Source organism: Phytoactinopolyspora alkaliphila (assembly GCF_010550695.1).
GTDB classification, from domain to species: domain Bacteria; phylum Actinomycetota; class Actinomycetes; order Jiangellales; family Jiangellaceae; genus Phytoactinopolyspora; species Phytoactinopolyspora alkaliphila.
Window position 1 is genome coordinate 1 of the sequence record NZ_JAAGOB010000005.1, and the last position, 57,671, is coordinate 57,671.

Below are 57,671 nucleotides of genomic sequence, written 5' to 3' on the forward strand. Positions count from 1 at the left end.
GTCGCCACCGAACTGAACAACCGACCCCGCAAAACCCTGAGCTGGAAAACCCCAGCCGAAGCACTCAACAAGCTACTCTCAGAACCATTCAATCCACCCGGTGTTGCACTCACCACTTGAATCCGCCCATGGTGGAGCACGAGAAAACATGGTTTACATGATCATTTGGGGAAGGGGCAGGAGACGTGGGTGAGGACGTAGCTGAGGGGTCGCTGGTGTGGCACGTCCCGGACTGTTTCCTGCCCAGCCGGTCGAGCGGCTCGGCGAAGAGCCACGAAGCCTTCTGCGTGCTCAATGTGTCGCCCACCGACACTGCTGAGTTGAGCTTCACCTTCTACTTCGCCGACCGGGCTGCGTTGTCGTCGCGGGCAGAGCTTCCTCCGTCACGCAACGTTCACTTCCGCACCGACCAGCCGGAGATGATCGGCGTCCAGCTACCCACAGATGTCCCGTACGCCTGCCGGATCGCCAGCAACGTGCCGGTGACCGTCCAGTACTCCCGGCTCGACGCGCAGGAGGGCTACGCGTTGATGACCACGAACGCCATACCGGTCGGCTGACGCCCGGGGCGTCAAGCTGCCCAGGGCGCCAGCGTCGAGTGGGTCACGGGCGGGTGAGTTCGTCGCCGATGCCGTTGGACCGGATAGCGGCCGCGATGTCGTCCAAGTCGTCCTCGTCCAGCGCCACGTCAGCCGCGGGCACCCAGCCGTCGATCTGGTCCGGGCGGCGAGCGCCGACTATGGCGCCGGTGACGCCGCGGAAGGCGAGCGTCCAGGCGACGGAGAGCGCGGCGACGGACACGCCCTTGCGGGCGGCGATGGGCCGGAGGTCGTCCACCAAGGCGAGATTGCGCTGGAGCCCCTCGCCGGTGAAATCGGAGCTGCGGCTGCGCCAGTCGGTCGGACCGAGCGACGCGGCGCGCTCGGTGGTAAAGGTGCCCGTGAGCAGGCCGGAGGCCATGGGGCTGTAGACGATGACGCCGGTGTCGTGCTGTTCACACCATGGAATGACGTCTGCGGCGGCGTCGCGGCGGATCATGCTGAACGGTGGTTGAAGAGAGTCGACGTGGCCGATGGCCTCGGCGCGGTCGAGTTGCTTGGTGTCGTGGTTGGACAGCCCGATAGCGCGGACCTTGCCCTCGTCTTTGAGCTCGACGAACGTCTGCCAGTACTCTTCGACCGGCGTCCCGTCCTGGGTCGGCCAATGCATCTGGTAGAGGTCGATACGGTCCACGTCCAGCCGACGTAGGGACGCCTCGACCTCGCGACGGAGGCTCGCGGGCTCGCCGACGCGTCGTGCGCCGGCAGAACGGTCGGCGGGATCCCAGACCAGCCCGCCCTTGGTGAAAACGTACGGCCGGTCGTTTTCAGGGATGCCCTTCAAGGCGCGGGCCACGACCTCTTCGGAATGTCCCAGCCCGTAGACGGCGGCGGTGTCGATCCAGTTCACGCCGGCTTCGACGGCGTAGCGAATGGCGGCGACCGAGTCGTCGTCGGCCTGCGCTCCCCAGCCGTGGGTCCAGTCGTCCCCTCCGATAGCCCACGCGCCGAACCCGACGCGGGTGATCTCCATGCCTGTGCTGCCGAGCGATGCGGTCTTCAGTGTCACGTGTGGTCTTCCTCGATCTGTGGTGGACATGGTGGGATGGCGGCCGAGCTGCCACCCCACCACAGCATTCAGCTGACCGAGCGCGTTGTCCAATAGCACGCAACAATCGCACTCAGAGGCGACCTGCCTGGCGTCGACGTAGCCCGCGTCGGTGGGCCTCGACCATCAACGCGGGCCGGCACTTCTTGGGCGTCTCACCATAGTCATTCTTGCTGGCGTGAAACGCGCGTGGTGACCCCGGACATGTGAAAGCGTCAGCGTCAACGGAAAGGAAGAAGAGCGTGTCGATCCTGACGGAAGCACGCATTGGGGGAGATGATCATCTGGTCACCCGCAAGGCGCGGTTCGAAGATCTGTTCACCACCGAGTCCCGAGCCGTGCTCGGATACGCGCTCCGCCGCGTCGACGGCCCTGAGGATGCGGCCGACATCGTTGCCGAGACGTTCCTGGTGGCATGGCGACGCATCGACGATGTTCCGCCGGGCCGGGAGGGCCGGCTCTGGCTCTACGGTGTGGCACGCCGGGTATGCGCCAACCATGCTCGCGGTGGTCGGCGTCGGAACCGGCTGGCCGAGCGGCTCCGGGCTGACCTGCTCACGTATACCGGTGCCGGCAGCCGTGTGGGTGATCGCGCGCGCGACGAGGCTATCGACGTGGTCCGCTCGGCCCTGGACGAGCTCGACGAACACGACCGTGAGCTGTTGCAGCTCACCAGCTGGGAAGGGTTGACCGCAACCGAGATCGCCGAAGTCTTATCGCTGCCACCTGCGACGGTGCGTACTCGGCTGCACCGTGCCCGCAAGCGTTTGAAGGCAAGGCTCGAAGTACAGGGATGGCGAGCTGCGCGGCGGGGCGTTAAATGCACCGAGCGCAGCACTGAGTCCGCATGTGTGGAAGGTGATGGGCAGATGCCCGTCCGGCAGAAGGAGGAGTTGTGAGAGACGAGATGGACGCGATGGTCGGTGCAGCAGCATGGGTGTCGGATGCGGACGTCGAGGCGCTTCCCCTCCGGCTCGCCGAAGCTGACTTACTGGAGGAGATCATGTCCACACCGAGACCCGACACGATTCCCGTGGCAGGGACGGTTCTGGCCGACGGGCCGCCCGGCGGTCAGCCGAGGCGATGGTTCACTGGGCGACGCCTTGCGGCGGTGGCCGGCATCGCCGCCGTGACGACTGCGACCGCGTTCACACTGCACAGCGGGGGCGACAGCGGCTCCGTCTGGGCCGGCGAGGCGATAAAGGTGGCGGAATCGGCGCCGCGTTTCGTCGTCGACGCCCCCGGCTGGCAGATCGAGCACGCCGACGAAATCACCGCAGACAGGGGCAGCATGTCTCTGTCCGACGGGAAGGGCATCCTGTTCGTGAAGTGGTCGGCTGGATGGGATTTCGCAGACATCGTCGAGCACCGTCGTCCAGCGTACGAGGTTGAGGGGTCCCTGACAGTCGCCGCCCACCACGCCGTGGTTCTGTTCTCACCGGAGACGGGTGACGGCGCGGCGTTGTGGCAGCACGGAGACTACGTGGTGGAGGCCGTCACATACGGCAGCCTGAACGATGAGCGGATCGACCGGGGCACATTTGAAGATGTGGTCGGTTCCTTCACCGGAGTCGACGTCGAGACGTGGCTGGCATTGATGCCCGACGACGTCGTCCAGCCCGAGGAGCTGGAGTCCGCCGTCGACGAGATGCTGGCGGACATCCCGACGCCGGACGGCTTCGACCCCGTCGACCTCGCGGAGTCCGCAGGTGTACGTGACCGGTATCACCTCGGCGCCGAGGTGGCCGGCGCAGTGGCCTGCCGGTGGATCAGTCAATGGATCGAGGCCACCGAGGCGGGAGACTATGCCGCAGTTGACGAAGCCCAGGCGGCGCTCGCGACGGCGCACGATTGGTCGATCCTGAAGACAATGATGCCCGAAGGTGGTTACCCGCTAACGCTGTGGGGTTACGCCGACGGTGTGGTCAACGGTGGCGTGTTATCAGACGGAACCAGAGTCGACCGCGTCACGCCTGCAGGCGAGCTTTTCGTCGACACCATCCTGGAGGAACCGGTCTATGACTACGAGGTCGTCCTGTGCAATGACTGACCCGTAGCCGACTTCGTCAGTTGCCCTGCGCTTCTGGTGGCGCAGGGCAACTCGCCGCCTCGTTTACCGGGGAGCGTCCGGGGGATCGTGACCTCACGTGGCATGGGACGTGGTCAGGACGGCGGGTGGCGGAGCAGCTTCAAGAGGCGTTCCGCCTCGACGACGAGCGCGTCGCGTCCCCGAGCGATGTACTTCCGTGGATCGCTCGCCGCATCCTCGGCGAGTCGTTCCCGCACGGCAGCGGTGAACACGGAGTTGAGGTGAGTGGAAATATTGATCTTCGTCATTCCAGCCCGGACGGCGTTCACCAGGCCGGCGTCCGGCACGCCACTGGAGCCGTGCAGCACCAGCGGCACGGGCACGGCGTCGCGCAACGCGCTGATCAGATGCTCGTCGAGAACCGCGGAACGACGGGTCATGGCGTGGGACGTGCCGACAGCGACGGCAAGGGCGTCCACACCGGTGGCGGCGACGAAGTCGCGGGCCTCGACGGGGTCAGTACGGACACCGGGTGCGTGCACGCCGTCCTTGCCGCCGACTTCACCGAGCTCGGCTTCGACGGCGACATTCCGGCCGTGACAGAACTCCACCACCTCCGCCGTCTGAGTCACATTCTGGTCGAAGGCCAGCGTGGATCCGTCGTACATCACGCTCGTGAATCCCAGTTCGACCGCTTCATGCACCAGGGCAACGCTTTCGGCATGGTCGAGGTGCACCACCACGGGCACGTCCGCGCGGCGGGCCAGCTCCAAGGCGCCGAGACCGAGCGGTGCGAGAGCCCCGTGATATCGCACGCAGTTCTCGCTGATCTGGAGGATCACCGGGAGCCCGGTGTTCTCGGCTGCCGTGACGAACGCCTCGGCATGCTCGAGGAGGATCACGTTGAAGGCGCCTATCCCGGCGCCGGGCGCGGGAAAGACGTCGGTGGTGGGGACCAAGCTCATAAGGTGACCTCGTGGATCTCGACGGCTGGTTTCAACCGCGCGTAGGCGTCGGCGTCGTACTCGCCGGCCACGGGCGCGCGGACGGTGGCGGCCGAAAGGGCGCACGCGTCGCGGAGCATATCCGGCCATGATCGGCCCGCGAGGATTCCAGCACTCAGGGCGGCGACCACGGAATCTCCGGCACCGGTGGGATTGCCGGTGAGCGGTTTGGCGAGCCGTGCCGTCCAGCTGGCATCTCCGGTGACCGCCAGGAGCCCGTCCGGCCCCAAGGACGCCACCACGACGCACCCGCCCGCTTCGGTCAATGCCCGGGCCGCACTGCGCGGGTCGCCGATGCCGGTGGCGGCCCGCAGCTCTTCGGCGTTCGGTTTGACCACGTACGGCGCCGCGCTCACCACGGCCGGGAGCACATCGCCCGAGACGTCCACCACGGCCGGTGCGCCCGCGGCCGAGATGGCGCGGACGAGGTCGCCCAGCATGTCCGGGTCGACACCCGGTGGCAGGCTTCCGGAAACGACGACGACCTCCCCGGCCGTCGCCAGCGCGGAGACCCGGTCGGCGAGAACCGCCCATTGATCAGCGCTCACCCGCGGTCCAGGCTCGTTGAAGAGCGTGGCGTCCCCGCTCGACTGATCGACGATGTTGACGGTGCGGCGGGTCTGGATGTCAGCGGCGACGAAGGCGTCGGCGATACCCAGCTCGCCGACTCCCGCTCGAAGCGCGGTGCCCTCGGCGCCGCCGACCAGCCCGGTCACGGTGACGGGAACGTCCAGGGCATGCAGCACCCGCGCGACGTTGAGGCCCTTTCCACCGGGCCGGCTGTGCACCGTCCCTATTCGATGGACGGTTCCCGGCTCTAGCCGCTCCACCGTGTAGGTGAGGTCGAGCGCGGGATTGGGCGTGACGGTGACGACGCTCATCGCCGCGCTCCGCCGTCATCGAGTAAGAGCTCACGCGCCAGCAGACTGGCCCCCAGGCATCCGGCTCGATCCCCGAGGACCGCGGTGACGACCCGTGGACGGCGGTGGAAGGTGAGCCGCGCACGCAGACGTTCTTCCAGTGGTACGACGAGCTGGTCGCCCGCCTGGGACAGGCCGCCCCCGAGCACGATCACCTGGGGCGCCAAGAGCGCGCACGCCGTGGTCAAAGCGGCGGCGAGGGCGTCGACCGCCTCGTCCCAGACCTCGATGGCCACCGCGTCACCGGATCGGGCACGGCGCGCCACCTCGGCTGCACCGTCGACGGCTGAGCCGGACCTGAGGGCGTACCGGCGCGCGATCCCGGAAGCGGAAGCGATCGCCTCCAGGCAGCCACGGCTCCCGCACGCGCACCGTTCGTCGTGTCCGACGTCGACGTGCCCGAGCTCTCCGGCCATCCCGCCGCCGTCGACGACGTGACCATCGGCGATGATCGCGGCGCCGATCCCGGTGCCGATGGGAACGAACAGGGCGTTGTCTACACCTCTGGCAGCGCCCAACCGGGCCTCGGCGAGTCCGCCGGCGCGCACATCGTGACCGAGTGCCACAGGCAAGCCGGTGCGCTCTTCGGCCAGCCGCCGGAGTGGGACGTCTCGCCACCCGAGGTTCTCTGACCAGAGGGCATAGCCGCGAACCTTGTCGACGATGCCCGGGGCAGCCAGGCCGCACGACTCAGCGGCACGGGCAGCGGGATGCTGCCGCAATTCGTCAAGCACGTCCAGCACCGCGACGACGACCGCCTCGGGGCCGCCCCGGCGGTGCGTGATCCACGCGTGCGTGTACAGCTCGTCACCGCCGGTCCCGTACACCCCGCCTTTGAGCCGGGTGCCGCCGACGTCGAGGGCGATAACGGAGCCGGTTGCTGCGTTCAACGCACGCCGGGTTCGAGCACGACGGAGCGATCCAGGTTTCTCGGCCGGTCCGGGTCCAGTCCCTTGCTGACGCCTAACGCGACCGCCAGCCGCTGCGCTCGGATCAGGTCCACCATGGGATCGAGCGTATCGGCGACCACCTGTGCACCGATGGCCTCTACCTCGGCCGCCAGGCCGGCGGGCGACTCGCCGCCGAGGAACCAGACGGCACACTCGTGGTCGGCAAGGCTGATGGGGCCGTGCCGGTAGTCCATGGCCGGGTACGACTCCGCCCAGGAGAGCGAGGCCTCGCGCATCTTCAAGGCGGCCTCATTGGCGAGACCGACGGTCCATCCCTGCCCGAGATACACGAACTGCCGGCACGCGGCCAGCGAGGCTTTCACCGGTGCCTCGATGGCGTGTCGCGCCGGCTGGGTCAGTGCGGATATGTCATCACCGATGTGAGCCCGCAGCAGTGCGAGGGTGGTGGTGGCGAACCGGGTCTGCACCACGGACTTCTCGTCGGCGAAGTCCAGGACGACGATGTCGCCGGCGACATCGGAGATAGGCGTGGCCGGATCCGCGGTGATGGCGACCGTCGGGGTATGGCTCCGGACCGTCTGGAGGAGGTCGAGGACCTCACTGGTGGTACCGGACCGGGTGATGGCCACCAGCCGGTCGTAGCGCCGGCCGAGCGGGAACTCCGAGGCCACAAAGGCGTCTGTCTCGCCCAGACCCCGCTGTTCGCGACGGGCTGCGTACGCCTGCGCCATGAACCATGAGGTGCCGCAGCCGACCACGGCGACCTTCTCGTTCGTGCGGGGCAGCAGACCGGCTACCGAAGGCGTCAACTCGGCCGCGCGCGCCCAGCAGTCCGGCTGGCTGGCGATCTCGGCCTGGACATGTGTCTGACTCGACAAGGAAACCTCCGGGACGTTCGGTGTTTGGCCGGCCGCCGCTCAGTTGTGGATGGAATGGCTGTGCTGTGTCGTGAGCTGAAAGGTGCCTGCTTTACCGCGCGACTCTGACGCCATCTTGAATGGCAGGATTGTCCAATGTCAAGCGCTTCGAGCGCCTAGCAAGCAAGAACAATCACAGAACACTCATGGAATGAGCAGATGAGCAGTCACGGCTCGTCGGCGGAAAGAAGGCCGGCCTGATCTTGGGTGATGGAACAGCAATGAGTCACGTCGGCGGTGACCAGATGGGCTCAGGCGGCCGAGATGTCCGGCCGGCGATGCCGGAGCTTTATGCCCGGATGACGTCGATCCCCGCGTCCTGGAAGCGCTGCACGGTCTCGGCGTCGGCCGCGGCGTCGGTCACCAGCACGTCGATCGCCTGTGCGGGCAGGATGTGAGCGAACGCGCGCTGATTGAGCTTGCTGCTGTCCGCGGCGACCATGACCTGCTCGGCGTGCCTGGCCAGGAGCGCATTGGTGGCCGCCTCGCCCTCGTCAAAAGCCATCGCCCCGCGATCCGGGCTGACGGCGTCGACGCCCAAGACGACGAGATCCACCGAGATTGCTTCGAGTAGCCGTTCGGCCAAGGGCCCGATGATCTCGTAGGAGTGCGTGCGCACCACGCCCCCGACCACGACCACCTTGATGTGCGGCCGCACGGCGAGTTCACTGGCGATGTTCAGCGCGTTGGTGACCACGGTGAGGCCGGTGCCACTCCGGTGATCCTGGAAGTCGTCGTGCATGGCGATCGCACGCGCGACATTGGTGGTGGTAGTGCCGCCGTTGAGTCCCACGATGGAGCCAGGACGGATGAATGTGGCTACGGCCTGCGCGATGCGCTCCTTCTCGGGCGCTTGCCGGCCGACCTTGTAACGCAACGGCAGATCGTAGGAGACGGTGGCGGCGACGGCTCCGCCCCTGGTCCGCGTGAGCAGCTGCTGCTGCGCCAGGTGTTCGAGGTCGCGGCGGATGGTCGCCGAGGAGGCGCCCAGTTTCTCCACCGCTTCCTCGACGCTGAGGGAACCGGATTCGGAGAGCAGGTCGAGGATGGAGGTGAGCCGTTGGTGCCGGTCCATGCGTGATCTCCGAACGGGGCAGGTGCGTGATTGCTCACAGCGATTATCACTCGGATTCAATCATCAATGTGCGAACTCGTGGGGTTCGGCAGGTCGCTGGGCCTGCGGCTTCACGACCGGCCGGCGACGAGCACCGTGACGCCGGAGTCGCCGGCGCTGCGTTCGAGCTCCGCAGGCGCGTCCGAGTCGGTCACGAGTGTCCACGCGGGCGGCAGCGTGGTCCAGGCCGGCGCGTCCGACACGGCCAGTTTGCTGGAGTCCGCGAGAACGGCCACGCGCTGGGAATGCGCCGCTATCCGCTCCTTCACCGCGGTCTCCTCCAAGGTCGGCTCACCGATGCCGCGGGCCGGGTCGACAGCGTCCGCGCCGAGGAAGGCGACCGAGAAGGACAGCCGGTCCAGGGCCAGGTCCGTCAGCGGACCGACGACGCCGTGGCTCAGCCGGCGGATCCGCCCACCGAGAATCACCACATCCACCTGGTCGGACGACGCCAGGATGGTGGCGGTCTCGAGGCCCCGGGTGACCACCACGGGAGGATCGCCGGCCCAGTCGTGTTCCGCGATCAGCCTGGCCAGCGCGGCGCAGGTGGTCCCGGCGTCGATGAAAACCGTTGCTCCGGGCGAGACCAGCGGTCGCGCGGCGACGGCGATCGCACCCTTGGCCTGCAGCCGGGTTCGCGCGCTCTCTTCGATGGGCCGCTCGTGGAACGCCTCCGGAATCACCGCGCCACCATAGGTACGGGCCACGATTCGGTCCGCGTTGAGGCGGCCGAGATCGCGGCGGACCGTGGAGGCGGACACGCCCAGCGCGGAGGCGAGTTCGTCGACGTGAGTGGTGCCTTGCCGGAGCAGGTCCAGCAACGCCTTGTGGCGCTCGCGGGTGCCCCGCCGTGTCCCCCGTTGCTGCACGTGTTCTCCCTGCCGTCGTTCTGCGTCAGCCCCCGTAGGCCTGGCGGATCCCGGGCACGTAAGGGCTGTAGTCCACGGCCGCCAGGTACGCCGACAGCATCGTGGCATGGTCTGCCTGGCCGGTTCCGGCGATGTCGAATGCGGTTCCGTGGTCCACCGACGTGCGCAGGATCGGCAGGCCGACGGTGACCGAGATCGTGCCGTTGAAATCGTAGGTCTTGGCGGCGATGTGGCCCTGGTCGTGGAAGTGTGACAGTACGGCGTCGAATCGGCCCGTCAGTCCCTGGTGAAATACCGAGTCGGCCGGTATCGGGCCGTGCACTGTGAGCCCGTCGGCCCTGGCGGCTTCACAGGCCGGAGCCACATGCTCGATCTCCTCGTCGCCGAAAGCGCCGTTCTCCCCGCCGTGTGGGTTGACCGCCGCGACCGCCAGGCGGGGCTCGTCGACCCCGAAGACGCGCAACGCCGTGGTCGCCTCCTCGATCGCCTTGCGCACCGTGCTCTGCGTGATCTGGTCGAGTGCCCGCCGCAGGGAGACGTGCCTGGTGGTGAAGAAGATCCGCAGGTGGTGGCCCTCCACCGCGGTGTTGCGGACCACGAACATGGTGTTCTGCCGGGTCACTCCGGTGAGTTCGCCCAGCATCTCGGTGTGTCCGAGGTGTTTCGATCCGGCCGACCAGATCGCTTCCTTGTGGACCGGCCCGGTGACGATCCCGTCGACCTTGCCGTCCATCGCGGCGCGCGTGGCGACCTCGATGGCCTCCACGGCGGCGCGCCCGGCGCGTCCGTCCACCACGCCCCAGTCCGGCACGTCAGCGCCGAGTACGCCGATGTCGTAGACGTCGATGGTGCCGGGGCCCGCGGGCTCGGTGCCGAAGTCGGTCACCACCCGGACATCGACGTCCAGTCCGGCGGCGAGCACACCGCGCCGGAGCGCCTCGGCATCGCCCACCGCGATGCCGTGATGGTGGTCTTGGCCCGCCACCTCGGTCAAGGTCCGGGCGGTGATCTCCGGGCCGATACCGACGGGGTCGCCCAGTGTGACAGCGAGAACGGATCGGGTCATGTGTCCCTCCATGGATCGGACGTGGGCAGGGTCCTCGACTGGGCTGCCCGGACGTGCCTGCGAGCAGCCTCGGCGGCACGCTGCAGATGTTCCACGCAGGCCACCGTGGTGCCGGCGTCGCCGACCAGCCCTCCCTTGGTGACCACCGGCAGGCCGGCCCACGGCCCACCGACAAACGTACCCGCGACGGCGAGCGGCACGAGCTCCCGCTCGACATCCAGGCCCGACGCCGCGAGCTCGGCGAACAGTGCAGCTGAGACGTCACCGCCGGTGGCGAAGAGGCCGTCCACGGTGTGCTGTTCCAGCGCCCGGCGCACGGCGCGGGCGAGCGAACGCGGCAGGAGCTCCGCTTCGTCCGGTGTGATCCCGGTAACGTCCGTGTCCTCCAACACGGTGGCGAGCAGGACGACCTCACCGGCGCTCGCGGAAGCCAGGGCCTCCAACAGCGCGGCGGACGTCTGGTCCACATCGGGCACCGGTCCTGCCGGGCCGGGGCGGGCGTGCACAGTGATGACCGGCAGTTCCGCACGGAGCCGGGCCAACTGGGTTCGGGTAAGCCGGGTGGCGGAGCCGGATACCGCGAGGATGGGTGCTCCGTCGGCGCGTTCAGTGATCTGCATGGCCCGCGCTAACGCCACCGACATCGGCCCCGGATCCACCGCGACCCACACGATGCTCTCGTCGGCCGCGGTGACGGCGGCGTTCGCGGCGACGGCGGCCTGTGCGATCCGGTCGAGGTGTTCGGTGGTGAGGGCGTCCGTGATGATCACGTCGGCCCCGGCGGCCACCCGCTCCCGGAGCGCCGCGCCGAGTTCGGCGACGTCGCCGGTGACCGAGGACAGGCCGACGTGTTCGATAGCCAGGTCGGCCTGGTCCAGCAGCCTGGTGGCGACTCGGGAATCGGTGATCGGCGCACGCGGGTCTTGAGCCAGCTCGGTGTCCTCGAGCCGGGCGCCGTCCAGGAGTTGCGTGCCGTCCACGGTGTGCCGGCCGGCGTTGGGATGGGCCGGGGTGCACAGGGCGACGGCGCGTCGCCCAGCTTCTGCCGTCACAGCGCGGAGTATCGCCGACGTTGTCACCCCGACGTTTCCACGTAGCGTCGAGTCGATGCGGTTGCAGACCAGCGTCGCCGGCCAGCCGGCCCGGACCGCCGTCGTCACCCTGGCGGCGGCCTCGGCGGGAGGACTGTGCCGGGTGTCTGTGCTCACGACGACGACGTCGAACCGAGCGCCGAATTCGGCGAGGACCTCGGGGCCCTGGCCGGAGCCGATGGTCACCGCACGCAATCCCGCCTCGGCGAAGCCAGCCGCGGTCGCGTTGGCACCTGTCAGGTCGTCGGCGACGACCAGGATAGGTCCGGGAGCGGGGACATCATTCACAGAATCGCACTCGCGATCAGCAGCAGCGGCAGCGAGCCCAGCCACACAGCCGTGGTGATCCCTGACCAGCCGCGCAGGGCGGCCACGCCCTCCAGGCCGGTGAACCGGGTGACCACCCAGAAGTACGAGTCGTTGAAGTAGCTGAAGACCATCGATCCCGCGCAGCAGGCAAGCACCGCCACCAGAGGGGAGATACCGAGGCCGGACACGAGCGGTGCGGTGACTGACGCGGCGGTGATCATCGCGACGGTGCCGGATCCTTGCGCGAGCCGCACCAGCGACGCGATGAGGAACGGAACCAGCACCCCTGGAAGATTCCACGACGAGATGGTCTCGGCGAGCTCGTCGCCCACGCCCGAGTCGCGCAGTACTTGCCCGAGCGCCCCTCCGGCTCCGGTGATCAGCAGGATCAGCCCGGCGGCGGATGCGGCCTGGGCGAGCCAGCCGGTCACTTGCGGGCGGGTGATCCAGCGGGGCAGCAGGACGTACACGGCGAGCAGGATGCCGATGATCAGAGCCACCACCGGGCTTCCCACGAAGGACATGAACTCCGCCGCGCCGGACGGCTCGTATCCTTCGTCCCCGGCGAGAACACCTTGGCGGTTGCGGTCAACCGCCGTGGTCACCGTGTTGGCGACGATCAGCAGCAGCGGTACGAGCAGCGGCAGCGAGGCGAGCCACGCGGTCATCCGGTGCGGTTTCTCCCCGTCGGGAGGCGTCCCCAGCGCGTGTGTGATCTCCTCGGGCCCGTCTTCGTCCGGTTCTTCAGCGGCCGTGCTCGGGCCGTCGTCGACAGCGGTGATCGAGCCGGCGGAACCGGCGGAGGTCGTCGCCGAACCGGCGGAACCGGCCGAGCCGCGCGCGGAGTCCATCGCCGCACCGACCGAACCGTAGACGGCCGTGCGCACGTCCGGCACGATCTCGCTCTCCAGTTTCGGGCCCATCCACTTCGCGTACAGGACGACGATGGGCATCAGCACCACGGTGAAGGCGAGGCCGGTCAGGATCACGCCCCCGAGGTCGGCTCCGATGATTCCGGTGACGGCCAGCGGGCCAGGTGTGGGCGGAACCAGGTGGTGGGTGAGCGTCATCCCGCAGCCGAGTGCGAGCGCGAGCGTGACGTAGCCAGTCCGTTTGCGGCGCGCGATCGAGCGCGCAAGCGGGTTCATGATCACGTACCCGGAGTCGCAGAACACCGGGATGGAGACCAGGCCACCGGTCCCGGCCATCGCCCACGGCTCCCGGCCGCGTCCAAGGGCCCGGACGAACGCCCGGGCGAGAGCGTCCGCGGCGCCCGACACCTCCAGTATCTTGCCGACCGCGACACCGAGGCCGATGACAATTCCGATCGAGCCCATGGTGGCGCCGAAACCGCCGGTGATCGAGGCGAGGGTGTCCGTGATGGGCGAGCCGGCTACGAAGCCGACCACGAGCGCGGCGATGAGCAGCGCTATGAACGCGTCGAGCCGGGTCCACAACACGATCACGACGATGGCCGCGATGCCGAGGACGAGGGCTGCCAGTAGTTGAAGATCCACGTCGATCCTCCTGGAATGCGCACGGAGTTCGGGGGAGCTCGATGCGCGTCGGATGGCGATGGGACGTCTATGTGTTGAGACATCATGCCGCTCCAAGATGCGTAAATCAACCGCTTAGGCCTTTGCAATATGAAAAGAATGCGCAAGTCCTGTGCCGGCGCCGGGTCCGACGAGCGTCGCGAATCCGGTCCCCGGCAGTCGGTCCCGGCAGTCGGTCAGGCGATTCGATGCCGGTAGAGTCCAAGTGCAGCGAGGATGGTCCGCCGCCTAGTCTCGGGAGCATTCATGACAGCTGAGCATCGCAGCCAGCAGTGGTACGCGGGGGAGGGTCGCGATGCCTACATCCACCGGGCATGGATGCGCCGCGGGGTACCGACCAACGCCTTCGACGGCCGGCCGCAGATCGTCATCGCCAACACTGCCTCGGATCTCACCCCCTGCAATTCCCACCTCGACGAGGTGGCGACGGCCGTCAAGGGTGGCGTCTGGGAGGCCGGCGGCATCCCGCTCAACCTTCCGGTCATGTCGCTGGGGGAGACGCAGGTCCGTCCCACGGCCATGCTGTGGCGGAATCTGGCGGCCATGTCCATCGAGGAGATGCTGCGAGCCAACCCCGTGGACGGCGCGGTATTGCTCGGCGGCTGTGACAAGACCATTCCGGCACTGCTCATGGCTGCCTGCTCGGTAGATCTGCCGTCCCTCGTGGTGTCGGGCGGGCCGATGCTCACCGGTCACCATCGGGGCGTGCCGCTCGGCTGTGGCACGGACGTCTGGCGGTTGAGCGAGGAGGTCCGTGCGGGCACGCTGAGCGCGGAGGAGTTCCGGCTGTCCGAGTCGGCGATGATCCGTAGCCGCGGGCACTGCAACACGATGGGCACCGCCTCGACGATGGGATCGATGGCGGAGGCGCTGGGCATGACACTGCCCGGGGCCGCAGGCATCCCGGCGCCGGACAGCCGGTTGCTGGAACGGGCGCACGAGGCCGGCCGGCTCGCCGTCGAGCTGGCCCGATCCGGGAGACGTCCCAGTCACATCATCACCCGTGAGTCGTTCACCAATGCGATCGTCGCCCTCGCCGCGACAGGGGGCTCGACCAACGCCGTGGTCCACCTGCTGGCCATCGCCGGGAGGCTCGGCGTCGACCTCACGCTCGATGATTTCGACCGGATCGGCGCCAAGGTTCCGCTCCTGGTGGATCTCCAGCCGGCCGGCCGGTTCCTGATGGACGACCTGTACCGGGCCGGAGGATTGCACGCGGTGCTGCGCGAGGTGCAGGACCTGCTGGACCCGGCGGCTATCACGGTGACCGGCAAGCCGCTGGTCGACTACCTCAGCACCGCCCAGATCTGGGACGAGACCGTGATCCGCCGTCGGGCCGACCCACTGCAGGAGGAGGCCGGGATCGCGGTCCTCCGCGGAAACCTGAGTCCGGACGGGGCGATCATCAAGCCGGCGGCGGCCTCGCCGCACCTGCTGCGGCATCGCGGTCCCGCTGTCGTCTTCGACAGCATTGAGGATCTGCGGGCTCGTTTGGACGATCCGCAGCTCGACGTGGACGAGAACTCGGTCCTGGTGCTGCGCGGTTGTGGCCCCAAGGGCTACCCGGGCATGCCCGAGGTAGGAAATACACCGCTGCCGGAGAAGCTGCTGAAGCGCGGCATCCGGGACATGGTCCGGATCAGCGACGCGAGAATGAGCGGCACGGCCTACGGGACAGTCGTGTTGCACGTCGCCCCTGAGTCCGCCGCGGGTGGGCCGTTGGCGCTGGTGCGCGACGGCGATCCCGTGATTCTCGACGTCCCTGCCCGCAGGCTGAAGATCGACATCCCCGACGACGAGCTTCGCCGTCGCTCGCCCAACGAGGCGACGACGTCCGCCTACGCCCAGCGGGCGCGTGGGTGGGAGCAGCTGTACATCGACCACGTCCTACAGGCGGACCGCGGCGCCGATCTTGACTTCCTGGTCGGCTCCAGCGGAGACGAGGTCAGACGGGAATCACACTGACCTCTCACCCCCGCTTGTGCACCTGATCGTCGTTTGTGCACCTGATCTTCTTTGCGGCAGCGATCAGGTGCACGAGTCGGGCGGATCGCCGCGGTTGTGTCATCCGATCGGATCTCACGATGTGGACGCTAGACGATCAGGTGGACGAATGCGCCGACAGTGCGGGTTCGGTCATCTGATCGCCGCAGGGGAGGGCTGCGCGTCGGTGCTCGGTGGGAGTGATGCCGCGCACGCGCTTGAACGCGACGCTCAACGCGAACGCGTTGGCATAGCCGACCTTGCGGGCGATCGAATCGATCGTGGCGTCGGTCTCGCGCAGAAGGTCGGCAGCCATCGCGATCCGCCAGTTGGTCAGGTAGGTCATCGGCGGTTCCCCGGCGAGCGTCGCGAACCGCCGGGCGAACGTCGCGCGTGACGCCCCGGCCTTCGCGGCAAGACTCTCCACCGTCCACGGCTGAGCAGGCTCGTCGTGGATGAGCCGTAGCGCCTCACCCACCAGTGGGTCGCTCTGCGCCCGATACCACCCCGGTGTCTGTGCCTCGGGACGATCGAACCATGCACGCAGGGTCGCGGCCAGGGCGACGTCCAGCATCCTGTCCAAGACGACTTGCTGACCGGGCTGGTCACTCATCAGCTCGGCAGCGAGGAGATTCATCGCGGCCCGGCATGTGTCCTGGCCGGGCACCACGAGCACCCTGGGCAGGGCACTCAGCAACCGTGCGCTGACCACACCGCTGACTTCGTACGTTCCGCTCATGATGATCGTGGCGCCGTCCGGACTCTCCCCGCAGGTGCGTGTCGCCATCCGCAGGTCGTCTGTGACGTCCACGCCGGAAGGCGTCGTATATTGACCGCCCGCGTGGATGACGAGGTCGGGGCGCACGGTGGGATCATCAGCCACTGTGTAATGCTCAGAACCGCGGATGATGGCGATGTCGCCAGTGTGTACAAGCGTCGGCTGGTCATCGTCGGGGACGATCCACGCATGCCCCCGCAGCGCTGTCATGAGCGCGAGCGGCGCGCCATCGGCGATTCGCAACGACCACGGCGGCTCGAGAATCGCCTGATTGAGCAGTGCGCTCTGGGCTCGCGTGCCGTCGATCAATCCACTTAGCGCATCCACGTCCCCAAGCGTAGGCGAGACGCTGAGAAATGCAATAGAGCTCCTCAGCTATGGAACGTCTCGCCGCGGTCGGATGAACTGGAGCACAAGCAAAGACCCCAACCGAGGGAGAAACCATCATGTACGCAATCACAGGAGTCACCGGCCATGTCGGCGGTCACGCCGCCGAAGCGCTGCTGGCCAAGGGCGAGCGGGTCCGGGCAGTGGTGCGTAGTGCCGCCAAAGGCGATGTTTGGGCGGCCAAAGGCGCCGACGTCGTTATCGCCGACATGAACGACGCCGACGCTCTAACCGAAGCGCTGAGTGGATGCGAAGGAGTTTTCGTCCTGCTACCTGTGACAGACGCGGGCGCGCAGTTCCACGCCCAGCAGCGTGCGCTGGCCGACGCGATAACCGGGGCTGTGGCGTCCAGCGGGGTGCCACACGTGGTCGCGCTCTCATCGGTCGGTGCCGAGCTCGACCACGGTACCGGACCGATCCTGCCGCTGCACCACTTCGAGAACAGCTTGCGTTCCGGGCCTGCTGTCGTATCGGTGCTGCGCTCGGCCCACTTCCAGGAGAAAGTCACCGACATCCTCGACGTTGTGCGCACGGCGGGAATCTATCCGAACTTCGGCGAGTCAGCGGATGTGGCCAAGCCGATGAACGCGACGGCCGACATCGGTGCGGTCGTGGCGGAGACGTTGCTTTCGCCTCCGGTCACCAGCGAGATCGTCGATCTGGAGGGTCCCTCCTACACCGAACGAGAGGTGGCCCAGGCACTCGCCGCTGCGCTCGGGAAGCCGGTCGAGGTGGTCAACATCCCCAGAGAAGGCTGGGTCAACGCCCTGGTGGACGGCGGCGTGCCAAACGATTTCGCCGAGATTCTGGCGCAGCTGTACGACGCTGAGGAAAGGGGAATCTTGCGAGCTCAGGGTGACCGGGTTATCCGGCTCACGACGCCGATCGAGGAGACCGTCCGCCGGCTTCTGGAGAAGGTTGCCTGAAACCCCAGTGGGTCAGTGAGTCGCTCACATCGCGTCGCCGGCTAGGTTGAGCTCCCACTCGTTCCTGGTCAGCGCGTATTCAACCTCGCCATGCTCGTCGCCCTCGATGTGGTCCGGCCACTCCTGGTGGAAGACCCGGACGAATCTGAGGCCCGACTTCTCCATGACGCGCCGGGACGCGATGTTGACGGCCATCGTCTCCGCGAACACCCGCCGAACCCCGTACTCGGTGAAACCCTTGTGGATCAGAGCGCGGGCGCCCTCGGTGGCATAGCCTTTCCCCCACGCCGAGGTGCGTAGCCGATATCCGAGCTCGGGTTCGTCCAACGGCTCGTCTTTGCGAGGCCGGAAGTGGAACCATCCCAGGAACTGCCCGGTGGACTTCTCGATGACGGCCCAGAAGCCGTAGCCGGCGAACTGGTCGTAATACCGGAGGAATGCGGGCAGGATATCGTTGACGACCTCTTCGCGGGGCGTGGCTCGACCACCGTTGATGTAGTGCATGACGGCGGGGTCGCTGTCCAGCTCGACTAGGTTGTCCACGTCGTCGGGCGTGAACCGGCGCAAGATCAAGCGGTTGGTTTCCAGAAAGACGTGCACGGCTCGGCCCCTTCGAAGAACTGCCCAGACTTTTCGGCTACCAACTCTACGATCCTGATACTGCCGGGCCGCCCAAGATTCCCGCGAGCAGCCACTGCAGTCCGCGCCTGAAATTTCCGGAGACGTCGTCCGCGGTGAGTGGTGGCGCGGCCTCTGGTTCAACCGGAGCCGGAGTGGCCAGCGCGGCGAACCCGATCGTGAAAACGATCAATACCCGGCGAGCCTCATGCGCGGCGGTGCCGGTGAGGCCGGCGGCGGCGAGCAGGTGGAGCATGACCTCGCCGAGGCGCTGGGCGTTCGGCCCTCGGGCACCCTGCCGCGCCAGGTATAGCGGAACCAGGTCCGGGTGGCCGAGGAGCACGCTGAAGGTGGACGTCATGACGACGGACAGATCACCAGTCGGGTCGGCGCTGTCGGGGGCCGGCGTCTCGACATCAGCCAGTACGTCATCGAGCAGATCGTCGACCAGCGCGGTCTTGTTTGCCACGTAACTGTAAAGCGCGTTGGGAGCGACCCCGAGCCGACTCGCCAGATGGCGCATGGTGAGTCCGTCCAGGCCTCGTTCCGTCAGTACGTCTCGCGCCGTCTTCAGCACCGTGTCACGAGTCAGCCCGGCGCGCTGGCCTGGTGTGCGTGGTCCTGCCATCTTGCTTATTGTACAGCGTTCAGCTAAATTGTACGTTGTACAGCTGAGCAAAGGAGAGCGCCATGACCGTTGTCACCACCGGTGACGCCGCCGGCGTCCCGTACGTCGCCGTTCCACCGGCCGAAGGCACCGACCACGCGTCGGCTCCCGTGGTCGTGGCCTGGCACCTGATGGACCCACCACGCACCGAAGCCGCCTTCGCCGCGGCCCTCCCGTTGGACGGCCTGGACGCCTGGCGCATCTATCTCGGTCTGCCGATGTCCGGCTCACGGCTGCCAGAAGGTGGGTTCGAGGAGGTCATGCGGCTCGGTTACGAGGACGCCGTGTTGAACCTGCACGGTCCTGTGGTCACCCAGGCGGCGGAGGAGTTCCCGGCAGCTCTCGCGGTGCTCCGATCGCGGCTCGGTCTCGGTGACGCGCGCCTCGGCGTCGTCGGCGGGTCGGCGGGTGCCGCCGTGGCCGCGCTCGTCATCGCCGAGAGCGAGATAGCGGTCGACGCTGCGGTCCTGGTCAGCCCGCTATTGCGGCTGGTTCCTGCTGTCGAGGCGATGGGCCGGCAGCACGGTGTGACCTACCCGTGGTCCGACGCGTCGAGGGCCGTCGCGCACCGGCTGGACTTCGTGGCCCGCGCCGGGGAGTTGGCGGCGGCCGGGGAGCCGGCCACGCTCGTCGTGGTCGGAGAGAACGACGACGAGGACGGCTTCCTGGTCCCGGCGCGGGAGTTCCGCGACGAGCTAGCCGGCCGCTACTCGGACGCCCGTCGTGCCCAGCTGGTCGTCGTTCCGGGAATGGCGCACGCACTTGCGGAAGAACCTGGCATCGAGGCAGCGCCGCAGACACCACACGCGGCCGAGGTTGACCGGCACGCCGCCCGCTGGCTCGAGCGGCATCTGCACTGAGCTCCGTCGGTCCGGGCTGGCGCGGTCACCAATCTTCTCCGGCCTCGAGCCGGAGACGCAGGAGCTCTTCCAGTGCGATGGACTCGCCGTCGCGAGCACCCACACCCACCGTCAGCGGAGGATCGGTGGGTTCGATTCGCACACCGAACAAGCGGGATCTCAGGCTGGCCGGGACGTCGAGAATGCAATAGCCGCCCTCCAGATCGGCCCCGAGTGACTTGTTGCGGCGCAGATACCAGCCGGAGATGTTCGTCCGGTAGCTGGTGCCCGACTCTGGAACCCGAGCTCGCAAGGGGCCAGGTTGAATGCCCCGCTGGACCATCGCGCGGACGAAGCCGAGAAGGAGCTTCCGGGCCTGCTCCGTCTCCGCCGCTCGTCGCCGGTCAAGGGCGGCCGCGTGCGCGGCGAACGCTTCGCGCCGTTCGTCGCGCCAGCTCGAGTCCGGGCTCATCCAGACACACTAGCGCCCTGCGCGGTAAGGCTGTTTCCGGATCTGTCGTCGAGGCGCTGCCTGGCCGGCGGAGGCGGCGACAAGGGACTTTCCACGAGCGCACCAGCGAGAACTCGGGACGAGATGCCGGCGCGTCGCCCCTGGTGCTCTCTCGCCGGAGTAGGCTGCGTGGATGCCCAACCCGCGTTGGCTTGCCCGTGCCAACCGCGTCTGGATCAACCCGGTGGCGCGGCGCGTCTCGACCTGGATGCCTGGGCTCGGCGTGATCGTGCATCGAGGGCGTGTGTCCGGCAGCCTCTACCGGACACCGGTCAACGTCTTCCCCCGCGGGGATAGTTTCGTGATCGCCCTGACGTACGGACAGGATGCCGACTGGGTGAAGAACGTCCTGGCTGCGCAGGGCTGCGTCCTGCTTACCCGACGGCGCGAGATCGCGCTCGGAACTCCCCGGATCTATCGGGACGAGACGCGCGGGGACATGCCGGCCGTCGTGCGCGCCATCTTGCGGGTGATCAACGTCGAGCACTTCCTGAGGCTGACGCCCCCCGAGCGGTGAGGCGCCGGTCTCGTTTGACACGTGTCGACAGGAAACCTAGCTTGAAAGTTAATGCCAATAGCTTGTGCGCTGTCGTTCCTTAGCTGAGCTCACTGGAGATCGATATGCCCAGGGCCGGACTGTCCACGGCTGCTGTGGTCGACGCTGCCCTTGATGTCGTCGACCAGCAGGGAATAGAAGGGTTGACGCTGGCGGCGGTCGCGGGGCGTACCGGCGTCGCGCCTCCGTCGTTGTACAAGCATGTCCGCAGCCTCTCCGAGTTGCGCACGCTCGTCGGCGAACGGGTGCTGAACGAGATGGCGGACCGCTTCATTGCGGTGGTCATCGGATACAGCGGCGACGACGCGGTCACCGCATTGATGCACGCCTATCGGGCCTATGTCGGGGAGCATCCACGACGTTACGCGGCCGTTCCGTTCGATCCTCTGCACAGCGAAGCCCTAGTGGAAGCCGGGCAGAGAGTGCTCAATGTGTGTCTCGCCGTGCTTCGCGGCTACGGGATGAGCGACTCCGCGGCGGTTCACGCCACCAGGTGCCTGCGTGCCCTGGCCCATGGCTTTGTCTCGATCGAGACCAACGGTGGATTCGGCCTGCCCGAAGATCTCGATGAGACGTACGACCAAGCGATCCAGATGTTCCTCGCAAGCCTTCCGAGGCCGTGACCCCTGCGAGGTCGTAGCGGCCCTGGCCTCAGCGTTGTGGGTCGTCCTTGAGTACTTCCGACCCCTGCTTGATTTCCGTGGCCGTATGCCGGCCCTTCGCTGTAGCGTCCAGCTTCTCCTCTGGGGGAATCTCGCTGGCCGGGTCGGCTGCGGGACGCTCGCTGTCTCCGGTCGGCTCCGCGTCTAGATCGTGACCACTCATGCGTCTCTCCCGGCGTCGTCTATGGTGCGTTGTCGGCCCGTGCCTCTCCGGCGATATGCCCCGCGGTCGGCACCAGGCATAGCAGGCCTCAGCCGGGCCCCACATAGAGCCCGGCCGGTTTGCGACGCCCGGCCGCGGAACGCCGCTACGTGAAGATGCTGACGCCGCCAGGGCCGACCAGCAGCCCCACGATGATCAGCGCGATGCCGGCGAGAAGTGATCTCCGGAACAACAGAACGATGCCCCAGATCACGAGGATGACGGCGATGATCCATAAGACAAATTCCATGCGATCTTCTATACCCATTCCCGCAAGCCATAACGGGACCCGGTAACAGCGCAGGCCTCAGCGCGTCGAACCGGCACGCACAGGCCTGTGACCTTCATCGGCAGTGGAGCCACCGATGGCGCGCACCAATGCGGACTTAACCGATAGATGCACTGCTCCGAGAGCAGCGTGGAGCACCCAAGCCTGGTAGTCCCCCGAGGGCAGGCCCATGGGTTCCAGACCCGCACGGAGACACGCGTACTGGCTGGCGAGGTTGTGACGGTGGATTTTCCCAGTGAGCAACAGGGTTGAGCACCGCCGGTTCTTGGCTTCTTCGGCGGCGGTCTGCTGGACAATACGAAGCGCCTCGTCAGCCGTGGCTCCTCCCTGCGTTCGGTGACTCATCGCCGCGCCGAGGGCGTTGATGTATGCGACCAGCAGGTCGGAATCATCGTCGTAGACGACATGTACCGCCGCCGCGATGTCCCGCGCGTTGTCACGGCCGACGAGCAGGGCGTCGCCGGAGCGGAGATGCTGCGACGCTGCGCGCAAGTGCCGTTGCGCTTCCCACTCCCACGTGCGGGGATGCTGGAGTTTACGACCTCCCGGCGTTCGGGGCCGTTCGGTGGTGCAGGTGAACGTTTAAAGTTCGCGGGCAGCTGCTTTGGTGGTCAGCGGCTCCCACACCAAGTCGGCATGGGTCACGCAAGCGTCTGTGGCTTGCCTGTCCGGAGGGCACCGGCCCACTCGGCGGCGCTAAGTCGATCCGAAAGCACCCGATCGTAGGCTTCGGCCTCAGCGTCCTCGTCGGGCTCTGGAAAGTCGATCTCATCGACCGGCACGTCGAGAACCCACGCGAGCAGATCCGGGGCAGCGTTACCGGCCTCCACGCGGTCTCGCAGGGCAGCGAGCACCCCAAGAGGGAACATGCGCGCCGAGGAGTCCCGTTCCCGATCCACCAACGGATCGCCCCACTTGTCGTCATCAGAGAGCACATCCACGTGGGCGCGCAGGAGCCGCTGAGTGGGTTCGCGGAGCCACGAGTGCACCTTGTCGTGGACGCCGATTCGAAGGCTGCTGAGCCGGTGCCGCAACACCTCTGTCGATACTCCGGTGTTCCATAGGAACCCTGCGAGTCCAGACCCGTCGATGCCGTTCCAGTCGACACTATGGACAAGCGGCGTAGGCAGCAGCAGCGATGCGGCGAACGTGTCCGCAGGTCGCTCGTTCTGCATGGCATGAACGCTGTTGGCGTGATGTCCCAGTGCGAGGTGCCCTATCTCGTGCGCGAGCGACCAGTTGCTGCGGAACCAGTGAGGAGTCGACGCGAGCAGGATGACGCCCCTATCGCCGATTCGCATGGAGTAGTCGGTCGACAGGTTGGGCACTCGCACGACATCAACACCAAGTCGGCGTTCGACCGCAGCCGCGAACGGGCGCACGAACCCATCACCGAGCATGCGGCGCACGTCCTCGGGACGTTTCGGCAGTTCCACGGACGAGGGCGGACCATCCGGGTGCGCCTGGTGATATGCCCGGATGACGTTCCGGATGATTTCTTCGTCGTTCTCACGACCTGGGTTGACGCGCTGGGAGCGCATCGGGTCCCAGGCATGACGAGCGGCGACGTCGACCCGGAGCGGATCCCTCTGCCCGGTGATCAGCCAGTACACGTCCTCTCCGATGACGTCGGCAATCTTGGCGAGTTCGATCGACGCGAAGCCTCGCTGACCGCTGAGGGCGCGTGACATCGCATCCGGTGTCATGCCTACCTGTGCCGCGAGTTGCCGCTGACTGAGTCCAGGGGTCATGCGCGACCGGATTCGCTCTCCAACCGAATCCACCCACGCCTCCATCTCTACAACGTACCCCGGACTGTTGGGAAAATCCCAACTACTGGCTCGTTGCCCTTCTGCGTGGCACGCAGGCAGGAAAGGTGGAGAACTTCGGCGAACGAGAATGCTGTACGGCCGCCGGTGAGTCCGGCGCACGGTCAGGAATAAACAAGAACTGGCCCTGCCGGAGTTCGTGCTGGTCAGGGTCCGGTTATGTGGAGCCGCCTGTCGGAATCGAACCGACGACCTATTCATTACGAGTGAATCGCTCTGCCGACTGAGCTAAGGCGGCTGGCGCCGGATGACCGGGCACGCTGGACGAGTATAGGACGAAGCGGCCGCAGTTGCCGAATCGGCCGGTAAGGGCGGCGTCGCTAGAGTTCGCCGGTAGTGATCGCTTCGCCCAGGGCGGACCCAGCCACATACTCTGACCAGGACTTATTCCAGTCCACCATGCCAGGATCGCCACGGTCCACCAGGTCGTCGGCCTCCCGGGTGGAGTTTCTCACTGTCACGACGTCGCCATAGCGGACCAGGTCGAAGAACGTCTCGCCGTTGGCGTCGTTGAGGTTGATGCAACCGTGTGAGACGTTGTCCTCGCCTTGTGACTCCTCCGACCAGGGTGCGGAGTGGACGAACGTTCCACTGTAGGAAAGCCTGACCGCCCAGTCTGTATCCACGTCGTAGTAGTCGGGGTCACTGGGATCGCAGGTGATGTTGGCGTTGCAGGACGTCATGTTGCGCTCCTCGAACTTCTCGAGAATCACATACGTCCCGTTGCGCGTCGCAAAATCCGGCGCGCCGAGACTGGTGTCCCAGGTGTGCCTGGTCTCGCCGTCCACGCTGACCGTCATCGTGTGCGTGTCGGCGTCGACCTCCGCGATGTGCTCGGGTCCCACCTCGAACTGGAGATGGTACGAGCGCCCACCCCAGAGATCCTCGCCTGCCTGGACTCCGGTGAACTCCAGATCGAGTGCGACGCTGGTCCCGGCCGGCCAGTACTCCTCCGGGCGGAAGCGCACCTCGGTGTCGTCGACCCAGTGCCATGACCCTGTCACCTGCGGATCGGAGGAGACGTGCATGGCACGTTCGATCGCCTCCCGCTCCGCGACCGGTTGATCGAAGTGAACAACGATCGGCGCTCCGACCCCCACCACGGATTCGTTGCTCGGCTGCATGGCAAGAGTCAGCCGCTCGCCCTCCGGAACCGAGGCGATGGCCACTTCATCGGTGAACGTGTGCGAGCGGCCGAACCGATCCGACGCTGTCACGTTGATCTCGTAGTCAAGCCCGGGCTCGGGTCGTGAATCGCTCGTCCACGTCCGGCCGTCATCGCCGACGTTGCCGCTCAGTGGCTCACCATCGGTCGAGACGACGTCGGCGCTGTCGATCTGCGCGGCCTTGATCGTCACGCTGACCGGCTGGTCGAAGCGGAGTTCGTCGTCCAGGCTCTCCAGCTGGACCAGCGCGTGGACCTGACGTGGTTCGTCAGGCCCTTCGTCCGCGGAGCCACAGGACGAGAGAGCCAGCACCGCGACCAGGCCGACCATCGCCGCGGCGACGGCCCGGGACGGCCGGGCTCGGGAGGACATACCGCCCATTATGTGCAGACGAGGCCCTCCTCCGGCACCGTTCCGCCGATCAGGTAGCTGTCGACGGCGTCATCGACACAATCACTGCCGGAGAGGTAGGCGGTGTGGACGAACGCGTCGTAGGTGAGCAGGACGCCGGATTCGAGCCGTTCAGCCAGCGCCTCGGCCCATTCGTAGGGGGTTGCGGGATCGCCTGTGGTGCCGACCACCAGGATGGGGTCGGCCCCGGCTCCGGTGATTTGGGCAGGTTCGAACTCCGACGCCGCCGGCCACGCGGCACAGGTGAGTCCTGCCCACGCCATGAACCGCCCGAAGACCGGCGAGGCTTCCTCGAAGTCCTCGACGGAGGCTGTGTCCTCGCCGATCTCCCTGGCCGGCCGGTCGACGCAGTTCACCGCGACGATGGCCTCGTTCTGATTGCCGTCGTAGGCGCCGTCGGGATTGCGCGCCAGGTAGAAGTCGGCAAGTTGCAGCAGGACCGAGCCGTCACCGTCCTCCACAGCCAGCTCCAATGCTGCCGACAGCACTGGGTAGCCCTCGTTGGCGGGGGAGTACAGCGGAAGGATGATCCCGTAGAAGGCCAGTGATGTGGTGAGGGGACGAGACTCGTCGCCGCTGGGCAAGGGTTCGTCGTCGATCTCGGCGAGCAGATCCGTGAGCGCGGCACGGGCTTCCTCCTGGGATTCACCCAGCGGGCAGTCATTGTCGAGGCACCACTCGAGAAAGGCTTCGAGTGCTCGCTCGAACCCACGAGCCTGCCCGAGCGCCACCTCGTCCGCTTCCAGGGCCGGATCGATGGCACCGTCGAGGACCAGCCTGCCGGCCCGCTCCGGGAACAGATCGGCATAGGCCGCGCCGATGAACGTCCCGTATGACTTGCCGAGGTAGTTGAGCTTCTCGTCGCCGAGTGCGGAGCGCAGGACGTCCATGTCACGGGCGACGTCGGCGGTTCCGATGTGCGCCAGCATGTCGCCTGACCTGGCATCACATGCTTGGGCGAACTCCTCGGCCGTCGCCTCCAGCTCGGCGAGCTGCTCGTCGGTCTCGGCGCTCGCCTGACCGCTGAGGTACTCGTCCAGCTCGGCGTCGTCGACACAGTCGATCGGGGTGGACGCTCCGACGCCACGCGGGTCGAAGCCCACGATGTCGAATTGCTCCAGTACCTCTTCGGTGGCGACGACATGAGCGTTGCGGGCGTACTCCATGCCCGACGCACCCGGTCCACCCGGATTGACGACCAGCGAGCCGCCGGCCTCGCCCGACGCCGCGGGGACCCGGAGGAGTGCGACATCGATCGTGTCACCTTCGGGTTCCTCGTAGTTCAGGGGAACCGTCAGCGACGAGCACTGGTATTGGTCTCCGCAGTCTTCCCACTGCAGCGTCTGCGTGTAGAACTCGGCGAGCTCGGCCGGCACGCCCTCGGTGGCGTCCGGGGCGGGAGTCGACTCTGGCGGCATCTCCTGCCGCGGCGGTTCGTCGGGATCGTTGGCGGGCGACGAGCACGCCGCCAGAGCCACCACAGCCAACAGGCCGAGGGCGAGCGGCGCGTGGGATGACCGGCTGTTCATCAGTGCTCCTGATCGCCGCGATGGGCGTTGTGATCGCCCTCGTCGAGGGCCTCGTCCGACGTGGGGCGCATGCCGGATCTCACCGCGGACTCGTACTCCTGCCGAGACCCGCACACGCTCGCCTTGGGGCACGCGACCTTCCGGCCGGTCTCCCGATCTCTTACGTAAACGGTCTCAGACGGGACGTTGTAGCCCGTGACGGTGCCGGTGACCCCGGTATCGGTCTCGACCCCGCAACCCACGGTCGGCACGCTTCGCTTGAAATCCTGGTACAGCGGATGCTCGTATTTCAGGCAGCACATCAGCCGACCGCACGCGCCGGAGATCTTCAGCGGGTTCAGCGGCAGGTCCTGCTCCTTGGCCATTCTGATGCTGACCGGTTCGAAGTCCTTCAGAAATGTCGAACAGCAGGTTTCCCGCCCGCAGGGGCCGACGCCTCCCTGCACCCGCGCCTCGTCCCGAGGGCCGAGCTGGCGCAGATCGATCCGGGCTCGCAGGGTCCGCGCCAGGTCGCGCACGAGCTCGCGAAAGTCGACGCGCTGGGGTGCACTGAAGTAAATGGTGATGAGCTGGTCGACGTCCTGCCGAGTATCGACGAAGTCGACGCCGACAACCTTCATGGGAAGGCCGTGATCACGAATGAGCCGGCGTGCCACCACCCGGGCCTCGGCACGCCTCCGGCGATTGCGCTCGTCGCGCTCCAGGTGTTCGTCGGTGGCCAGGCCAGCGCATACCGGGAGGCCGTCGACGTCCTCGCTGACCCATTGCGGGGCCCAGACGCACTCTGCCACCTCCGGACCGTCGTCCGTCGGTACCAGAACCTTGTCTCCGACTCGAGGAGAGGCTTCACCCGGATCGAGGTAATAGAGCTTCCCGTACCGGGTGAAGGCTACTGCCATCACCATGCCCACAGAGCCCACCATACGGCGTGTTGTGTCCGGCGCCACCTCTGCCTGGCAGAGGCCCGTGCATGAACACTGGACCACCTGATCCAGGGTGAGTCGGCTTCTGGTGCCGTCGGCGGCTTGACTGGGGACCGTGGTTCGGGGAACCTCACGCCGGGTAGAGCCGTCTAGGTAGGGTGCGCGAGATGGGTCTATTGCGCCTCATGTAGCGCGCGTAACCCTATGAGGAGCCACTGATGTGGGAAGTCCGGCGAGGATAGGTGTGTGGGCGACATGACTGACAGCGCCGGTGATTACCATCAGAGCGCGCGTGGCCGCCGGCACAGCTGGTACGGGACGAAGGCGTCGGTCAAGCGGGTGCTGTCCTGGCGGGTGCCGCACCTGGTGGTGCGTGGATCGGCCGCGATCGTGGGTGACCGGATCCGCCGCGAGCGGCTCCCGGCCCCTGCCCACGTCAAGGCTGTGCGAGCCCGAATGGCGGGCGTGACCTTCGTCATGACCCGGCCGGACCGGTGCATCATCGCCAAGGAGCTCTATTGGGGACACGGTGTGCGACCCCGCGCGGAGGACCAGCTGGCGCTCGACGTCTTCGCCGCGTTGGCCAGAACCAGCAAGGTGATTCTCGATGTCGGTGCGTATACCGGGATCTTCGCCATCCTCGGCGCGAAGGTCTCCGAGGATGCGGAGGTACACGCGTTCGAGGTGGTGCCGGAGGTGGCCAAAGCGGCGCTGGACAACGTCGTCGCCAATGATCTCCTACCGCGGATCACCCTCCATGTCCAGGGCGTGGGCAAGGACGGTGACGTCGCTCGTATCTCGATCGGTGACGGCGGATCCGCTCTGCCGGACTTCTACTCGACTCAGATGCACTTCGACCGCGGTGTGGACGTGCCGGTCAGTTCGCTGGACACTGTGGCCGGCTCGTTTTCCGGCCTGGCGCGGGGTGTCCCTACGGTCATGAAGATCGACGTCGAGGGCACTGAGGACGCCGTACTGCTGAACGGGCAGGACTTCCTGGCCACCAACCGGCCCGACATCCTGTGCGAGATCCTGCCCGGGATCGCGAACGTCGAAGGCGTCAAGACCGCGCTCGCCCCGCACGGCTACCGCTATTACCGAGTGGAGACGGGCGCCCTGACCGCACACGACGAGCTGGTGGCTGAGGAGCCGTTCCGTGACTGGCTGTTCACCACCAAAACCCCCGCAGAACTAGCCTCCGCCGGAATACCGAGTCGCTGACTGGTAATGGTGTCCGGAAGATGCCGTCCAGGGCGTGGCCGGGCATCGGCGAGGAACGAAGCCTTCAGAGCGGCGAGCCGCCGGACGAGGAACGAGGGAGGCGGGCAGCGCGACCATTAGATTGCGGGGACGGCATCTTCCGGACACCACCACCTGCCGCGGTCGCTATCCCTCGCGGAGCGTCAACGCCATCGACTCGAGGGTGAGAAGGGGCGCGGCGTTCGCCAGCAACGCCTCGCGCGCCGCCACGATCGCTTCCATTCTCCGCAGCGTCGCCGCGGCTGTTCCATTCCGAGCCAGCCGGTCGAGCGACGGGCGGATCTCTTCGTTGACGAGTTCGGCGCCGACACCGAGCTGGAGCGTGAGCACGTCGCGGTAGAGGGCGAGCACGTCGACGAGCGCGCGATCGATGGAGTCTCGCTGGACCCGTGTGCGGCGCAGCTTCTGCTCGTGTTCCAGTTCCTTGACGGCAGCGTTCATGTTCCGTGGCTTGCGGCCGGTGGTGCCCGCACCGAGCGCCGTCCTCAGCTCCTCTACCTCGCGGTGATCGAGGGTGTCGCAGTGCTTCTCGGCGTCGGCCTTCGCGGCGTCGACCAGGCTGGCGGCGGCGTCGAGACACTGGCGGAGGTCGTTCAGTGCGAACGGCAGCCGCAGGACTTCTTCACGCCGGGCTCGTGTGTCCGGGTCGTTGGCGAGTGCTCGAGCTCGGCCGATGTGTCCTTGTGACGCTCGCGCGGCGAATGCGGCGACGGTTTCGTCGACGCCCTCGGTGGCGGACAGGTACGCGGCCACGTCCGTGTGGGGAGGCGTGCGGAGCTGGACGACGCGGCAGCGCGACCGGATGGTCGGCACGATGTCCTCGGCCGTCGGAGCGCAGAGCATCCATACGGTGTGTTCGGGCGGCTCCTCCACGGAGAGCAGCAGCGCGTCGGCGGCGTCCTCGCCGAGGCGGTCGGCATCCTCGACCACGATGATCTGCCATCTTCCCCGCGCAGGCTTCAGGGCGGCTCTGGGAACCAGATCCCGGACCTGGCTGATCCGGATGTTCAGGCCCTCGGTGGTGAGCGACGCGACGTCGGGATGCGTACCGGAACGGACATCGGCGCACTCCCGGCAGTGGCCGCAACCGCCGTCCGGGCACTGCAAGGCTGCCGCGAACGCTCGCGCCATGACCGATCTTCCCGACCCAGGAGGGCCGGTGAACAGCCATGCGTGAGTCATCGACCCGCTGCTGCCGCCGCCGAGCGCCTGCGCGGCATCTGCCACCGTGCGCTGCAGCGCGGGCACGATGGACTGCCCGACCACCCTGTCCCAGACGCTCACTCGATCACCTTCTCAGCTGCCGCGGCGATCTCGGCGGCGATCTGATCTGCCTCCCGGCCGGCGTCGACCACGAGGTACCGGTCCGGTTCACGGCCGGCGAGATCGAGAAAAGCCTGCCGGATCCGCTCGTGGACGTGGTCGGGCTCGCGCTCGATCCGGTCGAATTGCCCCAGGTTCTCCATCCGGCGTCGCCGCTCCGACGCCTCCAGGTCAAGCACGACGGTCAGGTCCGGTCGTAGCCCCTGGGTGGCGAACTCGGACAACGCTGCGACCTGGTCGATGCCCAGGCCCCGTCCGACGCCCTGGTAGGCGATCGACGAATCGACGTACCGGTCAGTGACCACAACCGCGCCGCGCTGCAGCGCCGGGCTGACGAGCGAGGTCACGTGGTCGGCGCGGTCAGCCGCGAAGAGCAGCGCCTCGGCTCGGACGTCGAGCTCGCCGCCATCGAGAAGGATGGCTCGGACCTCCGCGCCGATGCGGGAATCGCCGGGCTCGCGAGTGACGACGACCTCCCGCCCGCGCCCGCGCAGATGCGCGGCCAGCAGGCCGACCTGGGTGGATTTGCCCACGCCGTCGCCCCCTTCGAACGCGATGAACTGCCCGCGCCCGGGAGGCCGCGAATGGGCCGGCGGTGCCGCCGTCGGCTCGTCGTCGTTTGGGATCACCACGCCAGAGTAATGACTCGTGCCGACGGCTGCCGACCCTCGTCCACATCTCGATGGGCTGAGCTACGGACACCGGGGTACCGGGGCACTCCAGCTGGAGCCGGACCGGGTCGACACGTAGCGGTCACTGACCCATCTGCCGTCGGTGAGCCGATTCCATACCGACGTGCCGTCCACGGCCGAGCCCTTTGTCTGGCACGTGATCCAGGCGAGCGATCCACGGGGCAGCGGATTGCCGGACAGCCGGTGTGACGTGCCAGGCCCGGATCGGGCATTGAGTGGGATGCCGCTGGTCACCTGCCCGGGATACGCGCACCGTGGAACAGCAGCCGTGGAAAACCCGCTGCTGGACGGCGTCGACACGTAGCGATCACTCACCCAGCTGCCGTTGGACAGACGGTTCCACACCGAAGTGGAGCCGATCTTCTGACCACGGCCCTGGCAGATCACGGACACGGTGGAACCGGGCGCGTGGTTGCGTACGGCCGGGTAGGACGTGCCTGGTCCTTTCCGGGCGTTGAGGGGCGTGCTGCTGGTCACCCGGTAGGCGCGGGCCACGGTAGCGACCGGAGCGTCGATCGAGTTGCTGTCGATCTTCAGCGTCGCGCCGCCATAGGTCACCTTGTGTTCACCGCGGTACTGCTTGGCGCGCTGAGCGTGTGCCCACCGTGAGTTGGGTGTGCGAGGCCAGCCGGTGAGCGAGGTGTCGCGGTCCCACTTCGCCATCCAGACGGCGTCCGGACGAGCGTATTTCGACGACGTATAGCTGTCCGAGAGATCCCGCAGCCCGGACGCGTGGTGGACGTAGACGCCCGAAAGGTAGCCGCTGGCGTGCAGCGTCTTGGTCCATTCGGAAATGTATCGGCGCACCGCGATCCGGCAGTCCTGCTTGGACCGGTCATAGTGCTCGATGTCCGCGTACAGCGCGCTACCTGGCAGCAGGCCGAGGTTGCGGGCATGCTTGATCGCGTCCCGGGCGTTGGACCGTCCGAACGACGCCGCATCGGACCGGCTGAAGGTGTGCATGGGCCGGCCGATCACGCAAGAGGGTTGCCGCCCGACGTAGGTGGGCATCAGCTTCCAGCCCATCGCGGTGGCTTCGCGGACCCAGGTCCTGCTGAGCTGGGGCTGCCTGCAGCCGCGATTGATACCGCCGAAGTAGACGTTGACCGTGGAGAAGCTCGAGCTCCGCCAGGCGCGTAGAGTGCTCAACGACGGCGCGGTGCACGTGTCGAAGCCCAGCCCGCCCGCCCGGGTGGCCGAGGCCCCCTTCGGATACGTGACCGGTGTCTCCGGCTCGGCCACGGCTGACGATGTGAGACCACTGACGATCAGCATCGAGGCCGCAGACGCTGCTCCAATGCGTGCGGCGATGACTCGTGCCGCGCGAGACCGCTGTCGAGTTGCCTGGCGGTCCATGACCACCTCCCCGTTCGACTGCACACAGACGTACCGTCCTGAAAGACCGATGTTGCCCCTGAGGACTGTGAGGCTACTGTGCTCACAGTGCCACATGTTGCGGGAGTAGGAAGTGGTTTCGGTGGAGATCGTGCGGATGCGTAGGCTCGGGGAATGAGCGTTCGAGAAGTCAACCGGCTCACGTCGACGTGGCTCGCGCAGAGCTCTGACGAAGCTCCCGGGGTCGTGTCCGCTGCTGGGTTGTGGCCCCTTCTAGCGCTACTGGCGCACGCCGCCGACGAGCCGGGCCGCAGCGAGCTCGCGGAGGCCGTCGGGCTGCCGGCAGGGCAGTGCGCGGACGCCGCCGGCGAGCTCCTCAGACTCATGGACGAGGTGCCCGGTGTCGACGCCGCGCTCGGAGTGTGGGCTCAAGCCGCGGCGAGGATCGATCCCGAGTGGGCGGCAAGCCTCCCACCGGGCGCGTGGGGCGAGCTCACGGGTCGGCCTGCCACCGACCAGCCCGTCCTGGACACCTGGGCCAGTGAGAAGACACGTGGCTTGATCGAGCGGTTTCCGGTAGAGGTCCGGGCGGACACGGGCCTCGTCCTCGCGACCGCCGTCGCCTTGCGGACCACCTGGACCGCACCGTTCGCCGACGAGCCGCTGAGGCCGCGAGCCGGAGCCTGGGCCGGACAGCGGCTCGCCGGCCTGACTCGCACTACCGGTGAGCTGGACGATCTGCGCGTCGCGGACACGCCGGCCGGAGCCCTGACCGTGACGCGTGTCGAAGGAGACAACGGGCTCGACGTGTATCTCGCGCTCGGCGAATCGGGCCGGGCAGCGGCGGACGTGCTCCCAGCTGCGATCTCAGTCCTGGCCGGGGACGGCCCGGTCGTCAACGGTGCGGAGATCCTCGACGGCCACGGCGAGGCGCCCGGCGTCGAGAGGGTCCGTGCCCAGCGCCGGAGTCTCGCGGTCACGTCGACGCGTTTCACCGTCCGGTCGGACCATGACCTGCACGCACACGCCAAGCTGTTCGGTCTCGAGACGGTCAGCAGGGGGCCCGGAGGCCACTTCTCGCGTATCGGCGCCGTGCCAATGCGTGTCGATCAGGCCCGGCAGTCCGCCGTGGCCATCTTCAGCGCGACGGGCTTCGAAGCGGCGGCCGTGACCGCTGTCGGTATGCGCATGGTCTCCATGCCGGTTTACCGCGAGCGTGGGCTGCGGGTCACCTACGACCGGCCGTTCGGCTTCGTCGCGGTGCACCGTGCCACGGGTATGGCGCTGTTCGCCGGCTGGGTGGGCACCGCGGAACGTGCCGAGCGCTGATCGTGACGGCGCCGGTGCTGCGCTGAGCGTGGTGGGCGCCGCATGCTGTCCGGAGAGCCCGGGACGGGAGCGGGCCCGGGCTGCCATCCGTCGCCGTGTGCGCAGCACCGCATGCACGGCCGCGATCCATACCCCGGCGAGTACCGCGATCGCCACGCCGATGACCGACTGCAGCCACATCGGCGCGTCGGTGACGGTTCCCGTCGCGTAGCCGACGCCCACCATCCAAGCGGCCCACACGATGCCGCCGATCCCGCTGAAGACGAGGAACACGCGCCGGGACACTCCCGCCAGGCCCGCCGCTGCCGAGCTTGCGGTGCGGCCCAGTGGGACGAACCGCCCTGCGACGATGGCCATCGCACTGGCCGAACCCATTCTCGAGTACGCGTGTTCGGCCCCACGTTGGATCCGGCGGCCGAGCCGGGACCGGTCAAGCGCGCCGGGCAGCCGGTGGCGGCCCAGCGAGTACACGGCGTAGTCACCGGCCAGTGCTCCGGCGACCGCGGCGGCCACTGCCCAGCCAGCGTTGAACGCGCCCCCTGCCGCGAGTGTGCCGGCCGTCACCAGGGCGACCTCGGACGGCACGGCGGGGATCATGGCATCGAAGGCCACCAGCAGGGCGATGACGAGATACGCGAGAACGGGAATGGCGACGAGTGCGGTGAGTTCCACACAGGTCAGCCTGTGGGCCGGTAGCGGCCGGCACAACCCTGAGACGGGGAAGTTCAGGGAAACCTCGGGGTAACCCCGAACCTCCGCCCCGTGGTGGAGACGAACGGCCTCAGGATTGCGGCCGAGCCGCCCGCTTCTTCGGCGCCGCCGTCTTCTTGGCGCGTTTCTTCGGTGCGGGTCCCTTGGCGCGCTTCTCGGCGATGAGTTCCGCGCCCCGTTCCAGCGTGAGCTGTTCGATGGAAGTGCCGCGGGGAATCGTCACATTGGTCTCGCCGTCGGTGATGTACGGTCCGAACCGGCCGTCCTTCACGACGAGTGGCTGACCGCTGGCAGGATCCGTACCGAGCTCCTTCAGCGGAGGAGTGGCTGCCCGGGCTCCGCGCCGGCCCTTGGGCTGGGCGAAGAGCTTCTCGGCCTCCTCGACCGTGACAGTGAACAAGGACTCTTCGTCCGGCAGCGACCGCGAGTCGGTGCCCTTCTTCACATACGGACCGTACCGGCCGTTGGTGGCGATGATCTCGTTGCCATCCGCGTCCTTGCCCACCGTTCGGGGCAGGGTGAGCAGCCGGAGGGCGTCGTCGAGCGTCAGCGTCTCCAGACTCATGGTCTTGAACAGCGACGCGGTGGGGGGCTTCGTGCCCTTCGGCGCGTCCTCGGGCAAGATCTCGGTGACGTAGGGCCCGTACCGGCCGGACTTCGCCACCACCGGCCGTCCCGTGTCCGGATTGACACCGAGCTCACGGTCGCCGTTGCCGGCTTCGAGTAGCTCGCGTGCCTTCTCGACCGACATCTCGTCCGGCGGCAGGTCCTCCGGGATGCTACCCCGGTTCCCGTCCTCGTCCTCCAGATACGGCCCGTAACGGCCGACCCGTACGGTGATGCCTTCACCGATGGGGAACGACGAGATCCCACGGGCATCGATCTCGCCGAGATTGTCGGCCAGGTTCTTCAAGCCCGCGACGTTGGCATCACCGTGCCAGAACTGGCCCAGTTCGGCGACGCGGTCTGCCCGGCCTGCGGCGATCTCGTCGAGCACGTCTTCCATCTTCGCGGTGAAGGTGTAGTCGATCAGCCGGGTGAAGTGCTCTTCGAGGAGGCGCACCACGGCGAACGCCAGCCACGCCGGGACCAGGGCGTTACCACGCTTGAACACGTAGCCCCGGTCGAGGATGGTGCGGATGATCGACGCGTACGTGGACGGTCGTCCGATCTCCCGGTCTTCCAGTTCCTTGACCAGCGTGGCCTCGGTGTAGCGAGCAGGCGGCTTGGTGGTGTGACCCTCGGGCTCGACCCCCGCGGCGGTGAGGTCCTGGCCCTCTGCGAGGTGCGGCAGCCGCTTCTCGCGATCGTCCAGCTCCGCCTCGGGGTCGTCGGCGCCCTCCACGTAGGCCTTGAGGAAGCCGTGGAAGGTGATGGTGCGCCCGGAAGCGCCGAACTCCGCGGTCTCACCACTGGTGGCGGTGGCTCCCACGCGGACGGTGAGCGTCTCACCCTTGGCGTCGCGCATCTGAGAGGCGACGGTACGCATCCAGATCAGCTCGTACAGCCGGTACTCGTCGTCGCGAAGCCCGGTTTCGCCAGGTGTGCGGAAGGAATCTCCGGCGGGCCGGATCGCCTCGTGTGCCTCCTGGGCGTTCTTGACCTTGCTGGCGTACACCCGGGGTGCGTCCGGCAGGTAGTCCGGCCCGTACAGTTCCCGGACCTGTGCCCGGGCTGCGGCGACGGCCGACTCGGAGAGTGTCGTGGAGTCGGTACGCATATAGGTGATGAAGCCGTTCTCGTACAGCCGCTGAGCCACCTGCATAGTGCGCGCGGCACCATAACCGAGCTTGCGCGAGGCCTCCTGCTGGAGGGTAGTGGTGCGGAAGGGCGCGTACGGGCGACGGGTGTACGGTTTGGACTCGACCGACCGGACCTGGTAGCCGACCGTGCTCAGGGCGTCGGCGAGCGCTCGTGCCCGGGTCTCGTCCAGCACGACGACATCGCCGCGCCCCTTGGTCTGACCGGAGGCGTCGAAGTCGCGGCCGGAGGCTACCCGCGCGCCGTCGACACTGATCAGCTTCGCCTCGAACGAGCTGGGCTCGTCGGCGCTTCCGGTGTCGAGGGTGGCAGTCAGATCCCAGTACGACGCCGCGGTGAACGCCATGCGTTCACGTTCGCGGTCGACCACCAGGCGAGTGGCCACGCTCTGCACCCGGCCCGCGGACAGGCCTTGCATGACCTTTCGCCACAGCACAGGGGAGATCTGGTAGCCGTAGAGCCGGTCGACGATGCGGCGGGTCTCCTGCGCGTCCACCAGGTCCTCGTCGATCTCGCGCGGACTCTCGACGGCGGTGCGGATGGCGTCGCGGGTGATCTCGTGGAAGACCATCCGGCGCACCGGGACCTTCGGCTTGAGCTCTTCGCGCAGGTGCCAGGCGATCGCCTCACCCTCGCGGTCCTCATCCGTGGCGAGCAGGAGCTCGTCGGCGTCCTTGAGCAACGACTTGAGCTTGCGAACCTGGTCTTTCGCGCGGCCGGCGGGAACGATGTAGAAGGGCTCGAACTCGCCCTGCACGTCGACGCCGACGGGGTCGCCGTAGCGGTCGCGCTGGGCCTCGGGGACATCGGTCTTCTTGGACGGCAGATCGCGGATGTGACCCAGTGAGGACTCCACGATGTAGCCGTCGCCAAGGTAGCCGGCGATGGTCTTGGCCTTCGCCGGCGACTCCACGACGACGAGGCGGCGTCCCGCCCCGTTCGTGCTCTGTGCCATCAAATCCCCTCGTTCGTCTCTTCTGACCCCTCCTGGACCAACGCACGGTATACGCCGTTGCTTCCGGATGAGTTCCCGGCAGTGCGCGACCCGGTCGAGGTTCGTGGCCCGCAGCGTACGGCCGCGCGGCTTGCCCTCGCTACCTGTACAGTCCCGGCCCGCCCATGATCAACACCGCACTGTTCCCACGTGAGTGTAAGACCTCGGCGGCCCGGAGCGCTCGAGTGCCCACGACCAGGACGCCTCTGTGTGATCTTGTCAGGGACGTGGACGGGAGCCGAATACGGCCGATCCCACCCTCACCATGGTGGCACCCTCGGCGATGGCGATGTCCAGATCGGCACTCATACCCATCGACAGGGTGTCCATGCGAACGCCGTCCACCGCGGCGCTCTCGATCTTGTCGCGAGTAGCTCGTAACCGCTGGTAGCCGGGCCGCACGGCGTCGGGATCGGAACTCATCCGGCCGATGGTCATCAGGCCGCGGACGCGTAGCCGGTCCCGCTTGGCCACGTCGCGAGCAAGTGCCAGCGCCTGGTCCGGCGGCACCCCGAACTTGCTGGGTTCGCCGGAGACATTGATCTGGAGCAGGACATCGAGCGTCCGGTCGAGCGTCTCGAGCCTCCGCTGCAGTCTGTCGGCGAGTTCTACGCGGTCCACGGACTGAACGCAGGTGACATACCGCAGGACCTGGTTGACCTTGTTGGTCTGCAGGTGCCCGATGAAGTGGCGCTCGCAGGGCAGCGTGGATAGGACAGCGTCCTTCTCCGCGAGCTCCTGGACCCGGTTCTCGCCGATCACGCGAGCTCCAGCGTCGATGGCCACGGCGATGCGGTCCGCAGGCATCGTTTTCGTGGCCAGAAGGAGGTCCACGTGGCGAGAATCGGTTCCGCCCCCGGCCGCCGCCTGGATGCGGGCGCGCACGGCGGCGAGGTTGGCTCGGATCTGCTCGTCGGTCAGCATGCTGCCTCTCAACTTAACTGTTCAGGACTCGGCCGTCTGCGTCGCCACGGCATGCCGCCGCGTCCCTGCCGACATCGCCGGGATGATCAGCCAGACAGTGCCGGTACGCCCCCGGGTCGTTCGGTGGCCCTGAATGGCCATTCATGCGCCATCTAATCTGCCCTGCGCGCGACCGCGAATGCGCTGTTATCGGCACCGTGCCGACTTTCTTCCTACCGTAAGTGTCATTTAAGGATGATTCGTATAGAGTGTCGAAACGCTCGTCGCCTCTGCCGTCCAGGGAAGGGATCCGCCGTGACCGCACGCCCGTCCGTCGCCGTCGTCCTCGCCGAATCGATCACCGCGTCCGCACATGACAACGGCGCCGACGCTTGGTGGCGCTACGCCACCGAGATCTTCGGCCACCTCCGGGTACCGCTCCATGTGATGACCGACCTGGAGACGGCCGACATCCCTGAGGACATCCGTGTCCTCGTGGTGGCACGTGTGCCGGCGGAAGGACAGTCCGTCCGGGAACGGCTCCAAGCCTGGGTCGACTCGGGCGGTGCCCTGATCACCGTCGGCGACCCCGCTGGACTGGCCGGACTCGTAGGCGCGTCCGCCGGCACCGTTGTCGAGGCCGGCCATGTGCGGATAGGCGAGGCGGATGTCTGGACCAGCCTTCCCGACGTCCCGCTCCGCGCTATCGGCGGAGTCCGCCTGGCGGCGATGCCGGACAGCCGGACCCTGGCGTCTTGGGACGACGACGGCGCACCGGCCATCACCATGCGCCGGATCGGCCGCGGCGTCGCGATCGCCATAGGTGCCGACGTCTGGCAAAGCGTGGTCCGAATCCAGCAGGGCTATCCCGTCGCCCGGGACGGGATTCCGGCCACCGATGGCTCCGCCCCCATCGATGACGACATTCTCAAGTGCGAAGACGGGCTGGCGCTCGACATCGAGCGTGACCGTGCCCTGCCGGACGGACAGCAGGACAGGCCCGACGGGTACGAGCACGTCTACCCTCCCGCGTCGGGGCTGCCGATGTTTCACCGCCCGCACGCCGACATGTGGCGTTCGGTCCTGCTGCAATGCGTGTGGTGGGCCGCCGAACAGGCCGATGCCGCCGTGCCGTGGCTGCACTACTGGCCAGCGGGGGTCTCCGCGGTGGCGCACATGTCGCATGACGCCGACCAGAACGTCGACGAGCACGGCCGGGCCGCCTTGGACTCGTTCGCCGAAGCCGACGTCCGGGTGACGTGGTGCCAGCTCTTCCCTGGTGGGTACCTGGCCGACACGTATGCGGCGATCACGGCGGCCGGACACGAGCAGGCGCTGCACTACAACGCCATGCACGACGCTGACATCGCCGAGTGGGGCTGGCCGCAAATGCGCGCGCAGTACGCGTGGGCACAGGCGGTGACCGGTGCTGAGCGCATCGTGTCTAACAAGAACCACTACACCCGCTGGGAGGGATACACCGAGTTCTACGAGTGGTGTGAGCGGCTCGGCATCGAGATCGACCAGTCTCGCGGGCCGAGCAAGCAGGGGACCGTGGGTTTCCCCTTTGGAACCGCGCACCTGTCCTTCCCGATGTCCGGTGCCGAGGATGGCAACCGTTACCACGACGTTCTCAACCTCCCGCTGCACACGCAGGACCTCGCCTGGGCCAGCCATGAGAGCGTCCGCGACGTGATCCTCGACGCCGTCGAATCGCAGCACGGCGTCGCGCATTTCCTCTTCCACGGGGCGCACCTGCATCGTCGCCCGGAGACCCGCAAGGCGTGCGTCGCGCTCGCGCACGAGGCCAGGCGACGCGGGATGCCCTGGTGGACCAGTGCTGAACTCAACCGGTGGGAGCGTGCGCGCCGGCAGGTCACGCTGTCGCTGCGCGACGACGCCGACGGATGGCTGCTCGAGGCGGTCGCCGGAGAGCCGGTGCACGGTGCGGCGATCCTGCTCCTCCTTCCTGGCCGGGAAGGGCTGCCGACGGTGCGGGAAGGAAGCGGGACGCTGTCGACGGTCCGCCGGCACGGACGTGAGTTCGTGGAACTGTCGGCCGACATCCCGGTGGGGAGCAGCATCTGGTCACTGGCCCACACGTGAGCGTGCCCGCCCGGCTTTCGCTGGGGATGGACCGCGCTGACATCACTCCGCGGCATCCAGTGCCATTGGCCGGCTACGCCACGCGTGCTGAGCTTGGTCCAGCCACCGATGTGTCGGCGCCGCTGCGGTTGCGGACGTTGGCCTTCGGCGCCGGCCGTGAGCGGGCCGTCCTGATCTCCGCGGACCTCCTCTGGTGGGGGACCGACATCGCCACCCGGGTGCGGCGGGACATCGCCGCCCGATACGGACTCCGGCCCGAGTCCGTCATCCTGCACGCGACCCACGCGCACTCCGGGCCCCAGACCTCAGCCGGATTCACGGCACTCCTGGGCGACCCCGACGCCGGCTACGTCGCCGAGCTCGAAGCTGCTGCCGTCGCCAGTGCTGGGCGCGCTCTCGGCTCGGCCGTCGACGTGTGGATGGAGCGTGTGACGTGCGAAGCGGGCATCGGCACCGACAGGCGCAGCGCGAGGAGCGACGGCGCCGTCGAACCGGCACCGATCGACAGCGACGTGACCGTGGTGCGGTTCTTCGACGAGCAGCGGACCCGTGCCCTTATGGTCCACCATGCCTGCCACCCCGTGGTGCACCACGGAAACGTCGTCACTTCGGATTTCACCGGGGCGGCCATGGACCGGCTGGAAGAGCGTCACGGTGACGTACTCGCCGTCTACCTGCAGGGCTGCTGTGGCGACGTCAACCCTGATCTCTACCGCGACGGCGTGTTCCGGGACGGTGACCAGTCCTTGGTCGACGAGGTGGGCGGCCGGCTCGCCGAAGCGGTGGAGAAGGCGTTGAAAGGGGAGCCGACTACGCTGACGGCCACGAGCCCGGCCGCGAGCCAATGGACGGTCGAACTCCCCGTCACGGATGTGCCCTCCGTGTCCGATCTGCGTAGAGCAGCGCCCGGCGACGGGCTCATGGGGCAATGGGCCCGGCTTCTCCTCGAGGAGCCTCAGCGACTCCGGCCACACGTTACAGTGCGACTCAGCCGGCTGCACCTGGCCGATGGACTGACCCTGCTCGGCATGTCCGGAGAACCCGTGAGCGCGTACGGCCTGATGGTGCGGACCATCTCCGGCGGGTCGGTCCTCCCGTTGGGTTACACGAACGGCATGACGGGTTACCTGGTGACGGCGAGACAACTGGCGGAGGGCGGGTACGAGGCGGCTGAGGCACCGTACTACTTCGGTATGCCTGGTCCGCTCGCGCCGGAGGCGGAGGAGATCCTTCGCGACGCACTTCTCGACGCGATCTGGCCCAGCCGGCTCAGCTGACATCCTGTCCATGGAACGCGGCGTGCACCTTGGTCACGGCGGCGACGATGTCGTGGACGTCATCGTCGGAGTAGTTCTCGTTCCAGCCGATGACGAGCATGCGGCTACCGATCAGCGCCTCGGTGTTCGGGCACAGGCCGGGACCGTACCGGGGCACCTCGGTGGCCGGAGGCACCGCCAGCGGGTAGCCGGATGTGCCGTAGGTGCGTTGTTCGGAGAGCACGGGATTCATGTAGAGCGGCCGCTGGATGTATCCACCGACGGCCGGTATGCCCTCGGCGGCGAGTGCGCGCGCGAACTCGCGCGCGTCGACCCGAACGATGTCGGGGTCGACGAAGACGGGGAACAGCCAGTAGGCGGCGCCCTCGTCCAGGCCAGGTGAAACACCTGGCAAGTCACGCAGTAGAGCCGTCAGCGGCTTCGCTGCCGCACGACGATCCTCGACCACCGCGGCGAGCTTGGGCAACTGCGCCCGGCCGACGGCGGCCTGCAGCTCGGTCATGCGGTAGTTGAGCCCCAGGAAGAGATGGGTGCGTTCGTCCGTGTCCCGTGGCCAGGCCTTGTCTGCGAAGAGTCGTGCGCGCCTTGCGAGCGCATGGTCATCGGTGATGGTCAGACCGCCGTCGCCGGCTGTGATGTGCTTCGACTGCTGGAGGCTGAAACACCCCAGGTGCCCGACCGTACCGGCGAGCGCGCCGTCGGGTGCGCAGCGGGTCAGGTAGGCCTGCGCGCAATCCTCGATCAGGATCAGGCCGTGCTGGTCGGCCAGCTCCCGCAATTCGGCTACCGGCGCGGGCTGGCCGAACAGGTGCACCGCGATGATCGCGCGGGTGCGTGACGAGATCCGCGCGCGAACCGAGGCGACGTCGAGGTTCCCGGTACTGGGATCGACGTCGGCGAAGACAGGTACCGCGTTCTGGGCAAGGATCGGCAGGATCGTGCCGGCGTCGGACAGGCCGGTGGCGATGATCTCGTCCCCTGGCTCCGGGTCGACCGCCGCGACCGCGAGGTGCAGCGCCGACGTGCCCGAGCTCGACGCCACCACATGTTCGACGCCGTAGTAGTCAGCGAAGTCCGACTCGAACTCGCGGGTCTCCCCGCCCACGGTGCTGTTCAGCTGGCCGCTGCGCACCACCCGTTCTAGGGCGCGGATCTCCTCCTCGCCCAGCCGCCGCCCGGCCGCGTCGGAGACGCCCGGAAACGGGGCCGTGCGGATAGGTGTGCCACCGGTGATCGCCAGTGCGGACTCGTCAGGCATGGGCGTTCCTCTTCCATCTCAGGGTGTGATCTTCTCCACCAGCAGCTGGTACACGCTCGGCGGGCGTCCGACCTTGCTCGAGCGGGCAGGCGGCATCGGCCACGCGAGCCCTTCGTCGACCAGGGTTTTCAGCGTTCGCCGCGCGGTCTGCATTGTGACGCCGAGAAGGCCGGCGACCTTCTCCGCGTCCACGACAAGGTCGGCGTCGTCGCCCAGTTGTGACGCGAGCCGAGCCAGAGTGTCCGCAGCCTTGGGATCCCTGACAGCGGGGATCCTCGCGGAGCCCTGGTCCTGTTCGGCAGGCAGACGCAGCACGGTCTCACCCGGTCCCACGACGTAGGCGCCCCCGGAGCTTTCCGCGGCCGACCTGTCCACCGCAGTCTGCGCGTTCAGCTCAGCTTCCCGTGTGGACCGGCCGAGACCGATGCCAACCTCCAGTGCTATCCCCAGCTCGGCGGTGACCCGGCGGAGAAACGGCGCCACCGTAAGTTCCCCTGTCGCCATCCGAAGCGACCCCATCGTCGTGACCACCAGGTAACTGCGCTCGTCTCTCGGCAACACCGCGGCGTCCATCGGCCGCGCCTCCCGCAACAGCTCGCGGTAGAGCGCCAGCTTCAGGTCCTGGTACCAATAGCTGCTGGGACTCGCATGCGGGGGAATCGCGTCCGTGTGCACCCGCACCACCACCGTCACGATCCGGGACTCCTCAAGCTTGGCCCCGCTGCCGATCAGGACGGCCGTATGCAGGGCGTGCCGCACTGCGGTTCGCGACGGTGGCATGACGAGCATCGGCACACCGGCCTCGGTGAGTGCCAGGGCCACCGCCGGCACTGTGGTGATGCCACCGGATGTGTGCCCGGCGTCGTACTGGTCCCGGTGGAAAGCGGCGAACTCGGCGGCTGTGACCGAGCGGGCGTAGGGCTGCACGCGTACCGCCTGGGCGCTGAGACCGATCTCCTCGTAGGCGCTCCCGACATCCGCCTCGGAGACCGAGTCGACGCTGATCCGCAAGGGGTCGAACGTATCGGCCAGGATCCCGCGGAGCAGCGTGCCGTGCAGCGCGGAACCGTCGAGGGGGACATATGTGGCGGGAACCGGAAGCTCTCCTTGAGCGGCCGCGGCGTCGAAGGACATCGGACCGGAGAAGAGACAGACGTCCACCCGCGGCGCCATCTTCGCCGCCTGGACGCGTGCCTCGGAGTCCGGTGTGTTGGAAACGGTCACCAGCCGCCACCATGGGCCGCCGGTCTCCCTGGCGACGGCGACGATCCGGCGCACGGCGTCGTCCGTTCCCAGCACGCCGATGGTGATCTCTTCGCGTGTACCTTGTTCTGCTCGATGCATGGCTGCCGTCCTGTGGTCCCGTGTGTGGTGCGAGGCTACCCGTGGGTCCTCATGCCGTCACCGGGAGAACAGCGCTCAGAAGCTGCTGTGTGTAGGGGTCTTGTGGGGCGTCGAAGATCTGCGCAGTGGGTCCTTCCTCGACCACTTTTCCGTGGGACATCACAGCCACCCGGTCGGCGAGGCGCTGAACCACAGCCAGATTGTGGGAGATGAACACGCAGGACAGCCCGAGGCGCTGCTGAAGCTCGGCGAGCAGCGCGAGGATCTGGGCTTGGATCGACACGTCCAGCGACGACGTCGGCTCGTCACACACCAGCAATTCCGGCTCCAGAGCCAGGGTCCGGGCGATCGCGATGCGCTGCTGCTGGCCCCCGGAGAACTGGGTCGGGTACAGGTCGGCGAAGTGTTCGCTGACGCCAACCGTGTCGAGCAGCTCGATGGCGCGCGCCCGGCGGGAGGACTTACTGCCGATGCCGTGCAGCCGCAGCGGCTCGATCACGTTGGCGACGGCGCTGTAGTGGGGCAGCAGCGATCCGAACGGGTTCTGGAAGACCATCTGCATCCGGCGCCGAAGACGGCGCAGGTCACCGCCCTTGACGGTACTGAGGTCCTGATCGTCGAAGAGCACCCGGCCTGACGTGCACGGCTGCAACCCCATGATCAGGCGGGCCAGCGTCGACTTGCCGCTGCCGCTTTCACCGACCACGCCGACGGTCTCGCCCCGCCGCACGGACAGGGTGACACCCCTGACGGCCTGAACATCACCCGCCGGCGTCGAGAACGTCTTCGTCACATCGTCCGCGTGGACCAGGACATGACGGCTGGAATCACTCATCTGCCCGTCTCCGCCTTCCAGCACGCTGCTGCCCGCTCATCACCAATGCTGATCAGCTCCTGTTCTTCCTGGCACCGTGGGGACTCGGCCTGTGCGCATCTCGGGTGGAACGCGCAGCCGGCGGGCCTGTGGGCGAGGTCGGGAGGGCTCCCCGGGATGGGCAGCAGCGGCCGTTCCTGCCCGCCGACCTCGACGCTGGATCCGAGTAGGCCCTTCGTGTAGGGATGTCGTGGTGTGTCGAGCAGTTCGCTCGTGGGTGCCTGTTCCACTACGCGTCCGGCGTACATGACGACCGCCTGGTCACAGAAGTAGCGGGCGACGCCGAGGTCGTGGGTGATCATGATGACGCCGGTACCGCGGTCTTTCAGGCCGACGAGCAGATCGAGGATCTGCCGCTGGACCGTGACGTCGACGGCGGTGGTCGGCTCGTCGGCGATCAGGAGTGCCGGTTCGGTGACCATGGCCATGGCGATCATGGCGCGTTGGCGCATCCCACCGGACAGCTGGAACGGGTACACCCGGATCCGGCGTTCCGGTTCGGGGATCCCGACGTCACCGAGCGCTCGTACCGCGCGTTCGCGTGCCTCGGACTTGCCACAGATACCGTGCCACAGGAGGTGTTCGGTGAGCTGGCGTTCCAGGGTAAGGGTGGGGTTCATCGCCTCGGCAGCGTTCTGGAACACCATGCCGATGTTCCTTCCGCGGATGCGCCGCATCTCCCGCTGCGAGAGCGAGAGCAGGTCGCGGCCGTGGAACCAGGCCTCACCGGACGGTGTGCGGGCAGTGCGGGGCAGCAGCCGCAGGACGCTGCGCACGGTCACGCTCTTGCCACTGCCACTCTCACCGACGATGGCGAGCGCCTTGCCGCGTTCGACGTCGAAGCTCACCCCGTCGACGACGCGCAACGGCTCGGCCTGCTCCCGGAGGAACTCGGTGTGCAGCTCGCGCACGCTCAGCAGTGCGTCGCTCTCGGGGGGATCGTGGGGTTCGGCCCGCTGGGTGAGCGTCATCGTTGCTCTCCTCGCGGGTCGAAGGCATCCCGTACGCCGTCCCCGACCCAGGTGAAGGCCAGCAGTGACAGCGCGAAGACGGCGGCCGGTGCCAGCAGCATATGCGGCGCCGCCAGCAGGAACCGGGTGCCCTCGGAGATCATCGCGCCCCACGACGGGGTCGGTGGCTGCACCCCGAGTCCGAGCAAGCCGAGCCCGGCCTCGGCGGCGATCGCGGCCGGGATGGCGAAGCTGGTGGTCACCAGGAGCGGCCCGATGGCGTTGGGCAGGATGTACCGGATGGCGATGGTCGGCCCGGACGCGCCCATGGCCCGGCCCGCCTCGACGTATTCCCGCTGCTTGATGGTGAGGACCTGAGCCCGGACGAGCCGCGCCTGGGTGACCCATCCCGCGATGCCGATGGCGATGATCAGTGCGATGATGCTGCGCCCGAGTACGGCAACCATGACGATGGCGAACAGGTAACTCGGGAACGCGTACATCACGTCGGTGAAGGCCATCAGCCCCTGCTCCACCCTGCCGCCACGGTATCCGGCGGTGAGCCCGATGACCAGGGCGGCGAGCAGGGCGAGCAGTTCGGCGCCGAACGCGACGATCAGAGCGGTCCGCAGGCCGTAGATGGTCCGGCTGAGGATGTCCCGTCCGAGCTGGTCGGTGCCGAGCACGTGGCCTTCGGAGCCGACGCCGACAAGCTGATTGGCGTAGTCCGTAGCGCCGAAGTGGTACGGAGCGATCAATGGTGCCGCGGCGGCGACCAGCACGAGCAATGCGCAGAAGATCAGGCTGATCAGCGCCAGGCGGTTCCGCTTGAACCGGTCCCAGGCCCGGGCCCACGGCCCGCGTGCCCTGGGCGGCGCCTCGTGCTGGCCGGTGCCGGATACGGGGCGTTCGGCTGGTGTCACGCCGGTTGTGTCGACGTCTTCCGTAGCTGCGATCGTCCCCACCCCCCTTCTGCCCGAATTCGGGGATCGATGAACCCGTACGTCAGGTCGACCGCCAGGTTGACCACCATGATGATCAGTGCGAAGAACAGCACCGTCCCCATCAGCAGCGGCATGTCCCGGCTGGCCGCCGCGGTAGCGGCGTAATAGCCGAGGCCGGGGATGCGGAACAGGGCCTCCACGAACACGGTCCCGGTCATCAGCGCTGCCAGAAGCGGGCCCACCACCGTCACCAGCGGGATGAGCGAGTTGCGCAGGGCGTGCCGCACGATGACCGTGCGGTACGGCCCGCCTTTGGCCATGGCCGCCGTCACGTACTCCTCGCGCAGCGTCTCCAGCATGCTCGAGCGCACATAGCGGGCGAGCACCGCGGCCGGTCCGAGGGATAGCGCCAGCACCGGCAGGATCAGGTGCTCCGGTCTGCTCCAGCCACTGGAGGGAAGCCAGCCCAGGCTCGCGCTGAAGATCACGATCAGGAACGCGGCCACCAGGTAGCTCGGCAGTGCGTTGCCGAGCGTGACAAGGAACATGGTGGAATGGTCCGCTTTCGAGTTCTGCCGCAGCGCGGCGAACACCCCGGCGGGTACCGCGATCAGCAACGCCAGCGTCACCGCGAGGAGGGCAAGCGTCGCGGAGATCGGAAACGCCGAACCGATGATGTCCTCCACCGCGCGTCCCGCGTAGCGGTACGACGGCCCCATGTCCCAGGTCGCCACCCCCTGCATGAACGTGAGGTATTGCTGCCAGGCGGGGACGTCGTCGCCGTACCGGCTCAAGGACTCGGCGAGCATCTGCTCGGTTCCGGTCCCGCCGATGGAGGACGCCCCGCTGGTCACCCGCTGGATGTCGGCGAAGTTTCCCGGCGCTGACTGCAACAGGGTGAAGGTGATGATCGAGACCGCCACCAGACACAGCGCCAGACGCACGAGCCGCCGGCTGAGGAATGTCAGGAAATCCACTGCCCTCTCCGCGGCCTACGCTTCGATGCCGAGCGATTTGAGGTAGAAGAAGTCCGGGTAGCGTCTCAGCTGCAGGCCGGAGATGGTGGGCCGCACGGCGAAGAACGCCGACAGCCAGACCACGGAGAAGAAGAGATACTCCTCCTCCCGCAGCCGAGCGGCCTCCTTGAACAGCTCCAGGCGGGCGTCATCGTCCAGCTCCACCACGGCTTCGGCGACGAGATCCGCCATCTGCAGCGAGCCTTCGGAGGCGTTCTCGGAGATCAGCTCGCTGAGCCGCGAGGACTTTTCGGACCCGCTGAGATCCTCGTCCGCCTCCGTCTCCTGATACTCCGCCCAGACGTCGCCCGGGAGACTGAACTTCTGGATGTCGGTCGGCGACCACAGCGCACCGACGTACGTGGCCCAGGTGGGCAGTCCGGCAAAGGTGCCCCAGTAGAACCCGATGTAGTCGTCTTCCTGGACCTGCCAGCGTCGTTCGACGTAGACGCCGGATTCGACGCGGTCGACGACGGCGTCGATGCCGAGGTTCTGCTGCCACCGGTCGACGATGGCGTCGACGATCGGGTTGTCCACGCCGGAGAGGATGCGTACGGCCGGGAGGCCCTCGCCGTCGGGGTATCCGGCGTCGGCGAGGAGCTGCTTCGCCTCGTCGAGGTTCTCCTGGACGGCGATCCGGTCGTCCCAGCCCTCAACCCGATCGTGGACGAGGGAGAGACCAGGACGGGTCTGCGGTATCACGCCGGCGAGCACGTCCCGTTCCAGCGAGATCGACAGCGCCTTGCGGACCCGGACGTCTTCGAGCGCGGGATGCTTGCTGCGCAGCGTGGCCAGATAGCCGATGCTGTAGGTGTCGACGGCCTGGACGTGTTCGGCGAGCTCCGGATCGCTCTCGAAGCGCAGCACGTCGGCCACCTCGAGGGGGAGGATGTCCACTTCCTCGTTCTCGTACGGGATAGTGGCCGTGCCGGGATTCGCGCCCGGGTCGACCAGCGTGATTTCTATCCGCTCCAATTGCACCGAGCCGCGGTCCCAGTACTCCTCGTTGACCACCAGGTCGAGCGCCGAGTTGTGGACGAACCTCTCCACGGCGAACGGGCCGTTGGACAGGAAGTTCGGGGGAGCCTGCCAGTCATCCGGGTGCTCGTCCAGGGTGTCCATGTGCAGCGGAAGCAACGCCGGGTGGGTCATCGCGAGCAGGAAGTCGGGATTGGGCTGCGCGAGTGTCAGCACCAGCTCCCGGTCACCAGTGGCCTCGATCCCGACGTCGGACCAGTCCTCGGTGGCGCCGTTGAGATGCTCGGCCGCGCCCTTGATGCCGGTGGTCATCTGATACGAGTTGGCGCCCATGGTGGTGCCGCCGGTACCCCCGCTGCTGGGGGTGAGCAGCCGCTGGTATGTCCGCTCGAAGTCGTCAGCGGTGACCGGGTCGCCGTTGGACCAGCGGGCGTCTTCACGCAGGTGGAACGTGTAGGTGAGGCCGTCTTCGGACACGTCCCATCGCTCGGCGACGGCCGGGACGACGTCGGTGCCTTCCTCGTTCTGCGAGACGAGGCCTTCGAGGACGCCTCGCGACAGGATCCACATGCCGTTGGTGATGACCTGTGGGTCCAGGACGTCAATGGTGGTGAAACTCATCCGCAGCGTGGAGCCGGCGGCAGGGGCGCCGTCGCCTTCGTTGCCTTCAGCGGGAGTGCCGCCGGGTTCCTCCTCGCCGAACAGGCCGCAGCCGGTGAGGGACCAGCTGCCGCCGGCCGCCAGGCCGATCAGCCCTGATACGCGGAGAAACTCGCGGCGGTTGATGCCGGGCCACAGAGTGGGACCCGAGGAGGCGGATCTGTCCATCGGTGCACCTCTTTCGTCTTCGGGCAGGCGGGCGGCCAGCCGCGCGACATCAGATGGCAACCGTGATGGAACATTTCGGCTGCCCGATGGCGCAATTTCTAGCGGACTTTATTTCCATCTACCGAGATGTGTCAACGGTTCGGTGGATTCTGATTCGTCCTTGCTTGCTGTTGATCGCAGTCGCCTTGGCTTCGAACTCGTCCATTCGCCGGGTTCGCGCCAGCATCCGGGCCGGGTGAGGAGGTCAATTAAGGAGAGGTTCTAATATTGACTTTATGGAACATTAAATTAGGATTCAGTGACCCGCGGCCGTCCGGAGCGTGGGCTGACACGCCGAGCAGCTCCGGTGCCGGGAAGCCGTGAACGGGACGAGTGGATGGTGGGACGAATAGTGCGAACTGACGACAACCTGGTGCAGTGGACGGCAACCGAAGCCAAGGCTGATCTCCCCGGCGGCCAGTCGTGACCGCCGGCTCCGCACCGCTGGCGTCGCCCCTCGGCCAGGACACCATGGAGACCTTCCGCGCGGGCATGGTGATTCCCGCACATCCGCTCGCGCTCGATGCATCCCGGCGTCTGGACGAGCGCCGTCAGCGTGCGCTCACCCGTTACTATCTGGAGGCCGATGCCGGTGGACTGGCGGTTGCGGTGCACAGCACCCAGTTCGCCATCCACGAGCCTGAGCGCGGTCTTCTGTCGCCGGTTCTGCAGCTGGCGGCGAGCACCGCGGCTGAGTATCCCGACCGGTCTCCGGTCCTGGTGGCCGGGGTATGCGGGTCCACCTCGCAGGCGGTGGCGGAGGCCGAGCTGGCCGCGGAGCTCGGCTACCACCTGGCGCTGCTGGCACCGTACGGGGCCACTGAGCTCAGCGACGAGGAACTGCTCGCACGGACACGGGCCGTCGGCGAGGTGCTTCCGGTGGTGGGCTTCTACCTGCAGCCTGCGGTGGGTGGCCGACCCCTCACGCGTCCGTTCTGGCGGCAGCTCGCGGACATCCCGTCCGTCGTCGGCGTCAAGGTCGCCCCCTTCGACCGCTACGCCACCCTCGACGTCGTGCACGGCGTGGCCGACTCCGACCGGCGCGCGGACGTCGCCTTCTACACGGGCAACGACGACCACATCGTCGGCGACCTACTGGCCACGTACCCGAGCGGCGCCGAGTTCGTCGGTGGGCTGCTCGGGCAGTGGGCGGTCTGGGCCCGGTCGGCGGTCGAGTTGCTGGAGACGGTTCGGCAGGCGAAGGCTGGGGACGACGACGCACTGCGTCGTGCGATCGACATGGACACAGCGCTGACCGACGCCAACGCGGCGATCTTCGACGCGCGGAACAACTTCCATGGGTGCATCCCCGGCATCCACGAGGTGCTGCGGCGGCAGGGCCTGCTGGAGGGCATCTGGTGCCTGGACGAGAAGGAGGTTCTGGGCGTCGGACAGCTTGCCGAGATCGACCGGATCTGGTCCGCGTATCCGCACCTCCGGGATGACGAGTTCGTCGCGGAGAACCTGGAACGCTGGCTGGCTTAGCGCCTGCCTAGGGCCAGTGCACCATGGAGGCTTGATGTCGTTGGGGCGACACCAAGCTTCCTTGGGACCGATCCAGCACAACACCAGGCTTCCACGGGACCAGTCGCAGGTCGGCCGTGGTCGTGGAGCTGGCCGTCGCTGGCCGTCGCGCCTGCCGTGCGGTAGCATGCAACCGCTTGCAGACCTGGAGGTTGCGATGACGGCGTGGGAGTCGACCGAACGTGACGTGGAGCTGCGGCCGGCCGTGTACCCGGACGCCGCCGCAGCGGGGGCGGCCGCGGCCCGGGCAGTGGCCGAGCTCGTGCGAACGGCGCTGGCGGAACGCGGACAGGCCCGGCTCATCTTCGCCGCCGCGCCTTCTCAGGAGGAGTTCCTGACCGCTCTGCGCGTGCAGCCGGACATCGACTGGGCTCGAGTGCGCGCCCTGCATATGGACGAGTACATCGGCCTGCCGGACGGCGCCCCACAGTCGTTCGCCCAATGGCTGAGAGACCGGCTTCCGCCCTTGCATCTGGAGCCGATCACTCCAGGGGACGACGCGGCCGCCGAGGCGCGACGCTATGCCGATGCGGTGCGGCGAGAGCCGATCGACGTGACCTGTCTCGGGATCGGTGTCAACGGCCACATCGCGTTCAACGAGCCGGACCAGTGTGACTTCGAGGACCCGGAGGCGGTCCGGCTTATCACCCTTGACGAGACGTCCCGGCAGCAACAGGTCGACGACGAGTGTTTCAGCGCACTAGAGGATGTGCCGCGGGAGGCGCTGACCCTCACGGTCCCAGCCCTGCTCAGCGCGTCGTCGATCATCGGTGTGGTGCAGGGGGAGCACAAGGCGCCCGCTGTGGCGCGGATGATGACCGCCCCGGTCGGGCCCGGCTGTCCTGCCACCGCGCTGCGGACACACCCCGACGTCGAGATCTTCCTCGACACCCCTGCAGCGAGCCTCCTCCCGTGATCATTGGCCATCCCGTACGTGGACTTCCGCGCAATCGCCGGTGATCATGCGAGAAGGTGGGAGCCAGACCAGCGAGAGAAGGCGAGCATGACAGAAGATCGGATCTCCGTCGGAATCATCGGGTTGGGTCGCAGTGGGTGGAATATCCACGCAGCAGGTATCGCGCAGCTGGACCGGTACCGGGTGGCTGCGGTCGCCGACCCGATGGCTGAGCGTCGCGCCGAGGCTGAGGCCAAGTTCGGGTGTGCCGCATACACCACGCCTGAGGAACTGATCAACGACGGCACGGTCGACCTGGTGGTCGTCGCCACACCGTCGCACACGCACGTGCCGCTGGCGTTGGAGGCGCTCAGCGCGGGCAAGCACGTGCTGGTCGAGAAGCCGCTCGCGCAGAGCGCCGATGAGGTGGACCTGATGATCACGGCCGCGGAGAAGGCGGACCGGGTGCTCACCTGCTTCCACAACCGGCGATTCGACCCCGAGCTGCTGGCGATCCAGGACGTCATCGCCTCCGGACGCCTCGGCGACCTGGTGCTGATCCGCCGTGCCCTGCATCGCTTCGCCCGCCGGGCGGATTGGCAGACGTTACGCAGGCTCGGCGGCGGCGAGCTGCCGAACACGGCCTCGCATCTCCTCGATCAGGTGCTGCTGTTCATGGATGACGGGCCGGTGGAACTATTCGCGGACCTGCGCCGGACCGTCTCGGCCGGCGATGCGGAGGACCACGTCAAGCTCTGCCTGAAGACTCCCACGGGCCCAGCGGTGGACCTGGAATCCAGCTCCGTGGTGGCCACCCCCCAGCCTGACTGGTTGATCGCCGGCACCACCGGCGGTCTGACCAGTCAAGCGAACAAGCTGACCGTGCGCTGGTTCGACCCGGCAGGCCTCACTGAACTGGAGACGGACGAGCGCGTCGCCGTCGCCGGGCGGCAGTACGGCACCGGCGAGCAGATCGACTGGCACGAGGAGACCATCGACCTGGAGCCGCCGAGCGGTGAACGGACGGTTCTCTATTACCGGAGGCTGGCGGAGACGCTCCAGGACGGCGCCGACGTGTTCGTCACACCGCAGAGCGTCCGCCGGCAGATCGCGCTGATGGAACAGGCCCGGCAGCAGACCGGCTTTTACTGAGCGGCCAGGCGCGGGCGGATAGAGTCGGCGCCAGCGCCAGGCTGTCTGGTCGGCACGTGAGGAGGGCATTCGGTGCCTCGGGTCACCATATATTCCGTCGCCCAGGCCTGCGGTGTGTCGTCGTCGACGGTGTCGCGCGCGTTCACCCGGCCGGATCTGGTGAAGGACTCGGTCCGGCAGCGGATCCTCGCGGCAGCGGCCGAGCTGGGCTACCGGCCGAACAAGTCCGCGCGAGCCATCGCGACAGGCCGGACGGCGATGGTGGGCCTGGTGGTGCCGGACATCACCAACCCGTTCATGCCACCACTCGTGCGGGCCGTCCAACGGGCGGCGGGCGATCACGACTGGTCGGTACTCCTGGTCGACGCGGAAGAGCAAAGCGCCGCGGAGGCCGAGCTGATCAGCCGGCTTCATGGTCAGGTGGACGGCCTGATCCTGGCGTCGCCGCGGGCACGCTCGATCGACCTGCAGAACGCCGCGGAAGATCTGCCCTGTGTGCTGATGAATCGGGTAATCCGTGGCCTGCCGTCGGTCGTCTGTGACAACGGCGCCGCGCTCGCGGCCATTGGGGACCAATTGGTGCGCGACGGCCACCGGAGGGTGGCGTTGCTCGGTGGGCCTGCGAGTTCGTGGGCGGCTCAGCAACGCGCCCGGACAGTGCGCGCGTGGGCGGCACGCGCGGAGGTAGTACTGGACGAGCTCAAGCCGTACGACGCCTCCTTCGACGGTGGCCGGGAGGCCGGCGCCGCGCTGCTGGCTACCGGAACTACCGCGGCGTTCGCGTTCGACGACGTCATGGCCTGCGGCGTGCTGGCCGAACTGGCATCCCGAGGAGTGGCCGTCCCCGGCGACTACAGCGTCGTCGGGTGCGACGACGTCCTGCTCGCCCGGATGGTGACCCCGAGCCTCACCACGGTGACCGCACCGTTCGGGGAGCTGGGCCGGGCGGCGGTCGAGCTTCTGCGTGAAAGCGTCGCCGAGCCGGAGGGCCGGCCGAGCCGGGTCACCCTGCCCGGGGTGCCCGTCACACGCGCGTCGACGGGCCCGGTGGCGGCCAGGACTCCGTGACCGTCTCACGTCCGGATCGGACAGAATCCTCTTCGCATCTGGAGGGTGGCCCGCCGCGGCGATACGCTAGACTGGACTGAATTGCAACCGCTTGCAAGTCTAGATCTGAGGAGTCCGCACGTGCTACGGATAGGCATTGTCGGCACTGAGAACTCACACGCCGACCACTTCGTCCGCCACCTCAACATCGACCAGCACCGCCAGGACGCACGAGTCGTCGCGCTGGCGGGCGGGGACACAGAGAGGAATCGGACCCTCGCCGACCAGGGCGGAATCGACACCGTAACCGGCTCGCTCGCCGAGGTGATGGACCAGATCGACGCAGCCGTGGTGTGCAATCGGCACGGGGGGCTGCACCGTGAGCACGCCGTTCCGCTGCTCGAGGCCGGCAAGCACGTCTTCGTCGACAAGCCGACGTCGACGACGGTGGCCGACACGGAGGCGATGATCAAAGCCGCCCAAGCGGGCGGCGGCGTCCTGGCGTCCTGGTCCATCCTGCGCCACGCGCCGGGCATTCTCGACCTCCGGAAGGCGGCCGGTGAGCTGGGCGAAAGCTCGGTGGTGACCGTGCTCGGCCCGGCGGATCCCGACGACCCCCACGCCGGCCTGTTCTTCTACGGCCCACACGTGGTGGAAGCGGCGCTGGAGTTGCTCGGCAACCCCGAACTCGATGGCGGAGTCTCGGTGCACACGGTCAAGGACGGCGTGGTGGCCACCGCCCAGGCCGGAGGCACGCAGCTGGTGCTCGTCTTCATCCGTAGGGCAGACGGCGGGCGGGTGCCCTGGCACGCCACTGTCGCGGGACCGAACGGTGTCGCGCACCGGGAGATCACGTCCGACACGCTGGCTCACGGGACCGGGCTCGACCGGTTCCTGGATGCGGCACTCGCCGGCCAGGCTCCGGCCCCATACGCAGAGCTCGTGACACCGGTCAGGCTGCTCACCGCGATCACAGAGCAGCTCTGAGCCCGGTCACCACCTTCGCCACCGCCGCCGCGATCGCGCGGGTCTGGTCTTCATCGCCCAGCAGGTAGGCCTGGGGGAGCCAAATGGTGTCCGCCGACACCTGATCGGCAGCCGGCAGTTCGGCGAGCGGGTAGGGCTGGCCGAGACGATCGGCGATGGCTCGCGCCTCCCGCATCAGCGCCTCGTTGCGATGCAATGGTACGTAGCCGGCCGATGCGCCGGGCAGTCCTTCGGCCGCCAGGGCTTTCACGGCGGTGTCGCGGACGCTGCCGGCGCCGAGTTCGGGAACCCGGAAGACGAAAAGGTGCCTGCCGTGGGCGGTCACGTCAGGATTCTCCGGCGCGAGCCGGATGCCCGGCACGTCGGCGAGGGCTTGGGAGAGTAACGTTGCATTACGTTCCCGTACGTCCTGCAGCGCGGGATGCCGTGCCAGCTGGGCCCGCAGGAGCGCCGCCTGAAGTTCGGTCAGCCGGAGGTTGTAGCCGACGCTGGCGTGCTCATACCAGCCCCCGCCGGGGACCCGGCCGACGTTCACCAGCGAGTACAGCGTGGCAGCGAGGGCGTCGTCGTCGGTGGTGACGGCGCCACCTTCACCCGCGGTGATGTTCTTGCTGCTCTGGAAACTGAACGTGCCGACGTCTCCGATGGCGCCGACCCGGCGCCCCTTGTAGGCGGCCCCGTGTGCCTGTGCGCAGTCTTCGATGATGGCGAGACCATGTCGCCGGCCGATCTCGGCGAAGGCGTCCATATCGGCGGGGCGGCCGGCCAGGTGCACCACCACGACGGCCTTGGTTCGGCTGGTTATCGTTGCCTCGGTTGCGTGTGGGTCGAGCAGGTGGGTGGCTGGGTCGACGTCAGCGAAGACCGGAACCGCACCGACGAACAGGGCGGCGGATGCCGTGGCGATGAAGGTATAGGGCGGGACGATCACCTCGTCCCCGATACCCACGCCGGCCGCACGCAGCGCGACCGCGATGGCGAGCGTGCCGTTGGCCAGGCAGATGCCGTGCGCCGCGTCCTGGTATGCCGCGAACTCGCGCTCGAAGCCCGCGACGACGTCGCCGTGGATGCTTCCCCACTTGCCGGACGCGATGACGTCGTGCACGGAGCTCAGTTCGGCTTCACCGAACACGGGCCAGGTCGGCAGGTCGTTGTCGCGCAGGGCCGGCGGCCCTCCGTGTAGCGCCAACGTGGACTCGTGGACTGTCATGGGTGATCCTCACTCCCTCGCCGCCGGCGGCTGGGGTCTATGACCCCAAGCGCGGCTCGTGTGCGCAGTTGGCTGCAGCCTAGTGCAGTTGAGCAATTTCTTGAAGACTTAAATCTCAATTGACGCTGTCATATATCCAGCACCAGAATCGGTGGCGGGCATCGCGGCACTCCATGGAGCAGCGGAGGTAGATGTCATCCACCTGCGGTTCCATGGAGAAGCTAGGTGCCGCGGTTTAAGTGTGACCTAAAACTTTAATCAAGTGTGATTTTAATCAAATAGCGTTGACGAGCGCGGCTGCCGGGGTGACGGTCCCTCCGGATCCGACCGGGGATCATGCCGGCGAGGCGGATAGCTGGCATGGACAGCACCGCCGACCTCGACGCACGGACCAACTGAGCATCGGTTACGGTCACCAACGTGACGGTTCTGGTCGGATTTGTAGTGGCGCTCGGCATGGTCGTCGTCGTTCCGCTAGGGCTGCGCCTGATGGACGACGAACACCGCCGGCTCGGACCTATCACGCAGATCTGGCCCGTGGCTGGGCTTCTCGGAGCGGTGTCGTTGCTACTGGAACGTGGCTCGTTCGCCGTGGTGCTGGCCGGTGCCTATGCGCTCGTGACAGCGTGGCTGGCCGTCTTGGCACTGTTCCGCCTGTTGCGGCGCAGATCGGTCGCGCCGGTGGAGATCGCCATTCTGACCGCCATGGTGGCGCCGGCGATAGCCGCCACGAGCCTGGTGGCCGAGCGTGGCGGATACGAGCTGTTCGGGTTCGGAATGACTGTTCTCGCCCTCACCGTCGCCCATTTCCACTTCGCGGGATTTGCCGCGGCTCTGGTCGCCGGCCTGGCTGCCAGCACTGTCCGCTCGGTAGCGTCCGAGATAGCCGCTCTGACCGTTCCGGCCGGGACGGCGTTGGTCCTGCTCGGCTACTTCACGTCTGAAGAGGTGGAACTCGTCGGGGCGGCCGTGCTGACGGCCGGCATGTGGATGCTGGGTTGGGTCATATGGCGTCGCGTGCGTCCTGCCTCGCCCAGCCTCGTCACGCGATGGCTGTTTGCCGGTAGTGCCTTGATACTGGCGGCGACCATGGTGCTGGCGTTGAGTTGGGCGGCGGGACATGTGTGGGACGCGGTGCCGCACCTGTCGCTTACTTGGATGGCGGCGACGCACGGTATCGCCAACGCGCTGGGCTTTGCTGTCTGCGGAATGCTCGCCTGGGGCC

General features: G+C 67.6%; 52 protein-coding genes, 1 tRNA gene and 2 pseudogenes (1 of these 55 running past the window's edge). 19 read left to right on the top strand and 36 right to left on the bottom strand.

Going from position 1 to position 57,671, the window contains the following annotated elements:
- Positions 1-120: pseudogene (locus G1H11_RS10135) on the top strand (IS30 family transposase); the annotation flags it as partial.
- 65 nt (positions 121-185) lie between these two features.
- Positions 186-560, top strand: coding sequence for a sensory rhodopsin transducer (locus G1H11_RS10140; protein WP_216843626.1), 375 nt, complete (start codon positions 186-188; stop codon positions 558-560).
- A 43-nt stretch (positions 561-603) separates the two neighbouring features.
- On the opposite strand, the gene G1H11_RS10145 is transcribed toward G1H11_RS10140, so the two are convergent.
- Positions 604-1,638: an aldo/keto reductase gene (locus G1H11_RS10145; RefSeq protein ID WP_425501216.1), complete on the bottom strand. Its 1,035-nt coding sequence runs from the start codon at positions 1,636-1,638 to the stop codon at positions 604-606.
- Positions 1,639-1,889: 251 nt separating this feature from the next.
- Between G1H11_RS10145 and G1H11_RS10150 the strand changes: the two genes are divergently transcribed.
- Positions 1,890-2,546: an RNA polymerase sigma factor gene (locus G1H11_RS10150; protein ID WP_216843628.1), complete on the top strand. Its 657-nt coding sequence runs from the start codon at positions 1,890-1,892 to the stop codon at positions 2,544-2,546.
- Positions 2,543-3,697: a hypothetical protein gene (locus G1H11_RS10155; protein ID WP_163818467.1), complete on the top strand. Its 1,155-nt coding sequence runs from the start codon at positions 2,543-2,545 to the stop codon at positions 3,695-3,697. Before G1H11_RS10150 ends, G1H11_RS10155 begins: the two co-directional genes overlap by 4 nt.
- 113 nt (positions 3,698-3,810) lie before the next feature.
- Here G1H11_RS10155 and G1H11_RS10160 read toward each other — a convergent pair whose 3' ends face one another.
- From G1H11_RS10160 to G1H11_RS10200, 9 genes are all read right to left on the bottom strand, one after another.
- On the bottom strand, positions 3,811-4,641 hold the full coding sequence (locus tag G1H11_RS10160; RefSeq protein ID WP_163818468.1) for a class II fructose-bisphosphate aldolase: 831 nt from the start codon (positions 4,639-4,641) through the stop codon (positions 3,811-3,813).
- Positions 4,638-5,561, bottom strand: coding sequence for a 1-phosphofructokinase family hexose kinase (locus tag G1H11_RS10165; protein ID WP_163818469.1), 924 nt, complete (start codon positions 5,559-5,561; stop codon positions 4,638-4,640). Before G1H11_RS10165 ends, G1H11_RS10160 begins: the two co-directional genes overlap by 4 nt.
- Positions 5,558-6,490: an ROK family protein gene (locus G1H11_RS10170; protein ID WP_174257574.1), complete on the bottom strand. Its 933-nt coding sequence runs from the start codon at positions 6,488-6,490 to the stop codon at positions 5,558-5,560. The genes G1H11_RS10165 and G1H11_RS10170 overlap by 4 nt, the downstream gene beginning before the upstream one ends.
- Positions 6,487-7,389: an SIS domain-containing protein gene (locus G1H11_RS10175; protein ID WP_163818470.1), complete on the bottom strand. Its 903-nt coding sequence runs from the start codon at positions 7,387-7,389 to the stop codon at positions 6,487-6,489. Before G1H11_RS10175 ends, G1H11_RS10170 begins: the two co-directional genes overlap by 4 nt.
- 328 nt (positions 7,390-7,717) lie before the next feature.
- Entirely contained in the window at positions 7,718-8,503 is a 786-nt protein-coding gene (locus G1H11_RS10180; RefSeq protein ID WP_163818471.1) for a DeoR/GlpR family DNA-binding transcription regulator, read from the bottom strand.
- 110 nt (positions 8,504-8,613) lie between these two features.
- Positions 8,614-9,411, bottom strand: a complete 798-nt coding sequence (locus G1H11_RS10185) for a DeoR/GlpR family DNA-binding transcription regulator (RefSeq protein ID WP_216843629.1) — start codon at positions 9,409-9,411, stop codon at positions 8,614-8,616.
- Positions 9,412-9,436: 25 nt separating this feature from the next.
- The gene (gene pdxA / locus G1H11_RS10190; protein ID WP_163818473.1) at positions 9,437-10,477 is read right to left on the bottom strand and encodes a 4-hydroxythreonine-4-phosphate dehydrogenase PdxA; all 1,041 of its coding nucleotides are present in this window, start codon (positions 10,475-10,477) and stop codon (positions 9,437-9,439) included.
- Positions 10,474-11,856 carry a four-carbon acid sugar kinase family protein gene (locus G1H11_RS10195; RefSeq protein ID WP_163818474.1) on the bottom strand — a complete coding sequence of 461 codons (1,383 nt, stop codon included), beginning with the start codon at positions 11,854-11,856 and terminating at the stop codon, positions 10,474-10,476. Before G1H11_RS10195 ends, pdxA begins: the two co-directional genes overlap by 4 nt.
- Positions 11,853-13,394 (bottom strand): GntP family permease, encoded by a 1,542-nt coding sequence (locus tag G1H11_RS10200; protein ID WP_216843630.1) that lies wholly within the window; start codon positions 13,392-13,394, stop codon positions 11,853-11,855. Before G1H11_RS10200 ends, G1H11_RS10195 begins: the two co-directional genes overlap by 4 nt.
- Positions 13,395-13,679: 285 nt before the next feature.
- Here G1H11_RS10200 and G1H11_RS10205 point away from each other — a divergent pair, with 285 nt between their 5' ends.
- A complete protein-coding gene (locus G1H11_RS10205) occupies positions 13,680-15,398 on the top strand; it encodes an IlvD/Edd family dehydratase (protein WP_163818475.1) in 1,719 nt (572 codons plus the stop codon).
- A 136-nt stretch (positions 15,399-15,534) separates the two neighbouring features.
- Here G1H11_RS10205 and G1H11_RS10210 read toward each other — a convergent pair whose 3' ends face one another.
- A complete protein-coding gene (locus G1H11_RS10210; protein WP_163818476.1) occupies positions 15,535-16,521 on the bottom strand; it encodes a cupin domain-containing protein in 987 nt (328 codons plus the stop codon).
- 119 nt (positions 16,522-16,640) lie between these two features.
- On the opposite strand from G1H11_RS10210, the gene G1H11_RS10215 reads away from it, so the two are divergent.
- On the top strand, positions 16,641-17,507 hold the full coding sequence (locus G1H11_RS10215) for an NmrA family NAD(P)-binding protein (protein ID WP_163818477.1): 867 nt from the start codon (positions 16,641-16,643) through the stop codon (positions 17,505-17,507).
- A gap of 24 nt (positions 17,508-17,531) precedes the next feature.
- Here G1H11_RS10215 and G1H11_RS10220 read toward each other — a convergent pair whose 3' ends face one another.
- A complete protein-coding gene (locus G1H11_RS10220) occupies positions 17,532-18,107 on the bottom strand; it encodes a GNAT family N-acetyltransferase (protein WP_163818478.1) in 576 nt (191 codons plus the stop codon).
- Between the two features lie 46 nt (positions 18,108-18,153).
- Positions 18,154-18,753, bottom strand: coding sequence for a TetR/AcrR family transcriptional regulator (locus G1H11_RS10225; protein WP_163818479.1), 600 nt, complete (start codon positions 18,751-18,753; stop codon positions 18,154-18,156).
- A 62-nt stretch (positions 18,754-18,815) separates the two neighbouring features.
- Here G1H11_RS10225 and G1H11_RS10230 point away from each other — a divergent pair, with 62 nt between their 5' ends.
- The gene (locus tag G1H11_RS10230) at positions 18,816-19,652 is read left to right on the top strand and encodes an alpha/beta hydrolase (RefSeq protein WP_163818480.1); all 837 of its coding nucleotides are present in this window, start codon (positions 18,816-18,818) and stop codon (positions 19,650-19,652) included.
- Positions 19,653-19,677: 25 nt separating this feature from the next.
- Here G1H11_RS10230 and G1H11_RS10235 read toward each other — a convergent pair whose 3' ends face one another.
- Entirely contained in the window at positions 19,678-20,103 is a 426-nt protein-coding gene (locus tag G1H11_RS10235) for a hypothetical protein (protein WP_163818481.1), read from the bottom strand.
- A gap of 172 nt (positions 20,104-20,275) precedes the next feature.
- Here G1H11_RS10235 and G1H11_RS10240 point away from each other — a divergent pair, with 172 nt between their 5' ends.
- Together G1H11_RS10240 and G1H11_RS10245 are read left to right on the top strand one after the other, a co-directional pair.
- A complete protein-coding gene (locus tag G1H11_RS10240; RefSeq protein ID WP_163818482.1) occupies positions 20,276-20,659 on the top strand; it encodes a nitroreductase family deazaflavin-dependent oxidoreductase in 384 nt (127 codons plus the stop codon).
- Between the two features lie 104 nt (positions 20,660-20,763).
- Positions 20,764-21,321: a TetR/AcrR family transcriptional regulator gene (locus G1H11_RS10245; protein ID WP_163818483.1), complete on the top strand. Its 558-nt coding sequence runs from the start codon at positions 20,764-20,766 to the stop codon at positions 21,319-21,321.
- A gap of 28 nt (positions 21,322-21,349) precedes the next feature.
- Here G1H11_RS10245 and G1H11_RS10250 read toward each other — a convergent pair whose 3' ends face one another.
- The 8 genes from G1H11_RS10250 to G1H11_RS10280 form a co-directional block, all read right to left on the bottom strand.
- On the bottom strand, positions 21,350-21,523 hold the full coding sequence (locus tag G1H11_RS10250; protein ID WP_163818484.1) for a hypothetical protein: 174 nt from the start codon (positions 21,521-21,523) through the stop codon (positions 21,350-21,352).
- Positions 21,524-21,668: 145 nt separating this feature from the next.
- Complete coding sequence (locus tag G1H11_RS25000; protein ID WP_174257575.1) at positions 21,669-21,812, bottom strand: GPGG-motif small membrane protein; 144 nt, start codon at positions 21,810-21,812, stop codon at positions 21,669-21,671.
- Positions 21,813-21,869: 57 nt separating this feature from the next.
- Positions 21,870-22,343 (bottom strand): hypothetical protein, encoded by a 474-nt coding sequence (locus tag G1H11_RS10255; protein WP_163818485.1) that lies wholly within the window; start codon positions 22,341-22,343, stop codon positions 21,870-21,872.
- A 149-nt stretch (positions 22,344-22,492) separates the two neighbouring features.
- A complete protein-coding gene (locus G1H11_RS25725) occupies positions 22,493-23,635 on the bottom strand; it encodes an ImmA/IrrE family metallo-endopeptidase (protein WP_216843631.1) in 1,143 nt (380 codons plus the stop codon).
- A 207-nt stretch (positions 23,636-23,842) separates the two neighbouring features.
- Positions 23,843-23,918: transfer RNA gene (locus G1H11_RS10265), tRNA-Thr, on the bottom strand.
- Between the two features lie 82 nt (positions 23,919-24,000).
- Positions 24,001-25,218 (bottom strand): L,D-transpeptidase, encoded by a 1,218-nt coding sequence (locus G1H11_RS10270; RefSeq protein WP_163818487.1) that lies wholly within the window; start codon positions 25,216-25,218, stop codon positions 24,001-24,003.
- 8 nt (positions 25,219-25,226) lie between these two features.
- Positions 25,227-26,786, bottom strand: coding sequence for an alpha/beta hydrolase (locus G1H11_RS10275; protein ID WP_163818488.1), 1,560 nt, complete (start codon positions 26,784-26,786; stop codon positions 25,227-25,229).
- Positions 26,786-27,691 carry a PSP1 domain-containing protein gene (locus G1H11_RS10280; protein ID WP_163818798.1) on the bottom strand — a complete coding sequence of 302 codons (906 nt, stop codon included), beginning with the start codon at positions 27,689-27,691 and terminating at the stop codon, positions 26,786-26,788. The genes G1H11_RS10275 and G1H11_RS10280 overlap by 1 nt, the downstream gene beginning before the upstream one ends.
- Positions 27,692-27,964: 273 nt before the next feature.
- Between G1H11_RS10280 and G1H11_RS10285 the strand changes: the two genes are divergently transcribed.
- Positions 27,965-28,930 carry an FkbM family methyltransferase gene (locus tag G1H11_RS10285; RefSeq protein ID WP_163818489.1) on the top strand — a complete coding sequence of 322 codons (966 nt, stop codon included), beginning with the start codon at positions 27,965-27,967 and terminating at the stop codon, positions 28,928-28,930.
- Between the two features lie 165 nt (positions 28,931-29,095).
- Here G1H11_RS10285 and G1H11_RS10290 read toward each other — a convergent pair whose 3' ends face one another.
- The 3 genes from G1H11_RS10290 to G1H11_RS10300 form a co-directional block, all read right to left on the bottom strand.
- Positions 29,096-30,253, bottom strand: coding sequence for a DNA polymerase III subunit delta' (locus tag G1H11_RS10290; RefSeq protein ID WP_163818490.1), 1,158 nt, complete (start codon positions 30,251-30,253; stop codon positions 29,096-29,098).
- Positions 30,250-30,921 carry a dTMP kinase gene (gene tmk / locus G1H11_RS10295; protein ID WP_216843633.1) on the bottom strand — a complete coding sequence of 224 codons (672 nt, stop codon included), beginning with the start codon at positions 30,919-30,921 and terminating at the stop codon, positions 30,250-30,252. Before tmk ends, G1H11_RS10290 begins: the two co-directional genes overlap by 4 nt.
- 63 nt (positions 30,922-30,984) lie before the next feature.
- A complete protein-coding gene (locus G1H11_RS10300; protein WP_163818491.1) occupies positions 30,985-32,340 on the bottom strand; it encodes a glycoside hydrolase domain-containing protein in 1,356 nt (451 codons plus the stop codon).
- A gap of 153 nt (positions 32,341-32,493) precedes the next feature.
- On the opposite strand from G1H11_RS10300, the gene G1H11_RS10305 reads away from it, so the two are divergent.
- Positions 32,494-33,648, top strand: a complete 1,155-nt coding sequence (locus tag G1H11_RS10305; protein ID WP_163818492.1) for a serpin family protein — start codon at positions 32,494-32,496, stop codon at positions 33,646-33,648.
- Between the two features lie 219 nt (positions 33,649-33,867).
- On the opposite strand, the pseudogene G1H11_RS27420 reads toward G1H11_RS10305, so the two are convergent.
- From G1H11_RS27420 to G1H11_RS10320, 3 genes and pseudogenes are all read right to left on the bottom strand, one after another.
- A pseudogene (locus G1H11_RS27420) lies at positions 33,868-34,245 on the bottom strand (DedA family protein); the annotation flags it as partial.
- A gap of 184 nt (positions 34,246-34,429) precedes the next feature.
- On the bottom strand, positions 34,430-37,075 hold the full coding sequence (gene topA / locus G1H11_RS10315) for a type I DNA topoisomerase (protein ID WP_163818494.1): 2,646 nt from the start codon (positions 37,073-37,075) through the stop codon (positions 34,430-34,432).
- Between the two features lie 258 nt (positions 37,076-37,333).
- A complete protein-coding gene (locus G1H11_RS10320; RefSeq protein WP_163818495.1) occupies positions 37,334-38,038 on the bottom strand; it encodes a YggS family pyridoxal phosphate-dependent enzyme in 705 nt (234 codons plus the stop codon).
- Between the two features lie 294 nt (positions 38,039-38,332).
- Between G1H11_RS10320 and G1H11_RS10325 the strand changes: the two genes are divergently transcribed.
- Entirely contained in the window at positions 38,333-40,123 is a 1,791-nt protein-coding gene (locus G1H11_RS10325) for a hypothetical protein (protein WP_163818496.1), read from the top strand.
- Positions 40,120-41,400 carry a neutral/alkaline non-lysosomal ceramidase N-terminal domain-containing protein gene (locus tag G1H11_RS10330; RefSeq protein ID WP_163818497.1) on the top strand — a complete coding sequence of 427 codons (1,281 nt, stop codon included), beginning with the start codon at positions 40,120-40,122 and terminating at the stop codon, positions 41,398-41,400. Before G1H11_RS10325 ends, G1H11_RS10330 begins: the two co-directional genes overlap by 4 nt.
- On the opposite strand, the gene G1H11_RS10335 is transcribed toward G1H11_RS10330, so the two are convergent.
- From G1H11_RS10335 to G1H11_RS10365, 7 genes are read right to left on the bottom strand one after another with little or no spacing between them, the layout of a single operon-like run.
- The gene (locus G1H11_RS10335) at positions 41,393-42,658 is read right to left on the bottom strand and encodes a DegT/DnrJ/EryC1/StrS family aminotransferase (protein WP_163818498.1); all 1,266 of its coding nucleotides are present in this window, start codon (positions 42,656-42,658) and stop codon (positions 41,393-41,395) included. The genes G1H11_RS10330 and G1H11_RS10335 overlap by 8 nt on opposite strands.
- An 18-nt stretch (positions 42,659-42,676) precedes the next feature.
- Entirely contained in the window at positions 42,677-44,002 is a 1,326-nt protein-coding gene (locus tag G1H11_RS10340; protein WP_163818499.1) for a transcriptional regulator, read from the bottom strand.
- Positions 44,003-44,051: 49 nt separating this feature from the next.
- Positions 44,052-44,837 carry an ABC transporter ATP-binding protein gene (locus tag G1H11_RS10345; RefSeq protein WP_163818500.1) on the bottom strand — a complete coding sequence of 262 codons (786 nt, stop codon included), beginning with the start codon at positions 44,835-44,837 and terminating at the stop codon, positions 44,052-44,054.
- On the bottom strand, positions 44,834-45,847 hold the full coding sequence (locus tag G1H11_RS10350; RefSeq protein WP_163818501.1) for an ABC transporter ATP-binding protein: 1,014 nt from the start codon (positions 45,845-45,847) through the stop codon (positions 44,834-44,836). The genes G1H11_RS10345 and G1H11_RS10350 overlap by 4 nt, the downstream gene beginning before the upstream one ends.
- Complete coding sequence (locus G1H11_RS10355) at positions 45,844-46,749, bottom strand: ABC transporter permease subunit (RefSeq protein ID WP_163818502.1); 906 nt, start codon at positions 46,747-46,749, stop codon at positions 45,844-45,846. Before G1H11_RS10355 ends, G1H11_RS10350 begins: the two co-directional genes overlap by 4 nt.
- Positions 46,746-47,747: an ABC transporter permease subunit gene (locus G1H11_RS10360; protein WP_163818503.1), complete on the bottom strand. Its 1,002-nt coding sequence runs from the start codon at positions 47,745-47,747 to the stop codon at positions 46,746-46,748. The genes G1H11_RS10355 and G1H11_RS10360 overlap by 4 nt, the downstream gene beginning before the upstream one ends.
- A 15-nt stretch (positions 47,748-47,762) precedes the next feature.
- Positions 47,763-49,592 carry a peptide ABC transporter substrate-binding protein gene (locus tag G1H11_RS10365; protein ID WP_163818504.1) on the bottom strand — a complete coding sequence of 610 codons (1,830 nt, stop codon included), beginning with the start codon at positions 49,590-49,592 and terminating at the stop codon, positions 47,763-47,765.
- Positions 49,593-50,102: 510 nt separating this feature from the next.
- Here G1H11_RS10365 and G1H11_RS10370 point away from each other — a divergent pair.
- From G1H11_RS10370 to G1H11_RS10390, 5 genes are all read left to right on the top strand, one after another.
- A complete protein-coding gene (locus G1H11_RS10370) occupies positions 50,103-51,116 on the top strand; it encodes a dihydrodipicolinate synthase family protein (protein WP_163818800.1) in 1,014 nt (337 codons plus the stop codon).
- 166 nt (positions 51,117-51,282) lie between these two features.
- Positions 51,283-52,071 (top strand): 6-phosphogluconolactonase, encoded by a 789-nt coding sequence (locus tag G1H11_RS10375; protein ID WP_216843635.1) that lies wholly within the window; start codon positions 51,283-51,285, stop codon positions 52,069-52,071.
- Positions 52,072-52,158: 87 nt separating this feature from the next.
- A complete protein-coding gene (locus G1H11_RS10380) occupies positions 52,159-53,202 on the top strand; it encodes a Gfo/Idh/MocA family protein (protein ID WP_163818505.1) in 1,044 nt (347 codons plus the stop codon).
- 72 nt (positions 53,203-53,274) lie between these two features.
- Complete coding sequence (locus G1H11_RS10385; protein WP_163818506.1) at positions 53,275-54,270, top strand: substrate-binding domain-containing protein; 996 nt, start codon at positions 53,275-53,277, stop codon at positions 54,268-54,270.
- Between the two features lie 120 nt (positions 54,271-54,390).
- Complete coding sequence (locus G1H11_RS10390; RefSeq protein ID WP_163818507.1) at positions 54,391-55,236, top strand: Gfo/Idh/MocA family oxidoreductase; 846 nt, start codon at positions 54,391-54,393, stop codon at positions 55,234-55,236.
- Here G1H11_RS10390 and G1H11_RS10395 read toward each other — a convergent pair.
- A complete protein-coding gene (locus G1H11_RS10395) occupies positions 55,220-56,446 on the bottom strand; it encodes a DegT/DnrJ/EryC1/StrS family aminotransferase (protein WP_163818508.1) in 1,227 nt (408 codons plus the stop codon). The two genes, G1H11_RS10390 and G1H11_RS10395, sit on opposite strands and share 17 nt — an antisense overlap.
- Positions 56,447-56,866: 420 nt before the next feature.
- Here G1H11_RS10395 and G1H11_RS10400 point away from each other — a divergent pair, with 420 nt between their 5' ends.
- On the top strand, positions 56,867-57,671 hold the 5' portion of the coding sequence (locus G1H11_RS10400) for a YndJ family transporter (protein WP_163818509.1). 47 nt of this gene lie beyond the right edge of the window; 805 of the gene's 852 nt are visible here — the first part of the coding sequence; the start codon lies at positions 56,867-56,869; its stop codon lies off the right edge, out of view.

Excerpts from the sequence above, each read along its gene's own strand:
- G1H11_RS10335 (WP_163818498.1), bottom strand. The coding sequence starts at position 42,658 with ATGCCTGACGAGTCCGCACTGGCGATCACCGGTGGCACACCTATCCGC.
- G1H11_RS10215 (WP_163818477.1), top strand. The coding sequence starts at position 16,641 with ATGTACGCAATCACAGGAGTCACCGGCCATGTCGGCGGTCACGCCGCC.
- G1H11_RS10225 (WP_163818479.1), bottom strand. The coding sequence starts at position 18,753 with ATGGCAGGACCACGCACACCAGGCCAGCGCGCCGGGCTGACTCGTGAC.
- G1H11_RS10165 (WP_163818469.1), bottom strand. The coding sequence starts at position 5,561 with ATGAGCGTCGTCACCGTCACGCCCAATCCCGCGCTCGACCTCACCTAC.
- G1H11_RS10270 (WP_163818487.1), bottom strand. The coding sequence starts at position 25,218 with ATGTCCTCCCGAGCCCGGCCGTCCCGGGCCGTCGCCGCGGCGATGGTC.
- G1H11_RS10345 (WP_163818500.1), bottom strand. The coding sequence starts at position 44,837 with ATGAGTGATTCCAGCCGTCATGTCCTGGTCCACGCGGACGATGTGACG.
- topA (WP_163818494.1), bottom strand. The coding sequence starts at position 37,075 with ATGGCACAGAGCACGAACGGGGCGGGACGCCGCCTCGTCGTCGTGGAG.
- G1H11_RS10180 (WP_163818471.1), bottom strand. The coding sequence starts at position 8,503 with ATGGACCGGCACCAACGGCTCACCTCCATCCTCGACCTGCTCTCCGAA.
- G1H11_RS10320 (WP_163818495.1), bottom strand. The coding sequence starts at position 38,038 with ATGCTGACCGACGAGCAGATCCGAGCCAACCTCGCCGCCGTGCGCGCC.
- G1H11_RS10235 (WP_163818481.1), bottom strand. The coding sequence starts at position 20,103 with ATGAGCCCGGACTCGAGCTGGCGCGACGAACGGCGCGAAGCGTTCGCC.
- G1H11_RS10145 (WP_425501216.1), bottom strand. The coding sequence starts at position 1,638 with ATGTCCACCACAGATCGAGGAAGACCACACGTGACACTGAAGACCGCA.
- G1H11_RS10375 (WP_216843635.1), top strand. The coding sequence starts at position 51,283 with ATGCAACCGCTTGCAGACCTGGAGGTTGCGATGACGGCGTGGGAGTCG.
- G1H11_RS10365 (WP_163818504.1), bottom strand. The coding sequence starts at position 49,592 with ATGGACAGATCCGCCTCCTCGGGTCCCACTCTGTGGCCCGGCATCAAC.
- G1H11_RS10285 (WP_163818489.1), top strand. The coding sequence starts at position 27,965 with ATGACTGACAGCGCCGGTGATTACCATCAGAGCGCGCGTGGCCGCCGG.
- G1H11_RS10300 (WP_163818491.1), bottom strand. The coding sequence starts at position 32,340 with ATGGACCGCCAGGCAACTCGACAGCGGTCTCGCGCGGCACGAGTCATC.
- G1H11_RS10305 (WP_163818492.1), top strand. The coding sequence starts at position 32,494 with ATGAGCGTTCGAGAAGTCAACCGGCTCACGTCGACGTGGCTCGCGCAG.
- G1H11_RS10275 (WP_163818488.1), bottom strand. The coding sequence starts at position 26,786 with ATGAACAGCCGGTCATCCCACGCGCCGCTCGCCCTCGGCCTGTTGGCT.
- G1H11_RS10350 (WP_163818501.1), bottom strand. The coding sequence starts at position 45,847 with ATGACGCTCACCCAGCGGGCCGAACCCCACGATCCCCCCGAGAGCGAC.
- G1H11_RS10340 (WP_163818499.1), bottom strand. The coding sequence starts at position 44,002 with ATGCATCGAGCAGAACAAGGTACACGCGAAGAGATCACCATCGGCGTG.
- G1H11_RS10380 (WP_163818505.1), top strand. The coding sequence starts at position 52,159 with ATGACAGAAGATCGGATCTCCGTCGGAATCATCGGGTTGGGTCGCAGT.
- G1H11_RS10230 (WP_163818480.1), top strand. The coding sequence starts at position 18,816 with ATGACCGTTGTCACCACCGGTGACGCCGCCGGCGTCCCGTACGTCGCC.
- G1H11_RS10240 (WP_163818482.1), top strand. The coding sequence starts at position 20,276 with ATGCCCAACCCGCGTTGGCTTGCCCGTGCCAACCGCGTCTGGATCAAC.
- G1H11_RS10370 (WP_163818800.1), top strand. The coding sequence starts at position 50,103 with ATGGAGACCTTCCGCGCGGGCATGGTGATTCCCGCACATCCGCTCGCG.
- G1H11_RS10280 (WP_163818798.1), bottom strand. The coding sequence starts at position 27,691 with ATGGTGATGGCAGTAGCCTTCACCCGGTACGGGAAGCTCTATTACCTC.
- G1H11_RS10245 (WP_163818483.1), top strand. The coding sequence starts at position 20,764 with ATGCCCAGGGCCGGACTGTCCACGGCTGCTGTGGTCGACGCTGCCCTT.
- G1H11_RS10205 (WP_163818475.1), top strand. The coding sequence starts at position 13,680 with ATGACAGCTGAGCATCGCAGCCAGCAGTGGTACGCGGGGGAGGGTCGC.
- pdxA (WP_163818473.1), bottom strand. The coding sequence starts at position 10,477 with ATGACCCGATCCGTTCTCGCTGTCACACTGGGCGACCCCGTCGGTATC.
- G1H11_RS10250 (WP_163818484.1), bottom strand. The coding sequence starts at position 21,523 with ATGAGTGGTCACGATCTAGACGCGGAGCCGACCGGAGACAGCGAGCGT.
- G1H11_RS10160 (WP_163818468.1), bottom strand. The coding sequence starts at position 4,641 with ATGAGCTTGGTCCCCACCACCGACGTCTTTCCCGCGCCCGGCGCCGGG.
- G1H11_RS10395 (WP_163818508.1), bottom strand. The coding sequence starts at position 56,446 with ATGACAGTCCACGAGTCCACGTTGGCGCTACACGGAGGGCCGCCGGCC.
- G1H11_RS25000 (WP_174257575.1), bottom strand. The coding sequence starts at position 21,812 with ATGGAATTTGTCTTATGGATCATCGCCGTCATCCTCGTGATCTGGGGC.